Consider the following 56237-nt stretch of genomic DNA (forward strand, 5'->3'; position numbering starts at 1 on the left):
TCTCGCCGACCCACTCACCCATCGCCACCTGACGAGTCTGGCCCTGCCGCTGACGCGGCAGGGCCAGAACCCAAGATCTTCATGAGCCTTCTAGGACAGCCCGCCCGCCACGACCGCGAGCGCCGAGCGCAGGGTCGCCCTGAACTCGGCCTCCGCCGTGGCCGCGTCCATCGTCCGGTCGGCGACGCGCCAGACGTGGTACTCGGCGGCCGCGCGCAGGGCCGCGTTGAGCGCGGCCGCCTGGATGGTGGTCCGCAGGTCGTCGGCGGGGACCCCGGCACGTTCGGCGAGGGCGCGGGCGAAGGCCGGTTCGGCCTCGTCGTAGGACTGGAGCCACTCCGCGCGCAGGCCCGGTTCGCTGCGGGTCAGCCGGATCAGGGCGCCCATGGTGGCATGGTCCGGGCTGTGCACCAGGCTGCCGTCCATCACGGCACCCTCCAGTGCGTCCTCCAGGGGCCGGCCGGGGCGCCAGGCGCGCAGACCGTCGGCGACGGCTTCGATGCCGGCCGCGAACAACGGCCTTACGCAGGCTTCCTTGCTCGGGAAGTAGCGCCACACCGTGCGTGCCGAGATCCCGACCGCCCGGCCGATCTGCTCGCCCGTGGTCGCGGCCACCCCCTGGACGACGAACAGGTCCACCGCGACGCGGGCGATCTCCAGCCTGATCTCGGCCTTGCGCTCCTCGGTCAGGGGCGGGCGTCCCGTGCGTCCCGCTGCTGCGGTCATCTGCTCCTCCGGTGCCGGCGACTGGTGATCGGAATTCTCCCCGAGGAGGCGTGCGGCGGAAAATTCCCGTCGCGACTTCATGTCACTCAGAGACATTAAGTCGTATGGTGTGACCGCACCGGGGCGCAGTGCGCCCTCGAACCACCTGACAGGAGCACCACATGACCAGCGGACTCGACGGGCGCGGCGTCATCGTCACCGGCGCGGGATCGGGGATCGGGCGGGCCACCGCCCTGGCCTTCGCCAGGGAGGGCGCCCGGGTCCTGGTCGCCGACCTGAACGCCGAGGCCGCGGGCACGGCGGTCGAGGAGATCGAGAAGACGGGCGGCACGGCCGTGGCCGTCACCGGTGACCTCAGCGAGCAGTCCGTGGTGGACCGGGTGGTCGCGACCGCCGTGGAGCGGTTCGGCGGGGTGGACGTCCTGGTGAACAACGCCGGGATCATGGACCGGATGTCGGCGCTCGCGGACGTCGGCGACGCGGAGTGGGAGCGGGTGATACGCGTCAACCTCACCGCGCCGTTCCTGCTCACCCGGGCGGTGCTGCCGCACATGCTGGCGGCGGGCCGGGGCGCCATCGTCAACACCGCCTCCGAGGCCGGTCTGCGCGGCAGCGCGGCGGGCGCCGCCTACACGGCCTCGAAGCACGGTGTCGTCGGCCTGACCAAGAGCCTGGCGGTGATGTACCGCAACCAGGGCATCCGGGCCAACGCGATCGCCCCCGGCGGCACCAGGACCGGGATACAGATCGACCTGGAGGACGGCGCCCACGGGCCGGCCGCGCTCGGCCCGTACTTCGGCAACGTGGGCCAGGTCTCCGAGCCCGAGCAGCAGGCGGCGGCGATCGTCTTCCTGGCCTCGGACGCGGCCGGCAACATCAACGGCGCGATCCTGCCGGTGGACAACGGCTGGGCGGCCGTCTGACCCGCGCCGCCGGAGGTGCGGCCGCCCTGCCCTGCCCGCGGTTTCGGCGTCGGCCGACCGGCCCGGTCAGTCGTCCTCGGCGAACTGCGCCGCCAGCCGCTCCCCCTCCGCCTCCGCCGCCTCGCGGTTCTCGATGGGCTCGACCCCGGAGTCCTTGAAGACGATGTAGGTGACGCCGGACGGCACCCCGCCGGCCCGCGGGTCGGGGTTCATGCCCAGTGCCTTCGCGGTGGCGTACGAGGCCTCGCCGATGATGTCGCGCGGTCCGGTGTCGCCGACGACGGCGTACTGCACCCGGTCCTTGTAGATGACCGCGGCGACCGCGCCGCCCCGGACGCCGGACGCCCGGTGGTTCCAGCGGTCGCTGACGCCGGGTACGACGACGTAGGGCAGCTGCTCGGCGTTGAGCTGGCCGCCGTCGGACTGCTGGAAGGCGGTGGCGGCGGAGAACGCCGGGTCGGCGGCGCGGTTGCAGTGGGCGGTGGTCTGGCCGTCGCAGTCGATGTCGAGGTCGGCCTTCCAGAAGACGGCCTGCCGGGTGCCGCACACGGGGACGGTGGCGGCGGTGCCGGCGTCGGAGCGGTAGCGGCCCTTGGAGACCTGGGCGCAGTCCTGCACCCGGGCCAGCAGGTCGGTGGCGGTGATCCGGTGCCGGTCACCGGAGGCCGCGTAGGAGGCGGCGGGGGCGGGCAGTGTGGCCGGGGCGAGCAGGGCGGCGCCGGCCGCGGCCAGCGTCAGCGACTGGACACGCACGATGAGGGACCCTTTTCGTGGGGGACATGGAGTCACCGGAACAATCTGGTGCGGGTCCGGCGGCCGGGCCAGCAAGCAGAGGGCGTACAGGGCCGTTCGGAGCAAGGAAACTGACACTTCGTGAGAGGTCACCGGGGGCCGGGGCGCTGAGCCGGTGTCAGCCCAGTCCGCCCCGGCCGCCCGTGCCGGCGCGGGATCAGCGACGACAGCGTTCCGCGCCACAGGCGCGAACTCCCCTGTTCTCCGGGGAAGTTCGACCGCAAGGCACTCAGCATACGTAACCCTCCCCCGCCGTCTGCAATACGGCCCTCTTGATGTCCGCATGCCGGGCAGGTCATATTGGTCCGGACCATTGCCGTGCTGCCGTCCCCGGGGAGGCGGAACCGTGCGCCGAGTTGCCGTCGTGGTCTGCGTCCTGCTGTGCGTGTCGTCCTGCGGCTGGGGCGGGGCCGCCGACGGTGACAGCGGCCGGCTGCCCGGTGCCCCGACGGGGGTCACGGCGGCGGCCGGGAGCGCCACCAGCGTGCACGTCATGTGGAACGCGCTGCCGGACGGTTCCGGGATCGGTGGCTACGAGGTATATCGCGGCACCACGAAGGTCGAGGAAGTGCCGGGGTCCGAGCACATGGTGGACGTGACCAGGCTCAGGCCGTCCACGGTGTATGTGTTCACCGTGCGAGCCCGGGGCGGGGACGGCAGCCTCGGGCCGCGCAGCCGTGCGGTGCGGGCGACCACACCGGCGATGGTCGCGGCGGACCGCTCGGCCCCGACCCGTCCCACGCGGCCGGACGGCCGGGCCGTGGGCAGCCGCGCGGTACAGCTGTCCTGGGGCGCCTCGAAGGACGACCGGGCCGTGGTGTCGTACGACATCTGGCAGGGCGGCGCCAAGATCCACAGTGTGGGCGGGAACCAGACCGCGACGGTGGTCACCGGGCTGCGGCCGGGCACCCGCTATGTCTTCACCGTCCGGGCCCGGGACGCGGCCGACAACCTCTCGCCCGCCAGCACGGCGGTACGCCTCACCACGCCGGGCAGCGGCGACGGGCGGGACACCGCGCCGGCCTCCTTCACGGCGCGGACCCACGAGGAGAGCGGCGCCTACTACCTCGACCTGGCCTGGGATCCGCCACAGGTGGACGGTGTGGTCACGGAGTACCAGATCCGGCTCGACAGCGGTACGACCACCTCCCTGGTGTGGGGAGGCACCCCGCCGAAGGGCCGTGCGACCTATAGCTTCTATGTGGGCCGGGACCATGGGGCCGTGCACCGGGTGCGGCTCCGGGCGCGGCTGCCGGACGGCACCTGGGGCGGCTGGTCGGTGGAACGGACCGTGACGACGGGGGCCTGACGCGCATCCGGGCCTGGGCCGGACGGAGGAAGAAGTCACCTGGTCGGTCGCCCTCCGGGTGCGGGACCCGCCGGGGCCCCGTTCGCTGAACCTGTGGCAGCACGGGCGTTTCCCGACCCTCGGCGGCGCAAGGGGTTCCGCCAACCGTGCCGCCGGAGGACAGCCCATGCGCACTACACGACTTCTCCTCCGCTCCGGCCTGACCCTGGCGGCTGCCGCCGCGTTCCCTACCTGGCTCGCCGGCCCGTCCGCCGCACTCACGGGCATCTCGGTGAGCACCATCGGCACCACGGTCTCGGTGGTCACCAGCGCCTGCACCCAGAGCAACGGCAGCTGGGGCAACGCCTCGCTGCTCAACAGCGGCCAGACCGCCTTCGCCCAGGGGCGGCAGGTGGCCCTGGCGGGCACCACCGTGAGCCAGTCCGCGGCCTGGTCGGGAGTGTCGCCGGGCACCTACACGGTGGTCGTCGTCTGCTCCAACGGCGGTACGGCGGGCACCCAGTCGGTGATCGTGTCCGGAGCGAACGCGGCACCGACGACCTCCTCCACCACCAGGTCGGCCGCGCCGGCCACGCCCGCCCGGGGCGTGATGGGCGGTCTGGGCGGCGCCGCCCGCGACTACGGGCCGCTCACGCTGGGCATCGGCGCGGCGCTGGTCGGCTCGGGCGTCATCGCCACGGGCTGGTACCTGCGCAAGCGCTCGAAGCCGTACCGGCTCTAGTGACCTGAGTCGTTGATGCGTCGGCAATAGCCAGCGAGGCTGTCGAGGATCTGGTCGGCGGTCTTGTGCCAGACGTACGGGCGTGGATTGTCGTTCCAGTCCTTGATCCAGGTGCGGATGTCGCGTTCGAGGGCGGGGACGGAGCGGTGGACGCTGCGCCGGAGCTTCTTGCAGGTGAGCTCAGCGAACCATCGCTCGACCAGGTTCAGCCAGGACGATCCGGTCGGGGTGAAGTGCAGGTGGAAGCGGGGGTGGGCCAGCAGCCACCTGCGGACCGGCTCGGTCTTGTGGGTGCCGTAGTTGTCCACGATGAGGTGGACATCCAGGCCGTCCGGCACTTCCCGGTCGAGCTTGGCGAGGAACTTCCTGAACTCGGCGGTGCGGTGCCGGCGGTGGAGCGAGCCGATGACCCGGCCGCTTGCCGCGTCCAGCGCGGCGAACAGGGTGGTGGTGCCCGCGCGGAGATAGTCGTGGCTGCGGCGTTCGGGCACTCCGGGCATCATCGGCAGCACCGGCTGGGACCGGTCCAGTGCCTGGATCTGCGACTTCTCATCCACACACAGCACCAGAGCCCGCTCCGGCGGGTCGAGATACAACCCCACCACGTCATGGACCTTGTCCACGAAGAACGGGTCGGTGGACAGCTTGAACGACTCGGTACGGTGCGGCTTGAGACCGAAGGCCCGCCAGATCCGCGACACCGTCGACTGCGACATGCCGGCCCGCCGGGCCATCGACCGCGTCGACCAGTGCGTGGCGTTCTTCGGCCTTGTCTCCAGGGTGAGCCGCACCAGTTCGGCAACCTGCTCGTCGGTCACCGTCCGCACCCGGCCGGGCCGGGGCGCATCACCCAGCCCGTCCAGCCGGTGGGCGACGAACCGGGCCCGCCACTTGGAGACCGTCTCGGTGGTCACCCCGACCTGCCGGGCCACCGAACTGGCCGACCGCGGCAACAACCCGTCCGGCGCGAGCTCGGCACACGCCAGCACAATCCGCGCTCTCAACGCCAGGGCCTGCGGCGTGGATTGGGCCCGCACCCACCCCCCGAGCACCTCACGCTCATGCTCGGACAACACCAGCTCGGCCAACCGCGGCCCCGGACGCCCCATGCATATCAAACGACGCATCAACGACTCAGGTCACTAGGGCCTGTCCGGCGGACAGCCCTCAGGGCAGGTCGGGGAGTTCGCCGAACTCCTCCAGGGCGTGGCTCAGCCACTGTGTCCAGAAGGTCTCCAGGTCGATGCCGGCCCGCAGCACCAGGTGCCGCAGCCGGTCCTCGGGGGCGTCCTTGCCCGGTGGGAAGTCGCGGCGCTGGATCTCCTCGTACTCGGCCAACTGCCGTCGGTGCAGCTCCAGATGGCGGTGCAGGTCGGCTTCGAGGCCGTCGGTGCCGACGACCGCGGCCGCGCGCAGCCGCAGCAGGAGCACGTCCCGCTGCGGCTTGGGGTCCTGGGAGGCGGCGGTCCAGCGGGCCAGTTCGGCGCGGCCCGCGGGCAGGACCTCGTAGCTCTTCTTCTGCCCGCGGGCCGGCTGCTCGGCCGGCAGGGTGCGGATGTAGCCCTCGGCCTCCAGTTTTCCGAGCTCGCGATAGATCTGCTGGTGCGTGGCCGACCAGAAGTAGCCGATCGACCTGTCGAACCTGCGGGTCAGCTCAAGCCCCGACGACGGCCTTTCGAGCAGGGCGGTGAGGATCGCGTGCGGGAGTGACATGGGCTCATCCTAGGGACGGCCGCTCACAGGGCGGCCGCCAGCTCGGTGCCCTGCTTGATGGCCCGCTTGGCGTCCAGCTCGGCGGCGACGTCGGCGCCGCCGATGAGGTGCGCGCTGCAGCCGGCGGCGACCAGTTCCTCGTACAGGCCCCGGCGCGGTTCCTGCCCGGTGCACAGCACCACGGTGTCGACCTCCAGGACCGTGCTCTCCCCGTCGACGGTGACGTGCAGTCCGGCGTCGTCAATCAGGTCGTACCGCACGCCCGGGACCATGGTGACGCCGCGGTGCTTGAGTTCGGTGCGGTGGATCCAGCCGGTGGTCTTGCCGAGTCCGGCGCCGACCTTGCCGGTCTTGCGCTGGAGCAGGTGGACGGTGCGCGGGGGCGCGGGGCGCTCGGGTGCGGTCAGACCACCGGGGCCCTGGTACTCCATGTCGACGCCCCAGTGCCTGAAGTACGTCGCCGGGTCGTCGCTCGCCTTGTCGCCGCCGTCGGTGAGGTACTCGGCGACGTCGAAGCCGATGCCGCCGGCGCCGAGGATCGCGACCCGGTCGCCGACGGGGGCGCCGTCGCGCAGCACGTCGAGGTAGCCGAGGACGCGGGGGTGGTCGACGCCGGGGATGTCGGGGGTGCGCGGGCTGACGCCGGTGGCGACCACGACCTCGTCGTAGCCGGTGACGTCCTCGGGCTCGACGGTCGTGTTCAGGCGTACGTCCACGCCGTGGGCGTCGAGCTGGTGGCGGAAGTAGCGCAGGGTCTCGTCGAACTCCTGCTTGCCGGGGACCTTGCGGGCGACGTTCAGCTGGCCGCCGATCTCGCCGGCCGCGTCGAACAGGGTGACCTCGTGGCCGCGTTCGGCGGCGGACACCGCGCAGGCGAGGCCGGCCGGTCCCGCGCCGACCACCGCGACCCGCTTCTTCAGCCGGGTCGGGGCGAGGACCAGTTCGGTCTCGTGGCAGGCGCGCGGGTTGACCAGGCAGGAGGTGATCTTCCCGCCGAAGGTGTGGTCGAGGCAGGCCTGGTTGCAGCCGATGCAGGTGTTGATGGCCTCGGGCGTGCCGGCCGCGGCCTTGGCGACGAAGTCGGGGTCGGCGAGCATCGGGCGGGCCATGGAGACCATGTCGGCGAAGCCCTCGGCGAGCAGCTCCTCCGCGACCTCCGGGGTGTTGATGCGGTTGGTGGTGACCAGCGGGACGGACACGGCGCCCATCAGCTTCTTGGTGACCCAGGTGTAGGCGCCGCGCGGGACCGAGGTGGCGATGGTCGGGATGCGGGCCTCGTGCCAGCCGATGCCGGTGTTGATGATGGTCGCCCCGGCGGACTCGACGGCCTTGGCGAGGGTGATCACCTCGTCGAGGGAGGAGCCGCCGGGGACCAGGTCCAGCATGGAGAGCCGGTAGACGATGATGAAGTCGTCGCCGACGGCCTCGCGCACCCGGCGGACGATCTCGACGGGGAACCGCATCCGGTTCTCGTACGAGCCGCCCCAGCGGTCGGTGCGGCGGTTGGTCGGGGCGGCGACGAACTCGTTGATCAGGTAGCCCTCGGATCCCATGATCTCGACGCCGTCGTAGCCGGCCTGCCGGGCGAGGCGGGCGGCGCGGACGTAGTCGTCGATGGTGCGCTCGACGTCGGCGTCGGTCAGCTCACGGGGCGGGAAGGGGCTGATCGGGGCCTGGAGGGGGCTCGGGGCGACCAGGTCGCGGTGGTAGGCGTACCGGCCGAAGTGCAGGATCTGCATGGCGATCCGGCCGCCCTCGCGGTGCACCGCCTCGGTGACGGCCCGGTGCTGCCCGGCCTCCTCCTCGGTGGTGAGCTTGGCGCCGCCCTCGTACGGCCGGCCCTCGTCGTTGGGCGCGATGCCGCCGGTGACGATGAGGCCGACTCCCCCGCGGGCCCGGGCCGCGTAGAACTCCGCCATCCGCTCGAAGCCGCGCTCGGCCTCCTCCAGGCCCACGTGCATGGAGCCCATGAGCACGCGGTTGGGCAGTGTGGTGAAGCCCAGGTCGAGGGGTTGCAGCAGGTGCGGGTAACGGCTCATCGGGCCCTCCGTGCGCGGTGTCGTCACCGTAGTTGTAGAGGACCGCGCACGGATTATGCAACTAGTTGCACAATGGCATCGGCACGACGTGTCTCAGATCACCGGTCACCGGCTTTCGAGCAGGACGTGCAGCTCCCTCTCCTGGTCGCCCGAGGCGGAGGACAGGTTGCGTACGGCGAACAGGGAGTCGAGAGTCGTGTGGAGCCGGCTGATCGCCCAGTAGCCGCCCTGCGCGTCGGCCTCGACCGTGGCCGAGAGCCGGGGCGGCAGGGTGCACTCGTGGGCGTCGGTGACCTCGAACGTGCCGAGCCACACCATCGGGCGGGTCTCGTGGAGCTGTTGCGGCACGTCCTCGGCGGCCCGGTCGGACTCGAAGCACTGGCACAGCGCGTCGAACACGATCCGGGCGTCCTCCTTGCTGCATCCGCTGATCTCCAGCGAGACGGGTTCCTCGTGCAGTCGCTCACGGACCATCGTGATCGCTCCTCTCATGGCGATGGCGCGGTAGCACGGGTTCCCCCGCGAACCACGCCATGCCAACAGAAAAGCACCACTTTCGGGGCATGCACCACCCGTGAAGGGGGCTCAGCTCCGGGTGAACTTGTAGGTCTTGCTGTCCGTGAGGATGCAGATGCTGGGCGACATCACGATGACACGCAGGGTGCCGGTGCGGCGGTCGTAGTCGATGCCCTCGACCTCGAAGGTGCCCGAGCAGGAGCTGCGCAGCGGGAGCTGGCGCAGCGCCGTGACATGCCCGGTGACGTTGCCGGAGCCGGGCTGCGCGGACAGGTCGATCTGCAGGAGCGGCTTGGTGTAGCCGAAGAGGCTTCCGTCCGGGTCGTCCGAGGAGCACAGCAGGGTGGTGGCACCGGCGAAGTCGCAGCCCTGCACGTCGCGCACGGCGTGGTCCAGGTTGACGACGGACGCGAGCGGGAGGTTCGCGGACGGCGAGGTGCTCTTGTTGGCGCCCGGCGTCGGGAAGACCAGGAAGCGGGTCATCGTGCCGTACTCGCCGGAGAGCATGTACTGGCTGTCCGGCGTGATGGCGGACCAGGAGTTGTTGAGGGCCTCGCCGGAGGCGAGCGTGTGGACGTACTCCGACCAGGTGCCGTCGGGGGCCTGCACCCGGTACATCTTGGCGGTGCCGGAGTCCGCCTGGTAGGGCTCGACGTAGTAGCCGTCGTAGGACTCGTCGGGGTCGCCGACGTGGTTCCAGCCGCGGCTGGAGACGCTGATGGGGATGGTTCCGATGCCGGTGTACCGGTTCGCACTGTTGGCGGGGACCTCGACCGACGTCAGACCCTGGCTCTCGGTGAGCGCATCGGCATGGTCGGAGCCGGTCTCGGTCCAGGTGTCGGCCGCGGAGGCCGGAGCGGCGGTCGCGAGGACCAGGGTGGTGGCGAGGGCGACCAGGGCGGTCAGGCCTGCGCGACAACGTTGCCGGGTGGACGCGGGCATGGAAGCGTACTCCTCGGTAGCTGGGGGGTGGGACGCGCGTGCGCCGGTCAGTCTGGCGTGGGCCCGACGGGCATGTACAGACCAATGACGGGACGGGAAGGTGAACTCACGCCCCGGCCGCCCCTGTGGTCGCTTCGCCGTACGGATGCCGCCGTGTTGAGAGATGGTGGAAAAGTCGGCGGCGGCGTCGGAGAGTCGGGTGTGAGCGCGATAGAACAAGGGGAGTCGGCACGGGGGACGGCGTGCCGTGCGGAGGTTCGAAGGCGGTGCGTGCGATGAGTCCAGCCGAGGCTTCGGTGCCGGGGGGCCGGGAGCCCGTGCGCGGACCCGTGCGGCCGGGCGGGCTCCTTGACGTCCTGAGCGTGGCCTCGGTGGTGCTGGACGCCAAGGGGCGCATCGTGCTGTGGAGCCCACAGGCGGAGGAGCTGTTCGGCTACACGGCGCGGGAGGCACTGGGTCAGTACGCGGCCCGGCTGATGGTGGACGAGCGCCACATCGAGCTGGTCGGCAAGCTGTTCGCGGACGTGATGAGCACCGGGCGGAGCTGGGCCGGCGGTTTCCCGATCCGGCACAAGGACGGCACCACCCATGTGGTCGAGTTCCGCAACATGCGTCTGATGGACGACAACGGCGACGTGTTCGCGCTGGGTCTGGCCGCCGACCAGTCGACGGTGCGCCGGCTGGAGCAGGACGTGGCGCTGTCCGAGCGGATCGTGAAGCAGTCGCCGATCGGGCTGGCCGTCCTCGACACGGAGCTGCGGTTCGTGTCGGTCAACCCGGCCCTCGAACAGATGAACGGCGTCCCGGCCGAGGAGCACGTGGGGCGGACGATCCGCGAGGTGCTGCCCTTCCTGGACGCCGACGCGCTGGAGTCTGCCTACCTGCGGGTGCTGCGGACCGGTGAGCCGGTCATCGACGAGTCCGCGGTGGGCCGCACGCCGGCCGACCCGGACGAGGAGCACATCTGGTCGGTGTCGGTCTACCGGCTGGAGGACGCGCTGGACAACGTGCTGGGCGTGGCCACGTCGGTGGTGGACATCACCGAGCCGTACCGGGCCGGGGTCGAGGCCGAGAACGCGCGCCGCCGCCTGGCCGTGATCGCCGACGCCTCGGCCCGTATCGGCACCACCCTGGACCTGGACCGCATCGCCCGGGAGCTGGCCGACGTCGCCGTACCGGAGCTCGCCGACGTGGCAGCCGTGGACCTGCTGGACACGGTGGCCGAGGGCCGGACCGGCACGCTCGGCCCGGGAGAGCCGGCCGTGCTCCGGGCACTCGCCGTACGCGCGGAGCAGGAGGCGGACGCGGTCCAGGCCGCCGACGCGCCCGGCACGGTCGCCCGGTACGCGCCGGACCGCCTGATCACCGAGTGCGTACGCACCGGGGAGGCCGTCGTCGTCCCGCAGGTCAAGGACGAGGACCTGGCGCGGATCGCCCCCTCCGGCGAGGCCGCGGTCCTGCTGGGCCGGGCCGGGGTGCACTCGTATCTGGCCGTGCCGCTGATCGCGCGCGGCGAGGTGCTGGGCGCCCTGGACCTCAGGCGCACCCGCAATCCGGCGTCCTTCGACGACGACGATCTGCTACTGGCCCGGGAACTGGCGGCGCGGGCGGCCGTGCAGATCGACAACGCCCGCTGGTACCAGAGCGCCCGCACCACCGCCCTGACCCTCCAGCGCAGCCTCCTGCCGACGCATCCCCGGGTCACCTTCGGCCTGGAGGTCGCCTCCCGCTACCAGCCGGCGGGCGCCACCGTCGAGGTGGGCGGCGACTGGTTCGACGTCATCCCGCTGGAGGGCGGCAGAACGGCCCTCGTGGTGGGCGACGTGATGGGCAGCGGCATCAACGCGGCCGCGACGATGGGCCGGCTGCGCACCGCGACGACCACCCTGGCCTCGCTCGGCCTGGATCCGGCGGTGCTCCTCGAACACCTGGACAAGACCACGTCGGGCCTCGACCACTCCATCGCGACCTGCGTGTACGCCGTGTACGACCCGCATCTGCGCCGGTGCCGGATCGCCAACGCCGGCCATCTGCCGCCGGCCCGTCTCCGGCCCGGCCGGCCGCCGGAACTCCTCGACCTGCCCACCGGAGTCCCGCTGGGCGTGGGCGGGATCCCCTTCGCCACCACGACCGTCGACTTCGAACCGGGCGACGAGCTGGTGTTCTACACCGACGGCCTGGTCGAGACGCGCACGCACTCCCTGGACGAACGGCTGGACGAACTGCTGGCCCTGCTCGACGATCCCGCCCGCCCGCTGGAGGAGGCCTGCGACCTGCTGCTGCGGGAGCTGCACCACCCCGACAACCACGACGACGTGGCGCTGCTCATCGCGCGGGCACGGGAACTGCCTTGACCGCCGGGACGCCAGGGCTCCGGGTGCTCCGCGCGCGGATTCATCGAATTCACAGGGACTGATTACCAGGTTCTTATCGGCGAGCTCCCACAATTCACAGAGAGGCATGCATCGCGCGATGCCGCGTGCCGTTCGCCGATGGGAGCGAGCCGTGACGCACGAACCGGAGCAGGAAGACCGCCGTGACGTCGACGGAACCGAACCGTCGATCCCCCCGATGCCCGACCGTCCCCCGCAGGGCGCCGCCCCGGAGTGGGAAGCCCCGTCGGAGGCCCTCGCCGGGCCGGGACCCGACCGTGAGCCGGGCGCGCCGCTGCGCGACCTGTGGCGCCGCCAGTCGATCCGCGTGCGGGCGGTGACCGTGGCCTTCGTCGCCGGGGCGCTCGCCCTGGGCGGCACGGTGGCGTTCGCCGCCGGCTCGGGCGACAGCGGCTCCGCCACGCCCCCGGCCGCCTCCGGCGCGCCGTCGGCGCGGCCCTCGGCGCCGGACGGGCGCGGGCCCGGGCCCGGCTGGTTCGGAATGGGCGGCGGCATGGGCGTGCACGGCGAGGCGACCGTCAAGGACCCGGACACCGGCAAGTACGTGGTACGGGTCTGGCAGCGGGGCACCGTGCAGAAGGTGGACGGTGACCAGGTCACGGTGAAGAGCGACGACGGCACGTCGTGGACGTGGACCGTGGGCTCGGACGTCAAGGTGCGGGGCGACTCCGACGCGCTGAAGAAGGACGCGACGGCCTTCCTGATCGGCACCCGCGCCGACGACGGCAAGCTGACCGCGTCCGGCGCCCTCTCGGGCGACTTCATGGGCATGGGCCGCGGCGGCATGCACGACCGCGGCGGCCCGTGGCAGGGCCCCGGCGACCGCTCACCCTCACCGAGCCCTTCGGGGAGCGGGGCCACCACCTAGGAGTTCTTCGCAGTCCGGGCCCGATGGGCCGCGACCGTCGTCCGGCTCGCGCACGCATTGGAGCAGAACCGGCGTGTCCGGTTCCGTGACTGGTCCACGAAGTAGTTGTCGCACCCGGCCGCGGCGCACCGCCCCAGCGTCACCGCCGGATCCCCGGCCGCGACCAGGGCGAGCTTGGCGGCGATCAGCTGGCCGACCCAGCGCTTGGCCGGGGTGCCGTTGCGGCTGAAGTGGATGTGCCAGCCGCCGAGGCCGTCATGGTCGGACAGGTGCATGTCCGGCGGATAGTCCCGCAACAGGCGGTGCACGGCTTCGGGGGCGGCGCCGTCGACCGACTGCGCCAGGGCCGTGCGCACGAGGTCCGGCAGCTCGCCGTAGTCGCCGCCCGGCGGCGGGGTGATCTCGTGCTCCGCGAAGAACGCGGCGACCAGTTCGCCGTGCTGGTCGAGGGTCCCGGTATTGGCCAGCTCCACGGCCAACCGCGTCAGGTTCCCAATGTAGTCACCGTATTGCACTTGACCACCTACATCGCCGCTTCCTAACGTAGGCGCCTTGCTACCGGATGACACCTACATAGCCCGCCGCCTGCTGCTGCTCGGGGAGTGGGACGCCGCGCTCGCCGCCCTGGGCCCGGACACCGAGCCCGAGCTGCGCGCGGAGATCGCCGTCGACCGCTGGTTCTTCCGGATCGAGGGTCATGAGGAGGCGGAGAAAGCCGTCGCGGCGCTCGATCCCGCATCGCCGACCGCTCACTTGCTCACGGCTCGGCTGGCCTACAGCCGCCTGCTGTTCCGACGCGACCCCCGCGCCGACGACCGCGCCGTGGCCGAGGCCGGCTACCGCGCGGCTGCCGAGAGCGGCGACGAGAAGCAGCGCGGCTGGGCCGAGTACCACTGGGCCGTCCTGCTGGACAACATCGACGAGGACCCGGCCGGCGCCCTCCCGCGCTACGAGACGGCTCTAGGGATCGCGACGAGGTCCGGCGACGGCTGCTTCGAGTCCTACATCATCCGGCACCTCGCACCGCACAAGGAGCCCGCCGAGCGGATCGCGATGCTGCGCCGCTCACTTCACCTGCGCGCCGCGCTCGGTGCCCGGCCCCAGACCATCGCCGCGCAGGCCCTTCTCGCGGACCACCTCCCCGAAGACGACCCCGAGCGAGCCGAGCTCATGCGGACTTCCCGCCCGGGTGCGGCAGAACTGCGCATCGGCTGGCTCCTGTCCGAGGCCTGACCCGCCGAGCATCCCGGACCGCGAACCAGGCGTGGCGAGAACTGGCGACCCGCTACGACAGAACGCCCGACAGCCCCCGGCGGGGCTTCAGCCGCGTGGCGCCTGGTCGCGTACGCCGATCACGACGTTCGCGTACAGCTCCTCCGAGGCGGCGAGCCGAGTGGTCAGGCCGGCGCGGCGGAAGGTCTCGACGGCGTCCTCGGCCTGGCGCTCGCTCGTCTCGACCAGGACGCAGCCGCCGGGTGCGAGCCAGTCGCGCGCGCCCGTGGCGACCCTGCGCAGCACGTCGAGACCGTCGCCGCCGCCGTCGAGGGCGACCAGCGGCTCGTGCTCGCGGGCCTCGGCGGGCAGCAGCCCCACCTCGTCGCTGGGGACGTAGGGCACGTTGGCCGCGAGGATGCCGGTCCGGCCGCGCAGGGCGGCGGGCAGGGCGTCGAAGAGGTCGCCGACGTGGGCGTGGCCGCCGTAGGGGGCGATGTTGCGGCGGGCGCAGCCGACCGCGGCCGGGTCGATGTCGGCGGCGTGCAGTTCGACGTCCCCGAGGGCGGCGGCGAGGGCGGCGCCGACCGCACCGGATCCACAGCACAGGTCCACGACGACGGACGCTCCAGGGGCCTGGGCCAGGGCCTGGTCCACCAGGAACTCGGTGCGGCGGCGGGGCACGAACACGCCGGGTTCCACGAGGATCCGCAGCCCGTGGAACTCCGCCCAGCCGAGGACGTGTTCGAGGGGCTGTCCGGCGGCTCGCCGGTCCACCATGGCGGCCAGTTCGTCCGGGGTACGGGCGGTGTCGAGGATCAGCTCCGCCTCGTCCTCGGCGAAGACGCAACCGGCGGCGCGCAGCGCGGAGACGACGGCGGTGGTGACGGTATCGGAGTCGGAGAGTGAGGTCATCACCGGGAGCCTATCCGGACGGCGGGGAGCCGGTCAGACGGTTTACCGGGCGGGCCAGCGGACGGACGAGCGGACCGCCCGCCCGACGGACGGGCGGGCGGGCGGGGCAGTCGTACGGTGGGGCGGTCAGACGCCGACCGCTTCCGCGGTCTCCTCCTCGGATTCCTCGGCCTCCTCGGCCTCCTCGGCCTCCGCAGCCAGTTCGGCCAGTCCGGCAGGGGAGTCGGGTACGGTCACGGCGGCGGCCGGGGCCGCCTTGGTCCGCTCGTAGGCCGCCGCGATCGCGGTGACCGCGAGGCCGGCCAGCAGCCAGACCGCGAGGGTCCACACGTTGCGGCTCAGGCCGTCGCTGCCGAAGTACAGCAGGCTGCGGACGCCCTCGACGAAGCCGGCGCCGTTCCAGAAGGCGTGCAGGGTGCCGAAGAAGCCGTTCTGCAGCTCGGGGCGGAACAACCCGCCGGAGCTGGTGAAGTTGAGCATCACGAACAGCACCATCATGGTCAGCGTGGTCCACCGCTTGAGGAAGGTGTGCAGGCCTACGCCGATGAGGAGGATGCCGGCGGAGTAGAGCCAGGCCATGCCCCAGACCCCGGCCAGGTCGTGGTGGGCCAGGTGGAACACCGGTCCGGCGAGGAACGCGCCGATGCCGCTGACGACAGCGGAGACACCGAGGGCCAGCAGGGCGCGTATCCGCATGGGGAGCGCCGCACCGGCCGTGCCGAGGGCGGCGACCGAGGCGTAGGAGCCGATACTGACAGCGATGAGGAGGAAGAAGAGGCCCTGTCCGGTGGGGTCGTCGGCGACCGGCTCGGCCACGTCGGTGACCTTGAGGGGGACGCCCTGCTTGTCGGCGACCGGGGTGAAGACCTTCTCGACGGCCGTGGCGCCCATGTCGGAGGCGGCGCTGGCGACGATCAGCTCCGGAGCCTTGGCGCTCGGCACATAGGCGCCGGTCACGGTACGGGACTCAAGAAGGTCGACGGCCGCGGCGCGGGTGGGGACGGTACGGACGTCGAGCTTGTCGCCGGCCGTGTCCTTGATGGTCTGCGCCAACACCTTCGCTTCCGGTCCGGCTCCGACCACGGCCACCGGCATGTGGTTGGGCTCCGGGTGGACGAACGCACCCATATAGGCGAGCCCCATGCCCAGGCACATCAGCAGCGGGGTGATCAGGTGCGTGAGCACATGGCGCAGAGCCGGCGACCTCATCGCGTACGACCTCCAGATCCTTGCGGCCAAACTGGTTGGCTTATACAACTCACGGTCAAGTTGTACTATACAACTAGACCGTCGGAGGAGGTATTCCCGTGACAACGGCGGAGACGGCAGTCGAGACCATCCAGCGCGAGATGACGATCTTCGCGCGCCGGGCGCGGGCGTCGGCCGGGCGCATGCACCCCGAGCTCTCGCTGGTGTCGTACACGCTGCTCGGGCATCTGGAGGAGCGCGGCGGCTGCCGGGCCACCGATCTGGCCGCGCACTACGCGCTGGACAAGTCGACGGTCAGCCGGCAGGTGGCCGCGCTGGAGCGGTCGGGGCTGATCGAGCGGCGCCTGGACCCGGAGGACCACCGGGTCCAGGTGCTGCATCTGACGGAGGCCGGGCAGGAGATCCTGGCCCAGGTCACGCAGAGCCGCCGGGCCGCCTTCCGGGAACGGCTGGCGGACTGGCCGGAGGCGGACCTGGTCAGGTTCGCCGGATACCTGGAGCGCTACAACGCCGGGACCTCGGCGGGCTCGGCCGGCGACTGACCGAGCGGCTCCGGCACCCGGGCCGCGATGAAGGCGGTACGTCGGCGCAGCCGGAAGCCGAGCGACTCGTACAGGCGGATCGCGGTGGTGTTCTCGGCGCCGGTGTGCAGGAAGGGTGTCTCGCCGCGTTCCCGGATGCCGTACGCGACCGCGCGGATGAGCCGGGTGGCGAGGCCCTCGCCGCGGTACGCCGGGTCGGTGCAGACCGCGCTGATCTCGGTCCAGCCCGGCGGGTGCAGCCGCTCCCCCGCCATCGCGATCAGCTTGCCGTCGCGGCGGATGCCCAGGTAGGTGCCGAGTTCGATGGTCCGGGGCAGGAACGGACCGGGGCGGGTGCGCTCGACCAGGTCGAGGATCTCCGGTACGTCGGACGGTCCCAGCCGGACCGCGGCCGGCTCCGGGACCGCTTCCATGCCCTCGTCCACCAGTTGCACGCCCGCGATGTTCATGGTGAGCTCCCACCCCTCCGGGAGCTCACCGCGGTACCCGGGCAGCGGGACCTCGGCGCCGGGGCCGGCCAGAGCGGCGAGGTCCGCCCAGTCGTCCGCGTCGGGAGCGTCGGGCAGCGCCAGCCACGGGGAGACGTCGACGGGGTAGCGCAGGATCCGACCGCGCCGCTCGGCGAAGAGGGCGTGCGGGCCGGTGAGGGAGGCGCGGGCGGGGTTGTCCAGGATGTGCGGGGCGCCCTCGCGGGAGTTCCCGCGGGAGTTCGGGACGCTCATATGGCGACCTCGATCACGATCTTGCCGGTCTCCTCGACCACACCGGCGGCCTTGCCGCCGACGACGACCGGGAAGCGCGCCTCCCCCTCACCGGGGCGGCGGATGCCGATGCGCGGCCTCCGGTCGACGGGGTCGGCCCCCGCAGTGCGGACCGCGGCGAGCAGTTCACCGGGGCCGGGAACGGGCGGGTCCGCCTCGGCGCAGGCCTTGGTCTCGGGTCCGCCGTGCCTGGTGCAGACGTACGCCTTGGGCATCGTGTTTCCTCGCTCTCTGGTGCTGTCGCCGGTGTCCCGGCAGCGGCACTCAGCGCCAAGGACGAGTACACGGCGGCTATTCCCGTACCCGAGGATCGTTCATACGGCCGCAATGATCTGGTCCCTGACCTGCGCCCTTCACCGTCCCGCCGGCACCTCCGGGTGTTCGTTCCCGGCCCCCACCGCACGGCACTCCCCTTCTCCGGCACCCACGACTACGATGCGCGGGCTCGCTCGTCGAGGGCAGGGGGGATCATGCAGCCGGCGCTGACGCTGAGGTACGTCCCGGAGGCCGACGACCTCCTCGAGCTGCTGATCCACGCTCCCGCGCGGCGGCGGGTGCGGAGGCGGGCGCTGGGCCAGGCGGTCGCCGTTCTCCTGATCCTGTGGGGCTCCCTGGTGGCGTTGGCCGCCCTGGAACCGCCCTGGCAGTGGTGGATTCCCGTCCTGGTGCTCGCTACGGTCCTCGTCCAGCACGTCGGCAGAGCCTTCGCCGCCTCTTCCCGGAGGCGTCTTCGCCGCAGGTCACGTGCGCTCTGGCGGCGTTCACCGAGGATGCAGCTGGCGCAGGAGGCCGAGATCGTACCGGAAGCCCTGACGATCCGCGCGGAGGGGCAGACGGCCACCTACTCCTGGTCGCAGTTCGGTTCGTGCACGGAGTCCGACCGACAGTTCGTTCTGCTGGACCGCACGGGCAGACCCTGGATCGCCCTGCCCAAGCGAGGCCTCTCCGACACCGCGCTCGTCCCGGTCTGCCGCGACCTGCTCACGCAGTACCTCGCAGGCCCCTCGCCCTCCCCGCCCCCTGCCCCCTCCGCCACCGCACCCACCGACGACCGGCCCCCCGCAAACGGCTGAGCGGCGGCTCGCTCCCCCGGCGACCGCCCGGGGCGCGCGGCGGAACGTGTGCTTCAGGCCACACCACGTCCCTACCTCCGGTCGGTGGGCCGGGTACTCCGTACGGGGTACCACTCCCGTGTGGACGCTCGCATGCGAGCGGGGGCACGCTGGGAGCTGCGGACCGGCTGTCCGGCCCTCCGGCTCTTGTGGCGGCGAGGAGGTCGACATGCGTACCCGGGTGCGTGGCTGGCGCTGGCGGCAGAACCCGCTGCGGCGCAAGTCCGACGTGGTGGAGGCGTGGATCGCGCTGGCCGTCGCGGTCCTGCTGGGCGTGGGCGCGCCCCTGGTGGGGGCGGTGACGGGGCTGTGGGCCTACGAGCAGGCGCGGTCGGTGGCGGCGGTGGAGCGGGCCGAGCGGCACATGGTCCGGGCCGTGGTCATCGGCGGCACTCCGGATCAGCTGCCCTCGGTGCAGGGCGGCGACCGGGCACACGCCTACGAGACGAATGTGCGCTGGACGGTCCCCGGCAAGGGGACGAAGACCGCCCTGGCCCGGGTGCCTGCGGGGACCCGGACCGGTGACGTGGTGGACGTGTGGTTCGACCGGCAGGGGCACGGGGTCGCCCCGCCGCCCGACGACATCGCCGTCTGGCAGCACACGGTCACCGTGGGGTTGTGCGGGGCGGCCGGCGCGGCGGCCGTGGTGCTGGTCGGCCATGGCGTCGTACGCCGGGTGGCGCTGCGCCACCGGCTCGCCGAGTGGGAGCAGGAGTGGGCGCGCACCGGACCGGACTGGACCCGTGGGCGCGCCTGAGACCCGCTGGTCGATCGAGAGCCGTTAGTCGGTCGTCTGCAGGCGGCGGGCCACGCGCGCGTGCGTGCGCAGCGCGTCCGCGAGCCCGGGCAGGACGGGCTCGCTCGCGTCGACCAGCACCCGCCCGCCGACCACCGTCATCCACGCCCGCGCGGGTCCGCAGCGCAGCCAGGCCTCGACGGGGTCGGTGAGGGCACCGGCCAGGGCGACCTCGTGGAGGTCCCAGACGACCAGGTCGGCGCAGGCTCCGGGGCGCAGATGGCCGAGCTCGTCGGCACGGCCCAGGCAGCGGGCCGAGCCGCGGGTGGCGATGTCCAGGGCGTCCCGGGCGGTCATGGCGGCGGGTCCGCCCCGGTAGCGGCCGAGCAGCAGGGCGTTGCGCGTCTCCATCCAGAGGGAGGCGTGGTCGGTGGAGGCCGAGCCGTCGCAGCCGATGCCCACGGGCAGCCCGAGGTCGCGCATCTCGCGGACGCGCGCGGTGCCGCCGCCGATGAGCATGTTGGAGCTCGGGCAGTGCGCCACTCCGACGCCCGCGGCGGCGAGGCGCCGCAGTTCGGCGTCGTTCGGGTAGATGCAGTGCGCGACCCAGGTGCGGTCGCTCACCCAGCCGCAGTCCTCGAAGTACTCGACGGGACGGCAGCCGTAGGTCTCCAGGCAGTAGATGTCCTCGTCGTGGTCCTCGGCGAGGTGGGTGTGCAGCCGGACGTCGTACCGCTCGGCGAGTTCGGCGGTCGCCGTCATCACCTCCTTGGTCACCGAGAAGGGCGAGCAGGGGGCGAGCGCGACCCGGATCAGGGCGCCGGGCCCAGGGTCCAGTGGAACGCACTCCAGGGCGGTTTAACTCGATCGTGTGATGGTCGGCTTCCGGGCTTGTGGTGGCCTGGGCCGTTCAGGCTACGGCGATCGCGCGATCTGGGACACCGGGTACGGCGCCAGCGTGCGGGGCCCCTGCTCCACCAGAGTGATGGTTCAGGGCCTCCCCGTCGCCTCTGGCCGTACTCATTTGGCCAGGTCGCGAAGGAACCGGCCTCCTGGGATCGGACCACGGACAGGATCCGTGTCGCCGCCCCGGGGTCGAGTACGCCGGGGACCTGGGGGTACCTCCCACGCCCTTAAGGCAGTGGGGGAGCGCCCAAGACCGTTCGGGGCGTGCGGCCGAGTGGGCTTACACCTGCCAGGTCCACAGGAACGGTAGAGGGTGGTCAGCCACTCGAAGAGGAAGCCGTTCACAGCGGGGGCCCGTTCGGACTCGGAGACGACCGTACGGGCCTCGGGCTCGCTGCCCGCCGCCCCGACCGATGTGACCCGACCACCCGCTATGGCCATCCAGCCGCCCGGGATCTCCCGCCCGCCGTCCACGACGAGCAGGCTGGCGTCTCTGACCAGCAGATCAACAGCTGACGGCATGGGCCCGTGGTAGGGGTCGGTCGGCGCAGAGGCCTGGTGATTCGTCGGACCATCCACGTACGGTGTGATCATCCGCACCTTCCCTTCACCAAGGCGGTTGTAGATGGCCCTGTTCGACCTTCCCCTGGACGAGCTCCGCGAACACCGCAGCGAGTCGACGGCACCCGAGGACTTCGACTCGTTCTGGTCCAAGACGCTCCAGGAGGCCCGCGAGCACGATCTCGACGCCCGCTTCGAGCCGGTCGACACCGGGCTGTCCACGGTCGACGTCTACGACGTGACGTTCGCCGGGTTCGGCGGCCACCCGGTCAAGGGCTGGCTGCGACTGCCGGCCGGCGCCACCGGACCGCTGCCGCTGGTCGTGGAGTTCGTCGGGTACGGCGGCGGGCGCGGGCTGCCGCACGAGAACCTGCTCTGGGCGTCGACGGGACGGGCGCACTTCACGATGGACACCCGGGGCCAGGGCAGCGCCTGGGGCGGCGGCGGCGCCACCGCCGACCCGGTGGGCGGCGCGCCGGCCTTTCCCGGGTTCATGACGCGGGGCATCGACGCGCCGGAGAACTACTACTACCGGCGGGTGTTCACGGACGCGGTGCGGGCCGTGGAGGCCGCCCGTTCGCACCCGCTGGCCGACGCGACGCGGACCGTGGCGCTCGGGGCCAGCCAGGGCGGCGGGATCACCATCGCGGTCGGCGGCCTGGTCCCCGACCTGGTCGCGGTCGCCCCCGACGTGCCGTTCCTGTGCGACTTCCCGCGCGCCACAAAACTGACGGACCGTCACCCGTACCGGGAGATCGCCCTGTTCCTCAAGACCCACCGCGGCCGCTCGGCGGACGTGCAGCGCACTCTCTCCTATTTCGACGGGGTGCACTTCGCGGCGCGCGGCCGGGCCCCGGCGCTGTTCTCGGCGGCCCTGGAGGACCAGACCTGCCCGCCCTCAACGGTCTACGCGGCCTTCAACTCCTGGGCGCACGAGGACAAGGCGATCGAGGTGTACGACTACAACGACCACGAGGGCGGCGGCCCTTACCACGAGGCGGCGAAGGTGCGCTGGCTGCGCTCGTACGTCTGAGGAGGCGGCGGAGATGGACACGCGCGAGGCCGCCGAGCGGTTCGTCCGGGTCTGGGAGCGGGGCTGGGCCGCGCACGACGTGGACGCACTGCTCGCCCTGTATGCCGAGGACTGTGTGCACCGCTCGATGCCGTTCCGGGCCCCGCACCGGGGGCGGGACGAACTCGCCTCCTATCTGCGCTGGTCGTTCGAGGCGGAGCGGGTGCCGGACGTCAGGTTCTCGGCCCCGCTGGTGGGCCCGGACGGGGTCGCGGCGGCGGAGTTCCGGGTGCGGTCCGAGGAGGAGGGTGCGGCGGCCACACTGGCCGGATGCGTGTTCGTGCGCTTCGACGCACAGGGGCTCGCGGTGGAGACCCGCGACTACTGGCACACCGCCGAGGGGCACCAGGAGCCGTCCGGGCGGCTCTTCCTTCTCTGACCTTCCCTCCAGTCCGACCAGTCGGTACGTTCGGGGTGCCCGGGCCGCAGCGTCGCGGTCCGGGTTTTCCGGCGTACGACGGAGGGCGCATGTCCGAGCACGAACCACAGCCACAGCCGCATGTCCACGGCCACTGCGATCCGCGTTTCGGGGCTGTACGGGAGGCGTTCGAGGAGAACTTCCGGGACCGGGAGGAGCTGGGTGCCGCCGTCGCGGTGACGGTCGGCGGCGAGACCGTGGTGGATCTCCGGGGCGGCTGGGCGGATCCGGCTCGCACCCGGCCGTGGGAGCGCGACACCGTGGTCAACGTCTGGTCCACCACCAAGGGCCCGGTGGCCCTGTGCGCGCACATCCTGGCCGACCGGGGGCTGCTCGACCTCGACGCGCCGGTGGCCGGCTACTGGCCCGAGTTCGCGGCGGCCGGCAAGGAGGGCGTCCTGGTCCGCCATCTGCTCTCACACCGGGCCGGGCTGTCCGGCCTGCGCTCGCCGCACTCGCTCCAGGAGTTGTACGACTGGGAGCTGACGACCGCGCGGCTGGCGGCGACGGAGCCCTGGTGGGAGCCGGGGACCAGGTCCGGGTACCACGCGCTGACCTACGGCTTCCTGGTCGGCGAGGTGGTGCGGCGGGTGTCAGGGCTGCTGCCGGGGGCGTTCCTGGAGCAGGAGGTCACCGGGCCGCTGGGGATCGACTTCACCGTCGGGCTGCCGGAGAAGGAGTCGGGCCGGGCGGCCGAACTGGTGCATCCCCGGGTCGTGTCGGACAGCGAACAGGCTGCGATCTTCAGCCAGTTGGCGCCGGCCGCCGTCGCCGCGCTGGCCAACCCGGGTGTGGGCGCGAGCGCGGCGAACACCCCCGAGTGGCGGGCGGCCGAGATCCCGGCGGCCAACGGGCACGGCACGGCCCGGGCGGTCGCGGCGCTGTACGGGGTGTTCGCCGGCCGGGGCGAGTACGGCGGCCGGCGCGTGCTGTCGCCGGAGGCGGCCGAGCGGGTGCGGGAGGGTCAGGGCAGCTGCCGTGACCTGGTACTGGGGGCGGGTTTCGAGCACGAGACCGAGATCGGCCTCGGGCTCTGGCTGAGCGGGTCGAACGGCTCGTACGGGCCGAACCCGCGCGCCTTCGGACACGACGGGTTCGGCGGCTCCTGCGGGTTGGCCGACCCGGAAGCAGGGGTCTCCCTCGGATACGTCATGAACCGCATGGGACCGCGGATCGCGGACGACCCCCGGAAGACAGCCCTGGTCAAGGCCGTTTACGCGTGTCTGTGAGGCCCGCACGGTTTCGGCCGAACCGGTCGGACGCTCTTCCCTGATGGTTTAGACCAATGCTAGATGTGGTCGCGGACCGAACCCGCACGGCTACGTCTTGTCATCGGGCCCGCCGGCAGGCGTCAGCACGCCTGTCCGCGTGCCCGGTGACCAAGCCCTGTCACCCACAGGAGGCGCGGCATGGCCCGCACCACCCCCCACGACCACTCCGAGAGCGAAGGGCAGCCCCTGTACTGGCGGATCGCGACACAACTCCTCGGCGAACTGCGCGACGGCACCCTGCCGCCGGGTGAACGGCTGCCCGCGGAACGGCAGTTGGCACAGCACTTCGGGGTCAGCCGGGAGACCGTCCGGCAGGCGCTGGAGGTACTGCGGCACAGCGGACTGGTGGCCACCGACCGGCGCGGCAGCCACGCGACCCTGCACGGCCGTCCGGTGGAGAACCCGGTCTCGCTGGCCTTCCCGGTGGGCGCCGGGACCACGGAACACGGCGCGGTAGACCGGGCCACGGTCACCTGGGAGGAGCCGCCGCCCGAGCACGCGGCGGCCCTGGGGCTGGCCCCGCACCGGCCGACCCTGGTGCACCGCTACGAGTCCGCCTCCCCCGACGGACACGCCCTGCGCACCGCCGTGACCTCCTTCTCGACGGTGGCCCTGACCGAGGTCGAGGAACTCGGACGCTACCGGGACCGGGCGGACGGCTGTACCGCCGCGCAGCTGCGCCGGGCGTACGACTGGATGCGCAAGGCCGGCCTCACCCTCCACCACCGGGACTCCATCACCCAGGTCGCGGACGCGTCCTCGGTCCGGGTGACGCGTCGGGTGCACGACCAGTACGCCCGCCCGCTGGAGATCACCGACCTGGTGGTGGACGCCCAGCAGGACGCGCTGGTCTACGAGTTCACGGTCCCTGCCGCGGGCTGACCGGGCCGGGCCACCACCAGCCGGGCGCGCGGGCTGCCGTCGTCGCGCTCGCCGAACTCGGGCAGCGGGTACAGGTCCGTGCCGAACCCCGCCCGCGCCAACTCGCCCAGTACATCGCCGAGTCGGAAGGCCCGGTAGTACATGACGAACGGCGGCCGCCACAGGGCGTTGCGCACCCGCATCACGGCGTCGAAGCCCAGCAGCATCCAGAACCCGGGGCTGGTGGGCCGCGGCGGCGCGAGTACCGGGAAGGCGAAGGTGCCGCCCGGCCGCAGCACCGCGCGCACCTGACCGAAGAGGCCGGGCAGTTCCCGGGGCAGGAAGTGGCCGAACGCCCCGAAGCTGACGACCAGGTCAAAGGCGGGCCCGAACGGCAGGGCCCGGGCGTCGCCGCGCACATACGCGACGTCCGGGCCCTCGGGCGGGGTCTGCCGGCGGGCGACCGCCAGCATGCCGGCGCTGAAGTCGACCCCGGTGGCGCTGTGCCGGCACACCTGGGCCAGCACCTCGGTGCCGGCTCCCGTCCCGCAGCACAGGTCGAGGCCGTCCTCGAAGGGGCCGAGCGGAACGAGCGCCTTCGCGACCGCCTGCAACACCGAGTCGGGTGTCCGGAAGGGGGTGTGGTCGAACTTCGGGGCCAGCAGGTCGTAACCGCGCTCCACCGAGGACAGGGCCTGGACGGCGAGTTCACGGAGGCTCGGGCCTTCGGGGCTGAACATCCGGCCAGCTTACGGGAGCTCCCGCCGCCGGACGCGGAGGAGGCGCGGACCGTGGAAGGGACCGCGCCTCCGGCCTGGTGTCACGCCACGGCGCCTGATGTCACGCCAGGGCGCCGGGCGTCACGCCACGGTCAGCGTGAGGGCGCCCGTGTAGGTGGAGCCCGCGGTGATCGCCGTCTCGGTGCCGTCGACCGTCAGCTTCACGGTCCTGCCGCGCGGTGCCCGCACGGCCGCGTCGGCCGCGAGGGTGAGACTGGTCAGGTACGACGTCCCGGTGACCGTCCAGGTGGCGCCGCTGTTCAGCTTGACCACCACGCCGTTGTTGACGGCGGCCTGCACGGTGTTGGTGACGATGCCCAGCTCGTAGAAGGTGGACGAGTCGATCGAGGACACCCGGTGCTTGGCCTTGGTCGCCGAGATGACGCCCTCGACGGACGAGTCCTCGAAGGTGAGGACCATGTTCCTGCCGTTGCGCACGCCGTTGTAGAAGTCGCCCTTCAGCCTGATGGAGCTGAAGGTGGCGGCACCGTCGGTGGAGTGGACGGCGGTGACGTCGAAGGAGGAGTTCTTGGTCGGGTCGGTGGTGGGCTCGGTGTAGACGCCGACGTTCATCATCTTGCCGTTGACGCGGACCGGGCCGGGGTCGTCCAGCTCGATCATCTGGAGGATGATGCCGTCGCGCGGGTTGAGCCGGGCGCCCTTGGAGCCGTCGACCGAAATGGTGGTCTGCTGGCCCTTGTTGAGGAAGGTGGCCCGCTCCGAGTTGATGACGGTGCCGCCGTCCAGGGTGAGTTGACCGGCGCCGAAGAACATGTAGCCGAAGTGACCGGAGTTGACCACCGTGCTGCGCTCCGGAATGCTCCGCAACTCGGCGTTGGACAGGCCGAGATCCAGCTCGGTGTTGAGGGCGGCGACGGCGTCGCGGGTGCTGTCGCCGTAGTGCACGACGGCGGCCGGCCCGGCGATGATCGTCGCGTAGGAGCCGACGTCGAAGCGGGAGCCGAGGACGCGGACGGTGGCGTCGCCGATGGCGTAGGTGCCATAGCCGTAGTCGCCGGTGTTGCCGACGTGGCTGTTGATCGCGGTCAGCTTCAGGCCGCTGCCGCCCTCGACCGACAGCGCGCCCCAGGTCTCGGAGAACACGGTCGAGTTGAGGTAGGTGGCGATGCTGCCCTTGCCGATCAGGTTGGTGGCGCGGACGTTGCCGTCCAGGCCCAGCATCCAGGGCACCGACTCCATGTACGGGGTCTCGACGGTGGCCTCGTAGTCGGCGGGCAGGACGCCGTTGCGGGCGCGCAGGAAGGAGTCCTTGACGAGGACGTTGGCTCCGTTGTTGGCGATGACGGTGGTGCGGACCACGCCCTTGTTGCTGATCCGGGCGCCGTCCACGACCAGCTTGGTCGCGGAGCCGTCGCCGACCACGGCCGCGCCGTACCCGGCGAAGTCCGAACGGCCGTTGCCGTCCAGGGTGATGGTCGGGCTCTGCAGGGTGTAGTCGGCGCTCTCGACGTAGACGCCGTTGAAGCACTCGCCGGTGGACGCGATCGACACGTTGCGGGCGGCCGTGTCGGTGACCTTGCCGCCGCGTACGGCGGACAGCACGGACTTCGCGGAGTCGACCCCGTCCGAACCGACGTACAGGGCCTGCCGGAACGGGAAGGTCAGCGTCTGGTAGGTGACGTCGTTGGACTCGGCGACCGTGAGGACGACGTCGCCGCGGTAGGTGCCGGCCTGGATCAGGGTCGCGGTGCCGCCGGTCTCGGTGAGCAGCTGGCCGGTCTCCACACCGTCGACGGTGAGGCTGATGTCGTACCCGTCCGGGGCGACGATCTTGCCGCCGTCGCCGATGGTCAGCTGGCTGACCTTGGTGGTCGCGGCGAGTTCGTAGGTCTCCCCCGCGGCGACGGAGATCGTCCTGCCCGACGCCTTCGGCGCGGCGGTGGCGGTGCCGGAGGCGACCGGAACGAGCACGGCCGCTGTCGTGGCGGAACCGGCGATCAGGAACGAGCGTCGGGATGTCAGCGTCATTGCAGGCCTTTCCACGGGTGGAGTGCGCGAGTGCGCCGTCGCGCAGAGTTACGAGTCGCCGGTCGGAACCAGGGCGACGAAGGCACCTGAGGTGCGCAGGTTGGAGTGAATCAGCCTCGGTAAAACCGGGACAGGCCTTGCACACACGCATCCCGGAACCCGATGCCTTCGATCGTGCGGCCCACTTCATGGCGATCACACAGAGTGGCCACAGCCCCCGGTCGTGAGCACGCACGACGGCGAGGCGGACGGCCCGCATGCCGTCCACCTCGCCGGGTTCTCAAAGCTGATCTACGCCGGTGCGATCATCCCCGCCGACAGGTCGATGTCCGCCCCGCACAGCCCCGGCATCGCCAGCATGGCGACCAGTGCCCGCGCGACCTCGTCCTCCTCCACCAGCCGGCCGAGCGCGGCCCGGGAGGCGAAGTCCCGTTCGGCCTCCTCGACGGTGCAGCCGGTGAGTTCGGCGGTGAGCCGGAAGTTGCGGTCCATGCGGGGTCCCCGGACCGGGCCCGGGGAGAGGGAGTTGACCGCGACGCCCTGCGGGCCCACCTCGCCCGCCAGCGTCCGGGTGAGGCCGATCAGCGCCATCTTGGAGGCGGTGTACGGCGTGCGGTTGAGCAGCGGGCGCTTGCCGCTGACCGAGGCGACGTTGACGATGTCGCCCCGCCCGGCGGCGAGCATGGGCGGCAGGAACGCCCGGCACATGAGGTAGACGCCGCGTACGTTGGCGGCGAACACGTCGTCCCACTCGTCGGGTTCGATGTCGACGAGCGGCCGCACCGGTCCCGCGACGCCGGCGTTGTTGACGAGCAACGACACGTCCTCGTCGGCGAGTCCGGCGGCCAGGGCGCGTACCGACACGGGGTCGGAGACGTCGCACACCGCCGTGCGGGCCGCCTCGCCCACCTTGGCCGCCGCCTCCGCCAGGGCCTGCTCGTTCCGGCCGACGAGGACCACCCGGGCACCGGCGTCGGCGAGCGCCAGCGCGAAGGCCCGGCCGAGCGGCCCTCCCCCGCCGGTGACCAGGGCCGTACGGCCGTCCAGACTCACGCTTCGTTCCACGGCAGCGCGTCGCCCGCGGCCCTCGCGGCCCGTACGTCGCCCGAGCGGGCATGGCCCTCGAACAGCTCGACCCGGGACGCGCGCCCGCACAGCCGCCCGAGCAGGGCCTGCGAGGCGGTGTCGGTGACCTCCTGGTAGGTGACGGTCTTGAGGTACTTCCCCACCCAGAGGCCGCCGGTGTAGCGGGCGGCACCACGTGTGGGCAGCACATGGTTCGTGCCGATGACCTTGTCGCCGAACGACACACAGGTGCCCTCGCCGAGGAACAGGGCGCCGTACTGGGTCATCCTCTCCAGCGCGAGGCGCGGCTCCGACGTGAGCACCTCGACGTGTTCGAAGGCGAACGCGTCGGCGAGTTCGTACAGTTCGTCGATCGATTCGACGACGTGCACCTGGCCGTGGTTGCGCCAGGCGAGCTCCGCGTAGTCGCGGGTGGGCATGCCGGGCAGGAGGCGCTCGACCTCGGCGACGGTCCGCTCGGCGACCTCGCGGGAGGTGGTGATCAGGACCGCCGGGGAGTCCGGGCCGTGCTCGGCCTGGGAGAGCAGGTCGACCGCGCAGACGAACGGGTCCGCCTGGTCGTCGGCGAGGACCAGGATCTCGGTGGGTCCGGCGAACAGGTCGATCCCGATCTCGCCGAACAGCTGGCGCTTGGCCTCGGCCACATAGGCGTTGCCGGGTCCTGCGATGAGGTTGACGGGCTCCATGGTGTCGGTGCCCACGGCCATCGCGGCCACCGCCTGGACGCCGCCGAGCAGCCAGATCTCGTCGGCGCCCGCGAGGTGCATGGCGGCGACGGTTGCGGCGGGGATCTCGCCGTGGATCGGCGGAGTGCAGGCGACCACCCGCTCCACGCCCGCCACCTTGGCGGTGACGATGGTCATGTGGGCGGAGGCGGTGAGCGGGTAGCGGCCGCCGGGGATGTAGGCGCCGGCCGCCTGCACGGGGATGTGCTTCTGGCCGAGCTTCACGCCCGGCAGTGTCTCCACCTCGAACTCGCCCATCGAGTCGAGCTGGTGGCGGGCGAAGTTGCGGACCTGCTCCTGGACGAACCTGATGTCGTCGATGACCTGCTGCGGCACCGAGGCGACGATCTTCTCGACCTCCTCCGCGCTCAGCCGGAAGGAGTCGGGGCTCCACTTGTCGAACTTCTCGGAGTACTCGCGGACGGCCGCGTCACCGCGCTCGCGGATGTCCGCGATGACACCGGTGACGGTCTCCCGCACCTGGTCGAGGGAGGCGGCCACCTCGGCCCCGGGCACGGCATGCTTCAGGATCTCTGCCACAACTGCGGCCTTTCTCAGGAGATTTCGCTCGGGAGGGGGATCACACCGGGGGCGCTTCGAAGAGCACGTCGGGGTCGTTGAACTGCTCCTTGGCGACCGACTCGCTCATCGGGTCGGCGGTGCCCCACTGGTCCTGGGTGATCGGGTCGTCCACGTCGTGCCGGCCGGGGTGCCACAGGTCCTCTTCGAGGACGGCGAGCTCGGTGGTGTACTCGACAGTGTTGCCGTGCGGGTCGTGGAAGTAGGAGAAGGTGTTGTCGCCCGCCAGGTGCCGTCCCGGACCCCAGGTGAGCCGGGTCCCGGCGCGCAGCGCACGCCCGGTGCCGCGCATGTACTCCTCCACACCCCGCATCTCGAACGAGGCATGGTGCAGCGACACATGGGGCCCGCGCGCGATGGCGAAGGAGTGGTGCAGCGGGCTGCACCGCAGGAAGTACATGAGGTCGCCCATGTGCGTGGAGTACAGGGTGTCGGTGAGCCGGAAGCCGAGGTTCTGGATGTAGAAGTCCCGCAGCCCCTCCGGGTCCTGGGAGTTGACCACGCAGTGCGAGAGCCGCACCGGGATGGCCTCGCGCTCCTCGATCCTGCGATGGGTGCGGGTGGCCACGTCGGCCGAGACCTCGACGACCCGCCCGTCGGGGTCGAAGAAGCGCAGCCCGTAGCCGCCGCCGGGGGTGTCCAGCGCCCGCGGCTCGTGGATGATCCGCACCCCGGCCCGCCCCAGCCGCACCGCGAGTTCGTCGACGGCCGCCGGTGACACGGCACCGAAGGCGACGAGGTCCATCCGCTTCCGCTCGTCCTCGCGGATGCGCACGATGTACTGCTCGGGGCTGCCCTCGGCGGCGAAGAACGCGATGCCGCTGTCGTTCGCGACCTCGGTCAGACCCCAGGTGGTGCCGTAGAAGGCGCGCTGGGTGGCGAAGTCCGGTACGGCCAGGTCGACATGGCGCAGATGGGTGATGGGCTGGAAGCTCATGCGTCGCTCCTGACGGTGTTGCGCTGATGGCCGAGGCCGGTGATCTCCGCGTCGATCACGTCTCCGGGCCTGAGGAAGACCCCCCAGTGCGCGCCGTTGCCGGCCGGGGAGCCGGTGAGCAGCAGGTCGCCGGGGCGCAGGGTGGTGGTCGTGGAGGCGTAGGCGATCAGCCGGGGAATGTCGAAGATCATGTCCTTGGTGGACTCGTCCTGCCGGACCACCCCGTTGTGCCGCAGCGTGATCCGCAGGTCGCCCGGGTCGCCGACGAAGTCCGCGGGGACCAGGAACGGCCCGGTCGGCAGGAAGGTGTCGGCGTTCTTGGCGGTGAACCAGTCGGTGCCGATGGCCTTCAGGTCGGGCCGGTACAGCCGGTCACGGGTGGTGAGGTCGTTGCTGATCGTGTACCCGGCGACGTACGGCATCGCCTCCGCGGCCGGAATGTTCTTCCCGGACCTGCCGATGACCAGGGCGAGTTCGAGCTCCCAGTCATGCTGTTCGCCGAGTGCGGGCAGCACGACGTCGTCGTACGGCCCGCACAGCGCGCGCGGCGAGCCGAGGAAGATGTAGGGGACTCCGCTGCGGATCCGCTCGTCCATCATGGTCTCGGCGTCGGCGCGGGCCTCCTCGGGGGTGGCGCCGTGCACGCTCTCCTTCTCGGCGGCGACCAGGTCGACCACGTGCTTGCGGTAGTTGGCGCCGCTCTGCAGGATCTGGCCGGGTTCGATCGGCGTCAGGACCCGCAGGTCGGCCAGGTTGCGCCAGGTGCCGTCGGTGGCCGCGGCCAGCTCGTGCAGGCGGGGCAGCCAGGTGTCCCAGTCCTCGACCAGCGCGCGCACCGACGCGACCGTGCCGGAGAGGTCACGGACCCGCGTGCCGGCGACCAGGCCGGGGAAGGGGGCCGCTCCGTCGCTGAAGGTGCCGAGCGCGAAGGGTCCGGCGTGGGAGGGGGAAGGTTCGGGCACGGGCGGCTCTCCTCGTACGGGTGGGGGCTCGCCTTCGACGCTAGGCATCCCGCCCGGTCGGCGGAAATGGCCGTTCACGATGGCTGCCATCACCCGCGCACTCCGCCGCGGCCTGCGCCGATGTGCGGCTCCGCCGCGGGGACCGCCATCGCCGTCGGGGATGGATGACGTCCCCCTTGCCGATGCCTCGATCCGTTGACCCTGCACCTACCGCCGATCAGGCTCGATGCCACCCCGAACCCGAGGAGCACACCGTGGTGGTCGAGCACGCCGAGCTGACCGTAGAGGAAGGCCGGGAAGCGGAATTCGAGGAGGTCTTCGGCAAGGCCCGCGAGGTGCTCGCCGAGGCGGACGGGTTCCGCTGGGCCGAGCTGCTGCGCTGCGCGGAGCGGCCGCGGACCTTCCTGCTGCTCGTCGGCTGGGCGTCGGTCGAGGCGCACACGGTCGGTTTCCGGGAGTCGGAGCGGTTCGCGCGCTGGCGGGCCCTGGTCGGCCCGTTCTTCGCCGCTCCGCCGGCCGTCGAGCACTACCGCGAGCTGGGCCCCCGCTTCACCGGCTGAAAGCTGCTGACCCCCCGCCATCTGCCTTTCTACTTTCGCAAGGATCGCCCATGCCCGTGAACAAGGTGCTCGTCGTCGGCGGCGGCATCACCGGAAGCGTGCTGTGTCTCGCCCTCGCCCAGCGCGGGGTCGGGGTGGAGCTCGTCGAGGTCTCGCCCCAGTGGTTCGGAGTGGGCCACGGCATCACCATCCAGGGCAACGCCCTCAAGGCGCTGCGCTCGGTCGGCGTGCTGGAGCGGGTGCTGGCCCGGGCGGTGCCGTTCGACCTCATGCGGCTGCGCCGGGCGGACGGCGGTCTGATCACCGAGCTGGAGACCCCGCACACCGGCGGCGCGGACCTGCCGTCCACGGCGGGCGCGCTCCGCTCGGACCTGCAGAACGCGCTGTGCGACGCGGTGTACGCGCACGGCGTCACCGTCCGCCTGGGCCTGAGCGTGCGCGGCCTCGACCAGTCCGCCGACCATGTGGACGTGACCTTCACCGACGGCTCCACCGACCGCTACGACCTGGTGGTCGGCGCGGACGGCATCAACTCGGCGATGCGCGCGCTCATCGGCATCACCGCCAGGCCCCGCCCGGTCGGCATGTCGATCTTCCGGGTGGTGGCCCGGCGCCCGGCCGAGATGGACTGCGCCGAGGTGTACTACGGCGGTCCCCGCTACAAGGCCGGCTACAGCCCGATCTCCGACGACCAGTGCTACGCCTACCTCCTCGACGAGAACCTGGACGCCTCCCTGATCGGCCCGCGCGCCTCGCTGGACCTGCTCCGTGAGCGCGGCGCCGGATACGGCGGCACCTGGGGGAAGATACTCGCCTCGCTGCCGGACGACACGGCCGTGGACTACCGCTGGATCGAGGCGGTGCTGGTCGACGAGGACTGGCACCGGGGCCGGGCCATGGTGGTCGGAGACGCGGCGCACGCCTGTCCGCCGCTGATCGCGCAGGGTGCCGCGATGTGCATGGAGGACGCGGTGCTGCTGGCCGAGCTGGTCACCGCCGACGAGCCGGTGGACCGGGCCCTGGCACGGTTCATGGCCCGGCGGCTGCCCCGCGTCCGCATGGTGCTGGACAACTCCCTCCAGCTCGCCGAGTGGGAGATCCACCCGGACACCCCGGGCGCCGACCCGGCCCGGATCATGTCGGAGACCCTCGCTTCCCTGACGGTGGCCGCATGAGCACGCCCGTCGTCGACTTCCACGGGCATCTCGCAGTCCCCGAGGCCGACGCCCTGGTGGCCGGTACCGCGGGCTTCGCGGCCGAGCTGGCCGCCGAGCAGCGGGCCCACTCCGCCGAGTCGCTGGCCGCCAACCGGGCCCAGCTCCAGCGTCTGGCGGGGAGGTTGACGGACGTGGACGTGCGGCTCGCCGACCTCGACACGATGGGCGTCGACATCCAGGTGGTCGGCCCGATGCCCATGCACCACTACTGGGCCGGCCCGGGCCTTGCGGTACAACTGGCCCGTACCGTCAACGAGGCGGTGGCCGCGCACTGTGCCGCCGCGCCCGGCCGGCTGTACGGCCTCGGCACCGTACCGCTCCAGCACCCGGACCTGGCGGTCGCCATGCTGGACAAGGCGGTCACCGAGCTGGGCCTGTACGGCATCAGCGTCTCCACCACCGTCGGGGGCCGCGAGCTGGCCGACCCCGCGCACGACGACGTCTGGCTGAAGGCCGAGGAGCTGGGCGCGGTCGTCTTCGTCCACCCCTGGGGCTGCTCGCTCGGCGAGCGGCTCGCCTCGAACTACCTGGGCAACACGGTCGGCCAGCCCACCGAGACCACGGTCGCGCTCTCCCGTCTGATCTTCACCGGGGTCCTGGACCGGTTCCCGGACCTGAAGCTGGTGGCCGCGCACGGCGGCGGCTACCTGCCGACGTACATCGGCCGCTCCGACCACGCCTGGCAGGTCCGGCCGGACGCGCGCGGCTGCGCCGAACCGCCCAGCTCCTATCTGCGGCGGATGTGGTTCGACGCCCTCGTCTACACGCCTCGCGCGCTGCGCCATCTGGTCGAGGAGGTGGGAGCGGACCGGGTGGTGCTCGGCACCGACCACCCCTTCGACATGGGGGTGACCGACCCGGTGGCCCGTCTGGACGCGGCGGGCCTCGACCCGGCCGCACGGGACGCGATCGCCGGGGGCAACGCCCTCGATCTGCTGCTGAAAGGACACACCCGATGACTCTGGGGCCCCTTGAGGAAGAGCTGGCCAAGGCCCGAGCCGCCTACCGCAACCGGGGCCGTTGGGGCGAGGCCGACGTGCTGGGCACGCTCAACTTCATCGACGACGCGATCCGCGCGCACGCCGCGGGTCTGGTCCGGCGCGGCCGCTCCTTCTCGCTGGCCCAGGGGTTCGACGGGCTCGGCGACCGAACTTCCACGCGATGGGACGGGTTGGGCCGCGGTCACGACAACAAGTATGCGTGGCACGGCGGTTCGCGCGCCGTCACCGACGGTGACTCCGTGACCGGCATCGAGCACCTGCGCGACGCCTTCACCGGCCGCGGGGTGCTGCTCGACGTCGGCCGGGCGGTCGGCGACGCGCGGGGTGAGCTCCCCGACGGCTACCCGATATCGGAGGAGCACCTGCGGGACGCCGTCGAGGCACAGGGCGCCACCTCCAGTGTGCGCCGGGGTGACATCGTTCTCGTCCGCACCGGACAGCTCGGCCGGGTACGCCGGCTCGGCGCCTGGGAGGGGTACGCGAGCGGGGACGCGCCCGGCCTGTCCTTCGCCACCCTGGGCTGGCTGCACCGCACCGAGATCGCGGCCGTCGCCACCGACACCTGGGGCCTGGAGGTGCGGCCGTCCGGGTTCGCCGAGCCGGCGGCCGAGCCGCTGCACCGGATCGCCGTCCCCCACCTGGGCCTGCCGCTGGGCGAGCTGTGGGACCTGGAAGCCCTCGCGGAGGACTGCGCGGCCGACGGTGTCTACGAGTTCCTGCTGGTCGCGGCACCCTTGCCGGGGACCGGCGCGGTCGGTACCCCCGTCAACCCCATCGCAGTCAAGTGAGCCGCCAGTGAACACCAACCGCTTCTCCGGCACCCTCCACCTCCCTGGTGACGAGGACTTCGAGGAGGCCGTGTTCGGCAGGGTCTTCAACGCCCGCCGCCCCGCCGACCGCACCCCCGCCGCCGTACTGAGGGCCGTCACCGAACAGGACGTCGTCGAGGGCGTACGGCTCGCCCTGGAGCGCGGCTGGCAGGTCGCCGTCCGCTCCGGCGGGCACAGCTGGGCCGCCTGGTCGGTGCGCCGGGACGCGCTGCTGATCGACCTCGGGGGCTTCCGCGAGATGGAGTACGACGGGACCACCGGGATCGTCACGGCCACCCCCAGCGTCAAGGGCGGTGACGAACTCAACCCGTTTCTCGGCGAGTTCGGGCGTTTCTTCAACGGCGGGCACTGTCCGTCCGTCGGCATCGGGGGCTTTCTGCTCCAGGGCGGGCAGGGCTGGAACGCGCGCGGCTGGGGCTGGGCGGCCGAGAACATCGTGGCGATCGACGTCGTCACGGCCGACGGCGAGCTGGTGCGTGCCGACGAGACGCGGCACAGCGACCTGTTCTGGGCGGCGCGCGGGGCGGGCCCCGGCTTCTTCGGCGTCGTCACCCGCTTCCACCTGCGCACCCGTCCCCTCCCCCGGCATCTCGCGCACACCGTGCACGCCTACCCGCTCGACCTCTTCGACGAGGTCATGACCTGGCTGCACGGCATCCACCACACGGTCTCCGACCTGGTGGAGATCGTCGCCCTCACCCAGACCCCGCCCGACCTCGACGGACCGGTGCTGCTGGTCACCGGCGTCTCGATGACCGACACCGCGGAAGAGGCTGCCGAGGCGCTCGCGCCGCTGCACGCCAATCCCTACGCGGACCAGGCCCTGTTCCGCGTCGAGGCGCAACCCACCACAATCGCCGAGCAGTTGACCGGGCAGCGCACCGCCAACCCCGAAGGCCACCGCTACTTCGTCGACAACGCCTGGCTGACCGGCAGCGCCGAGGAGGTCGTCCCGGCGATCCGCAAGGCGTTCACCGAGCACCCGACCCGGCAGACCTTCACCATCTGGTTCTCCATGGCGCCGCTGCGGCAACTCCCCGACATGGCTTTCTCGTTGCAGTCGGAGATCTACTGCGCGAGCTATGTCGTGTACGACGCCCCCGGGCGGGACGCGGAACTGCGCGGCTGGCTGGACGAGGCGATGGCGGCGATGCAGCCGGTGACCGCGGGCCAGTACCTCGGCGACTCCGACTTCACGGTACGGCAGCTGCGGTTCATGGGTGACGAGCAGTGGCGGCGGCTGAACGAGATCCGGGCCGCCCGTGACCCCAAGGGCGTGTTCGCCGGCCATCTGAGCGCCGGGACCGTCACCAACACCAACCACTGGGAGCAGTGAGCAGCCATGCGTTTCGCGACATACGAGCACGACGGCGAGGAGCGCGCCGGTGTGGTGCGGGACGGGGTGATCCATCCGCTGCCCGACGGGGTGAGCGTTCTCACACTCGTCGAAGCGGGCGTACTGTCCGCGGCCGGTGTCGAAGCCCTCAGGAAACCGGGCGAGCTGACGGTCGACGAGGTTCGGCTGCTGCCGCCGCTGAAGCCGCCGTCCATCCGGGACTTCGTCGGGTTCGAGGCCCACATCGAGGGCGTGTCGAAGTCGCTGGACGGTCTGGAGCACGTCCCGGAGGAGTGGTACCGGGCGCCCAACTTCTACTTCACCAACCCGCACGCGGCCTACGGCGCCCATGACGACGTGCCGGTCCCGGCGGGCTGCTCGGTGCTGGACTTCGAGCTGGAGGTCGGCGCGGTCATCGGCCGCAGCGGCCGGGACCTCACCCCGGGGCAGGCGAGGGACCACATCGTCGGCTACCTGGTCTTCAACGACTGGTCGGCGCGGGATCTCCAGAAGCCGGAGAAGAACCTCGGCCTGGGCTTCTCCAAGGGCAAGGACTTCGCCAACACGCTCGGCCCCTTCCTGGTCACCGCCGACGAGGTCGAGGACCGGCGGGACGCGGACGGCTTCCTGGACCTGGAGATGACGGTCACCCTGAACGGCGAGCTGATCGGCCGGGACACCCTCGCCAACGTCTCCTGGACGTTCGAGGAGATGATCGCCTACGCCAGCCGGGACGCCTGGGTACGCCCCGGGGACATCCTCGGCTCCGGCACCTGCGGCTGGGGCGCACTGGCGGAGTTCTGGGGCCGGCTCGGGGAGCGCACCCCGCCCCCGCTGCAGCCCGGCGACGAGGTGACGCTGACCGTGGAGCGGCTGGGCACGCTCTCCAACCGGATCGTGCCGGGGCGGGTGGACGCATACCTTCCGCGAGCCCGGAAGAGGGGCCGTACGCCGCGCCCCTAGCACCCCGAGCTGTGGGGGGCCTGTGGTGCGCGCGCGCCCCCCACCTGCGGGTATCCGGTGCCCGAATGCCTGGCATCGCATCTTCCTGTCAGTCGCCCCGACCCCCTTCCTCGACGGCCGTCCGCTGGTTAACCTCGCGTTTCACCGAAGCTTCAAGGACGTGGCCGGCCGGAAGGGGACACTCGTGGGTCTCGGAGCGATCGATCTCAATCTTCTGGTGGCGCTGGAAGCGCTCCTGGAGGAGAAGAACGTCACCCACGCCGGTGTACGGCTGTGCACCAGCCAGTCCGCGATGAGCGGCTCGCTGGCCCGGCTGCGCCGGCACTTCAACGACGAGCTGCTCATCAGGGTGGGCCGGGAGTACGAGCTGACGCCGCTGGCGGAGCGGCTGCTGCCGGTCGTGCAGGGGTCGCTGCAGAAGGCCGAGGAGGCGCTGTCGCTGACCCGGCACTTCGACCCGGCCCGCAGCCGCCAGCGGTTCTCCGTGGTCATGTCGGACTACGTGATGACGGTGCTCGTGGAGCCGCTGCTGCGGGTGATCGCGGCCGAGGCGCCGGGCGTGCGGATCGACTTCCATCCGATCGTGGACGGACAGCTGGAGACGGAGACGCACCTGCGCTGCCACGACCTGATGATCGTGCCGCTCGGCTACCAGTTGCCCGGGGTCAGCGAGGCCGTGATGCACGACCGGTTCGTGTGCATCGTCGACCCGGACAACCCGCGCCTCGTGGACGGCCGGCTCACCCTGCGCGACCTCGCGGAGATGCCGCACGCGGCCTGCGCCATCGGCAAGAGCCACACCCCCGCCGAGCGCCAGCTGGAGACCCTCGGGATCACCCCGAAGGTACAGGTCAGCACACCGGGCTTCAGTGTGCTGCCGTTCCTGGTGAGCGGTACGGACCTGGTGGCCATGGTCCCGGAGCGGCTGGCCCGCCGCTTCGAGGGCTTCGCGCGCTGTGCGGTCGTACCGGCGCCGTTCCCGGACGTGCCGCTGGTGGAGGCCATGTACTGGCATCACAACCGGCACGCGGACCCGGCGCACCGCTGGCTGCGGGACACCGTGCGCAAGGTCGGGACGGCGCTGGGCGAGGAGGCCCCGCCGGAGATCGCCGAGGCGGATGGCAACCATTCCGAGAGCGTGTTTCCGGAGCTGTCCGCGGCTTCCTAGCGTGGACGGGAGGACCTCTCCCGTACCCCTCTTGGAGGAAGCCGTGAGCCGCACGCGCCTGGCGGGCCGTACCGTCGTCGTCACCGGAGCCGCACAGGGCCAGGGGGCCGCCGAGGCGGCCGCGGCCGCCCGGGAGGGCGCGACGGCGATCGCGACCGACGTGCTGGACGAGGCCGGTGAGAAGCTCGCCGCGTCCCTGCGCGCCGACGGCCTCGACGTCCGGTACGTCCACCTGGACGTGACCTCGCCGGAGGACTGGGCGGCCCTGGCGGCCGGCCTGGACACCGTGCACGGCCTCGTGAACAACGCGGGCATCCCGATGCGGGCCCGGCTCGGCCACGTCGAACTCGCCGACTGGAACCGGGCCTTCGCCGTGAACACTACCGGCGCCCTGCTCGGCATCCAGGCTCTCGCGCCGCTGATGCCGGCCGGCTCCTCGATCGTGAACGTCGGCTCGGTCGCCGGGCTCACCGCGCATCACGCGGTGGCATACACGACCAGCAAGTGGGCGCTGCGGGGCCTGTCCAAGGTGGCGTCCCTGGAGCTGGCCCCGCGCGGCATCCGGACGAACATCATCCACCCGGGGTACATCGAGACCCCGCTGATGGCCACCGCCAACCCGGTGTTCGTCGCCGCCCACCTCGCCATGACGCCCCAGGGCCGCCCGGGCACGGTCGACGAGGTGGCGCCGCTGGTCGTCTATCTCCTCTCCGACGAGGCCTCCTACGTCAACGGCGCGGAGATCACCGTCGACGGCGGCTACGCGGCGCACGGCCCGGTGAAGGCGATCACCAACGCCCTCGACCAGGACTGAGCGTCAGCCCTTGAGCTGCTCCAGCGTGGACCTGGTGTCGGTCTTCAGCCAGCCGGTCACGGAGTCGAGGGTCGGCGGGTCGGTGTCGCTGTCGTACGAGGAGAAGTACGCGCTGTAGTACATGGTGTACGTCATCCAGCCGTCCCGTACCGCGAGCGTGGCGTACCGCGAGCCGCTGGTGGTGGAGCCGTTGCTGGTGTCCTGGGTGACCAGGTAGGCCTCGTCGCCGATGCCCTGTACGGGCGTCACGTCGTAGTCGGTGTGGCTGTCGCCGTAGTTCTTCCAGGTGGCCGTGAACTCCGGTGCCGGGTCGGTCTTCTTGTGCAGGTCGACCTGCATGGTCAGGTAGGCGTCGCCGTAGCTGGAGCTGGTCTTCTTGAGGCTGAGACTGCAGTAACTCTCGTCCAGCGCCGGGTCCTTCATCGCGTTCTTCGTGGGGGACGAGTCGTCCACGGGGTACTCGTCCTTGAACGACGAGTAGTCCGCGCTGGAGCAGAGGTTCGCGGGCGCCCGGTAGCCGCGCAGGTCGGCGCTCGTGCCGAAGCCGCCCGTCAGGAAGATGCCGCCCGCCCAGGCCGCGGACGCGACCACCGCGCCCACGACGGCCCACAGCACGGCTCTCCCGGCCCCGTTCCCGCCGGTCGCCGGCGGTGCGGCCGGCGGCGGGTATCCGTAACCGGGCTGCACGGCGTAGGGGTTGGCCTGCTGCGGCGGAGCGGGCTGACCGGCGAGCGTGGGCTGGGCGTAGGGGTTCTGCGGGGGCGGCGACTGCGGGTTCGGATACGGGTACGCGGTCGGCTGGGGCTGCTGGGGCTGCGGCGGTGCCGCCGGGGGCTGGTCCGGCTGCAGCGGGGGCGGCGAGGACTGCTGCGGAGCCGACGACGACGGCGGCTGCTGCGGAGAGGAGGGCGGCTGCTGCGGTGGCGTGGACATGTCGTGAAGATACGGCATAACCGGACGTCAAGTCCCTGTCAGGACCGCGATCGTTATGGTCCGGGAACCTCCGTTACCGGCCAAGCCCCGTTTGTTACAGGCCAGTTGGACTGAACGCCAGAAGGCCGGGGCGGGAGCCCCGGCCTTCTCGTCACGCCGGCGGTCAGGCGGATGCCGGCTGCACCTGTGCCTGGGCCGTCGCCCGTGCGGTGCTCTTGCGGACCAGCAGCAGGGTGACCAGCGCGCCGAGCAGCGATGCGCAGCCGCAGATCACCACACCCAGGGCCATGCCGTGCGCGAGGGCGTCCTGCGCGGCGGCCCTGGCGCTGTCGCTGCCCGCGTTGACCACGGCCAGCGGACCGGCCGCGGCCTCCATGCCCGCGTCGGCGCCGCTCAGCTTGCCGACCAGCGCGGAGGAGGCCGCGCTCATCGCGATGGTGCTGATCACGGCCGGGCCGAGACCCTGACCGAACTCGCGGACCAGGCTGGTGGCGCCGCTCGCCATGCCGGTCATCTCGATCGGCACCGCGTTCACGGCGGCCGACGTCAGCGAGGAGACCACGCAGATGAAGCCGATGCCGAGCAGCAGCACCGGGCCGATGAAGGCCGCGAGAGAGGTGGTGGTGATGGGCAGTGCGGCGATCCAGAACTGGCCGGCGGCCATCGGCAGCAGACCGCCCATCAGCAGCCGGCGCGGCTCGACGCGGGTGAGCATCTTGCTGAGCACCGGTGCGAGGAGCAGCGGGATCAGCTGGAGGATCACGAACGGCATACCGGCGCGCAGGGCACTGAGGTGCATCACCGCGCCGAGCCGGATGGAGACGCAGTAGGCGGTGCCGATGAAGCCGAACATGCCGGTCAGCGCGACCACCGCGGCAGCCGCGAAGGACGGGATCTTCAGCAGCTCCAGGTTGAACATCGGGGACGCGGCGCGCCGCTCCGCCATCACGAAGCCGACGAGGGCCACGGCGGCGAGGGCCAGCGCGAAGACGATCGAGGGGCTGCTCCAGCCCCGGTCACCGCCCTCGATGATGCCCCACAGCAGGGCGGTGAGGCCGACGGCGATGCTGATCTGGCCCGGCCAGTCCAGGGCGCGGCCCTCGGGCGCCTTGGAGTCGGTGACCAGCGCCCAGCAGGCGATGCCGACCACGACACCGAGGACGACCGGCGGTACGAACGCCCAGCGGAAGTCGGCGACCGTGGCCAGGATCCCGGAGGAGAGCGGGCCCACGGCGGAGGCGAGGGAGATGCTCAGCGCCCAGGTCGAGACCGCCTTGGCGCGGTCCTTCTCCTCGGGCGTCGCGGCCGCGATCACGGCGAGGGAGCTCGGGAAGAGGGCGGCCGCACCGATGCCGGCGAGGGCCTGGCCGATCCAGAGCATGGTGATGTTCTGGGAGGTGGCGTTGAGGAGTTCCCCGATCGCCAGCACGAATCCGCCGAGGACCAGCAGCCGCTTACGGCCGAACAGGTCGCCCACCACACCGAAATTCAGTTCCAGAATCGCGGTGGGCAGAATGAACGCGGAGGTGACCCAGGCGACCTGCGATCCCGAGGCTCCGAATGCGCTCTGGATCTCCCCGTTGATGGGCGAGGGGACTGTGATGCACAGCTGCGCGGCGGCAACTGCCAGACAACAGGCTATGAGCGTGCCCACGTCCAGTTTTTTCACAGCATTTGTCATTCCGCACTCCATCTCACGGGTCAACGGTGGTGCCGCGCTCTTCGCCTTCGGCGAGTTCGCCGTGCTCGCCGAGTCCGCCGCGTTCTATGAGTTCGATGAGATTTCCCTCGGGATCCTTGACCCAGGCCATCCGCACCCCGGGTTCGGGGGACGGACCGGGGGCGAGGACCTCGCTCGCTCCGTGGGCCACCAATGCGGTGTACACGGGGGCGAGTTCGGGGGTGGTGACCGCGAAGTGCCCGTACCCCTCGGTGAGGGCGGCGGCCATCGGGTCCGGTGCCCTGAGGCCGGGCACGGACCCGGGCCTGGCGAGCAGTTCGAGCCGCCAGCCGTGCGGGTGTTCCAGGACGACACCGGTGAGTCCGGGGCCGTCGAGATGGAACTCGAAGACGGTCTTCAGTCCGAAGACCGTTCGGTACCAGGCGAGTTGGGCGGGCAGGTCGCGTACATTGACGCCGACGTGGTCGAGTCGTGCGTGCATCCGCGCTCAGCCCGCCATCGCGCTGTCGCCGCCGTCGACCATGAGGTCGGCGCCGTTGACGAACGCCGCCTCGTCGGAGCAGAGGAAGGCCGCCGCGTGGGCGATGTCCTCGGGCTGCCCGACCCGGCCGACCGGGATCCGCGCCTCCAGCTGGGCCTTCGGGCCGTTCGGGTCGTCGAGGAAGGGTGCGGTGGCCGAGGTGCGGGTCATGCCCGGGGCGATGGTGTTGACCCGGATGTGGTGCGGGGCGCCGGCCGCGCACAGGTGCTTGCTCATCGCCAGCACCCCGCCCTTGGCGGCGCCGTGCGGCACCATCGGCATGAACGGCGCACCACGCACGGCGGCCACGGAGGCGACGTTCAGGACGGCTCCGCCGCCGCGTGCGATCAGGTGCGGCCAGGCCGCCTGGGTGCAGAAGTAGGGGATGTCCAGCTCGTTCCTGATGGTGAAGTACCAGTCTTCGGCGGGCATCGTCTCGAAGGGGCCGTTCCGCAGGGCGGAGGCGTTGTTGTAGAGGATGTCGATCGCGCCGAATTCCGCGATGCCGGCCTCGATCCACTCCCGCGCCCCGGCCTCGGTGGAAAGGTCGACCGGCGCCAGGGACCGCATGACACCACCGGCCTTCTCGACGAGTTCCACGGTTTCCGCAGCGCTCTTCTCGTCGATGTCGCAGCCGAATACGGTGGCGCCCTCCGCCGCGAACACCTGTGCCGCGGCCCGGCCGATTCCAGCCCCCGTTCCACTGATGAAAGCGATTTTTCCGGCCAGTCGACCCATGTTTGCCAAGTCCCTTGTCCATGCCGCCGAAGTGCGGTGGTGGCAGCGTAGGTAGGGCCTATGGCCAGAACAAGAAATGCGTCAGCGAAACGCCATCGGGGGTTCGTATGGCTGGTATGCGCCGCAGCCGCCGCGCCGAGGGCGCGGCCGCACCGGGAGGGCGCGGACACGGCCGGTCGTGATCGACCCCGAGCCCCCGGCAAGGGGCGCTCCCCGGGCAGGCACGTCCGGCACCGGGTGCGGGAATACAGGTGACCGGTGCCATGTTGACGACAGCGGAACCCTGGGTATAGTGCGATCAGCACGTGTGAGCGCCCCTCTTCTGGGCGCCCAGTGCCGGTTCCACCCCTCCAGCCGAGTCGCCCGTCGTTCCCCGACCGGCCGTCGGCTTCTCAGCACCACCTCGTGACCAGGGCCTTTCCGCCGTTCCCGAGGTGCCGTTCCCCGCCGCACGGAGGCCTGCGCACACGCCCTCCCGCTCGCGGCCCACTCCCCCCTTCACTCATGTCTTCCGTCCGCGAAAGGACCACCTCTCATGACCACCACACTCGAACCCCCCGTACAGCAGCAGGACCGGCCCGCGGGCCGGTCCGTCACCGGTGTCCTCGACATCGACTCCGGCGGGAAGGGCCAGCTGCGGGCCCCCGACTGCCTGCCCTCCCCCGCCGACCCGCAGGTCTCCCCGGCGCTGATCCGCCGGCACGGCCTGCGCAAGGGCGACCTCGTCGAGGGCGTCCGGGCCGACCGGCGCACGCTGACCGAGATCACGCGCGTCAACGGCCGTACGCCCGAAGAGCTGCGCGGTCGCCGAAACTTCCGCGATCTGACGCCGCTGCACCCGCACGAGCGGATCCGCCTCGAACACCCGGGCGCCGGGCTCGCCGGCCGGGTCGCCGACCTGTTCGCGCCGGTCGGCAAGGGGCAGCGCGGGCTGATCGTGGCCCCGCCGAAGACCGGCAAGACGGTGCTGCTCCAGCAGTTCGCGGCCGCCGTCGCCGGCAACCACCCGGAGTGCCACCTGATGGTGCTGCTGCTCGACGAGCGCCCCGAGGAGGTCACCGACATGCGACGCTCGGTACGCGGCGAGGTGTACGCGTCCACCTTCGACCGGCCCGCCAAGGAGCACATCGCCCTCGCCGAACTCGTCGTCGAGCGCGCCAAGCGGCTCGTCGAAGAGGGCAAGGATGTCGTCATCCTTCTTGACTCCCTGACCCGGCTGTGCCGGGCCCACAACAACGCGGCCGCCTCCAACGGCCGTACCCTCAGTGGCGGTGTCGACGCCGGCGCGCTGCTCGGCCCCAAGCGGTTCTTCGGCGCCGCCCGCAAGGCCGAGGAGGGCGGCTCGCTCACCATCCTGGCCACCGTCCTGGTGGACACCGGCTCCCGGGCCGACGGCTACTTCTTCGAGGAGCTGAAGAGCACCGGAAACATGGAGCTGCGCCTGGACCGCGAACTGGCCTCCCGGCGGGTCTTCCCGGCCCTGGACATCACCCCCTCCGGCACCCGCCGCGAGGAACTCCTGCTCACCCCGGCCGAGTTGACCACCATCCGCGGACTGCGCCGAGCCCTGCAGAGCCGCGAGGGCGCCCCCAGCGGGCTGGAGACGCTCCTGGAGCGGATGCGGGAGACCCCGGACAACGCAGCCTTCCTGCGGCGCGTGCAGCCGACCCTGCCGGCGGGCTGAGACCGGGCACCCCTCCCGACAGTCCGAGACCGGGCCCGGGCGTGCGGCATCCGGGTTGCTCACGGCATCCGACCGGCCCATGCAGCGCGCGGGACACCGCCCCCGTTCCTACGTTGATCATATGACGATCGGATTCCCTGACCGATTCCCTCGGCGAGCGGCGGCGGCCTGCGCCGTCTGTCTGGCGGGCCTGCTGGCGCTGACGCCCGGCACGGCCGTCGCCGGCACCCGGGCGCTGGACCCGGCCCCGCCCCCGAGGGCGGTGGTTCCCGGGCCGTCGCTGCTCTACCGGTCCGGCACACAAGCGCGGCCGCACCCCGGCACCCCGGAACTGCCGGACGTCTCCGCGCTCTCCTGGCTGGTCGCCGACGCGGGCACCGGCCAGGTGCTCGCGGCGAACCACGCACACCGCAAACTGCCGCCGGCCAGCACCCTCAAGACCCTGTTCGCGCTCACCGTGCTGCCCGTCCTGCCCGCGGACCTCCCGCACCGGGTGACGCCCGAGGAGCTGGCGGACGTCGCCGAGGGCAGCAGCCTGGTCGGCGTCGAAGAGGGGCACACCTACCGGGTGTCCGACCTGTGGCGCGGGGTCTTCCTCAGCTCGGGCAACGACGCCGTGCACGTCCTGGCCGCGCTCGACGGGGGCTGGGACCGCACCGTCACCCGGATGCAGGCCAACGCCCGCTCCCTGGGCGCCCTCGACACCCGCGTCAAGTCCCCCGACGGCTACGACGCACCGGGGCAGGTCTCCTCCGCGTTCGACCTGGCGGTGTTCGGCCGGGAGGGGCTGCGCAACCCCGACTTCGCCCTGTACTGCTCCACCGCCGAGGCCCGCTTCCCCGACGGCGCCGGCTGGTCGTTCGGCATCGAGAACACCAACCGGCTGCTGACCGGCGAGGACGGTGTGGCGCGCTACCCCGGCCTGATCGGGATCAAGAACGGCTACACCAGCAACGCCGGCAACACCCTCGTGGCCGCCGCCCGGCGCGGCGGCCGCACCCTCCTCGTGACGGTGATGAACCCCCAGGACGGCGGCGTGTACGACGAGGCCCGTCAGCTGCTCGACTGGGGCTTCGCGGCGGCCGGAAAGGTCGACCCGGTGGGCTCGCTGGACAGTCTGCGGGCCAAGCCGCGGCCCCGGCCGGATCCGAGCACCGTACCGATGGCGGCAGCCACCGCGCCCGAGGACGACTCCGGCTGGTCGGACACCGCCATCGCCGCGGGCTTCGCGGTACTCGGCGCGGGCGCCGTGAGCCTGGCGCTGCGGCTCAGGAGCGACCGCTCCGGACGGGACTGACCGACCGGCAGGCCCAGCAGCAGGCCCAGCGTGATCCAGGTGTAGATGTTGCTGCCGAGGAACCCGTCGATGCCGGACGCGTCGTCGAACCACAGCCACACCACGCTGGTGCACATCACCGCGTAGAGGGCGCCCGCGACCCGCGGGCGCCCGGCGCGGGCCAGCAGCGCGAACGACGGCAGCACCCACACCAGGTGGTGCACCCAGGTGATCGGGCTGACCAGGCAGGCCGCGAGACCGGTGAGCGCGAAGGCGGCCGTCCAGTCGCCGGCCGCCAGGGCCCGGCGGGTCCGCCACGCCCACACGGCAAGGGTGAGCAGCACCACGATCGCCCACAGCGGCTTGTCCGGATGGCCGAGCCGGGCCAGCACGCCCTGCAGCGACTGGTTCGACACGTAGTCGAGCCGGCCGACCCTGCCGGTGTCCCAGAGCGCCTGCGTCCAGTAGAAGCGGGACGCCCTCGGGTCGGCCCAGGCCGCGAGCCCGGTCGCGGCGAGTGTCACGGCCGTGGCGACACCGGCCGCACGCCATTTGCGGCCGATCAGCAGCATGCCGATGAACAGCGCGGGCGTGAGTTTGATCGCGGCGGCGAGCCCGATGCCGACCCCGGCCCAGCGACCCCGCCCGCTGCGCAGCAGACAGCAGTCGCCGAGCACCAGGGCGAGCAGTATCAGGTTCACCTGGCCGAAGCTGAAGGTGTCCCGCAACGGCTCGAACAGCGCCAGCACGCACAGCGCCAGCGCCCAGCGGTACCAGCCCCAGCGCCGCCAGCCCGGCCCGGCCAGGACACGCAGCACGAACGCCAGCGCGGCCAGGTTCAGCAGCAGCGAGGCCGCGATGGCCAGGTGCAGCCCCACCAGCGCCATGGGCAGCATGCCGACGGCGGCGAACGGCGGATACGTGAACCCGTACGTCGTCCCGGGCACCCGGTAGTCGTAGATCCGCCCGCCGTGGTGCACCCAGGTGTGCACGGTGCCGTAGTACACGCGCAGGTCGAACCAGTCGCGCAGCAGCGGCACGGTGGCCGTGAACGCGGTCACGGCGGCGGCCAGGACCAGGACGAGCACCAGTCTTCCCCGGTCGCTCTGCGGTCCTCTCGGGCTCATGCCGTACGTCCCACGGCCGGGGCCTGCGCGGCCTGGTGGGCCTGCCACAGCACGACCACGCCCAGTACCCCGCCGGAGACGGCGAGGACCAGCTGGCCGATGTCGGCGGGGCCGCCGCTGGGCAGCACGGCGAGCGCGAGCACTCCGGTGACGGCCGCCACCCGGTGCCGTACCGAGGTGCTCGGCGCCGCCGCCGCTATCAGGAACAGGCCCCAGATGGCGTACCAGGGGCGGATCGCCGGCCCGAAGGCGGCGACCGCGGCCAGGCTCAGCCCGAGGGCGTAGACCGGGCGGGGCCGTAGCCGGACCCATATCAACAGCACGGTCACCGCGGTGAGTACGAGCCCGAACAGGTGCCAGGCCGGGACGGCCAGCGGCGCCAGATCACTGCCGAAGTGTTCGAGGACCCGCCCCGTGGCCCGGCCGAGCAGGCTGCTGAGCGCCCAGTTGTGCGGGGAGACGGGCGTGTCGAGCGCCCTTATCCACCCGTACCCCGTCCCGGCGACCGCGGTCGCCACCACCGTCGTGGCCCCCGACGCGACCGCCGTCGTCAGGGTGGCCCGCACGGGACTGCGGCCCTTGCGCGCCTGTACGACGATCACCGCGAGCAGACCGAGCGCCGCGGGCGCCTTCACCAGCGCCGCGAGCGTGACCAGTACGGCCCCCAGGACCGGCCAGCGGCCGAGCGCCGCGACCAGGCCGAGGCCCAGCAGACCGAGCATGATCGCGTCGTTGTGGGCGCCCGCGACCAGATGCAGCAGCACCAGCGGGTTGAGGGCGCCGAGCCAGAGCGCGGCGGCCGGGTCGGCGCCGCTGTGCCGGGCGAGCCGGGGCAGCGCGGCCGCCATCAGGCCGACGCCGAGCAGGGCGACCAGCCGCATGCCGAAGAGCCCGGCCGGGAGTTCGCCCCGGGTCAGCCCGGACAGCAGCGAGGCCACACCCATGAACGCGGGGCCGTAAGGGGCGGCGGTGTTCTGCCACACCGGGGCGACCTCGTCGGCCAGCGGGCCGCCGAGCTGGGCGGGTCCCGACGTGTAGACGTCCATGTGCGCGTCGACCATCGCACCCTGCGCGAGGTAGCTGTACACGTCCCGGCTGAACAGCGGGGGCGCGAGCAGCAACGGGGTCGCCCAGACGGCGAGGACCAGCAGCAGCTGCCGCGGGGTGGGCGGCGTGGTGCCGCGCACCAGGCGGCCGAGGAGCAGCCACGCCGCGATCAGCAGGACGACGCCGAAGTAGACCCCGACCAGGCCGAACGCCGCCTGCACGGAGCTGGGTGCGAGGAGATCCTCGACGGGTAGGGCGCCGGCTGTCTCACCTCCCAGGGCGAGGAATGCGGTGCCGGCCAGGCCGAGTACCTGGCAGCGGCGGAGATCGACGGGGAAAGCCATGGCCAACACTGGGTCAGCGTGTCAATTGCGGGTGGCCGGAAAGCGACGGGGTGTTTTCTTGGGAGGGGCTTGGTTGTTACCTGTGGGTGGTCGATCGTGGTCGGGTGCGGGTGGGCTGCACGTCCTCAGGCAGTCGACTCGGCCGGCCCCGGCCGCGCTCCTCCCGGCCGTTGGCGTGCCGGATGTCCTAGGGGACACGGACCGCTTCGGCGGTCTCCGTCTCCGCCTCGGCCGCCGCCAGCCGCTGGTTGCGCCGTACGGAGGACCAGAACGACCAGCCGATCAGGACGACGCCGACGAGGCCGGTGATGACCTCGTTGATCTGGTACCGGATGGTGACCATCAGGATCACGGCCAGCGCGCCGATGGCGTAGTGGGCGCCGTGCTCCAGGTAGACGTAGTCGTCCAGGGTGCCCTGGCGGACCAGGTAGACGGTGAGCGAACGGACGTACATCGCGCCGATGCCGAGGCCGAGGGCCATGAGGACGATGTCGTTGGTGATGGCGAAGGCGCCGATCACGCCGTCGAAGGAGAACGACGCGTCCAGGACCTCCAGGTAGAGGAACATGAAGAACGCGGCCCGGCCTGCCAGCAGCACCGCCGAGCCACCGCCCCGCTGTTGCCTCTCCTCGTCCTCCTCCAGCTGGTTCTCGAAGTAGCCCGACAGGCCGCCCACGACCAGATACGTGATCAGGCCGGCGATGCCGGAGACCAGCACCGTCTGCGCCTTGTCGGCGTGCGCGCCGCCGTGCTGGTGGGCATGGGTGGCGAAGCTGAAGGAGCTGATCAGCAGGACGATCAGGGCGATGCAGACCGACAGCATGTCGACCTTGCCGAGCCTGGCGAGGGGACGCTCGATCCAGCCCAGCCACTGGACGTCCCGGGCCTCGAAGACGAAGTCGAGGAAGATCATCAGCAGGAACATGCCGCCGAAGGCGGCGATCGCCGGGTGGGCGTCGGTGACCAGTTGCTCGTAGCGGTCCTTGTCGGTGAGCGCCAGGTTCACCGCGTCGTACGGATTGAGCTTGGCGGTGATCGCGACGATCACGACCGGAAAGGCGAGCCGCATGCCGAACACGGCGATCAGGACGCCCACCGTGAGGAAGACGCTCTGCCAGAAGGCGTTCATCTTCTTCAGGATCCCGGCGTTGACGACAGCGTTGTCGAACGACAGGGACACCTCCAGGACGGCCAGGATCGCCACGATGCCGAGGGCGGTCCAGCCGTCGTACAGCACCCCGGCCGCCAGGCCGACCGCGGTGACCAGGAACGCCCAGCGAAAGGTCTTCAACAGCACGGCTGCACTCTCCCGTCGTCCCACGGCCGCCAACGACCGGCCCTCACAACTGCGTTGTCTATCACGGACAGTTGTCCTCGGGGTGTCCCGGTGCGGGGGTCGGCGGTCGCCTACACGTCGATGTGCGAGCCCATGATGACCGTCCGGTCGCGGGGCAGGCCGAAGTACTCGGCGGCATCCGCGGTGATGTACGACGTGGCGATGAACAGCCGCTTGCGCCAGGACGCCATCGTCGGCGCCGTTCCGCGCCGGAGCTCGATCTTCGACAGGAAGTAGGACGCGTCGTCGAGCTGCAACCGCCCCTCCGTCGTCGCCGGGTCGAGCGTCGCCAGTACGGCGGGCACGTCCGGTGTCTCCATGTACCCGAACCGCGCGGTGACGTGGATGATCCCGTCGTCGCCGTATCCGAGAGCGTCGACGGCGCTGCGCCGGTCGTCCGGAACCCGGGGTACGGGCTGGGTCTCGAGGGAGAGGATCACCACGTGGTCGTGGAGCACGTGGTTGTGCTCGACGTTGGCCCGCATCGCCAGCGGCGCGGTCTCCTTGCCCCGGTCGAGGAAGACCGCCGTGCCGGGGATCCGGATCGTCGGGACCTCACCGGTGCGCAGGTGGTCGACGAACTCGGCCAGCGAGCCTTCCTGACGTGCCCGTTCGGCGGTGACGAGCTCGCGGCCGCGCTGCCAGGTGGTCATGACGGTGAACACGGTGAGGCCGATCAGCAGCGGCAGCCAGGCACCGTGGACCAGCTTGGTCAGGTTGGCGGCGACGAACAGCAGGTCCACCGTCAGCAGCAGCGCGGCACCGGCACCGATCAGCCACCGTGGTGTGCCCCACTTGGCGCGGGCGACGTAGAAGAACAGCAGGGTGGTGATGGTGATGGTGCCGGTGACCGCCATGCCGAAGGCGAAGGCCAGGGCCGCGGAGCTGCGGAACGCGAACACCAGGGTGAGGACCGAGACCATCAGCAGCCAGTTGATCCACGGGACGTAGATCTGGCCCGCGGCGGACTCGGAGGTGTGCGCGATCCGCAGCCTCGGCAGATAGCCCAGCTGGGCCGCCTGGGAGGTGACCGAGTAGGCGCCGGTGATCACCGCCTGGGAGGCGATCACCGTGGCGGCCGTGGCCAGCAGGATCATCGGCCAGCGTGCCCAGCCCGGCACGAGCAGGAAGAACGGGCTGCTGATGTTGCCCGGGTCGGCGAGGATGAGCGCGCCCTGGCCGAGGTAGCTGAGGACGCACGCCGGGAAGACTAGGATCATCCAGGCGCGGGTGATCGGGCTGCGCCCGAAGTGGCCCATGTCGGCGTAGAGCGCCTCGGCGCCGGTGACCGCGAGCACGACCGCGGCCAGGGCGAAGAAGGCGGTCCCGAAGTGGCCGTACAGGAAGCCCACGGCATAGGTGGGCGACAGTGCCTTGAGGATCTCCGGGTGGTCGGCGATGCCGGCGACGCCGCAGGCGCCGATGGCCAGGAACCAGACGATCATGACGGGCCCGAACACCCGGCCCACCGCCGCGGTTCCCCTGCGCTGCACCAGGAACAGCACCACGATGATCACCGCGGTGATCGGCACGACCGCATCGCCGAACGACGGCTCGACGACCTTGAGTCCTTCGACCGCGGACAGCACCGAGATCGCCGGGGTGATCATGCTGTCGCCGAAGAACAGGGAGGCGCCGAAGATACCCAGGGCCGCCAGGACGACGGCGGCTCGCGCGCCTCGCGGGCCGCTCCATCGGCGCAGCAGGGTGATCAGCGCCATGATGCCGCCCTCGCCGTCGTTGTCGGCGCGCATCGCGAGCAGCACGTAGGTGACCGTGACGATGATCATCACCGACCAGAACACCAGGGACACCACCCCGTACACGTTCTCCGTACTGACCGGGACGGGGTGCGGGTCACCCGGGTTGAACACGGTCTGCAGGGTGTAGATCGGGCTGGTCCCGATGTCGCCGAACACCACACCGAGCGCCCCGACCACCAGCGAGAGGCGGACTGTGCCCTGCACGCTCGGGGCATGAGGCGTCGGCGGCCCCGCCGACGGTCCTTCGTCCGAGCCGGCCAGGTGCCGACGACTGGTCATGACGATCCTCCTCGGCACAGGCCGGCTGCCTGGCATGTCGTGCTGGACGATACCGCTCCGTTTCACGGCCCTTGACGGCACACCCCGTACGCCGGTTCGGGATTCGGCACGATGCCGGAGAGTTCCAGGGCTTCAGGGGTGAGCAGGCCTTGGGGGACGTCGACAGCAGAGGTGCAGCGGTGCCCGCGGCCAGGCCCACGCCCAGGGTGAACCGGCCTTCGTGCGCAGGTTCCCGAGACCCCCCGGACGCGGGCGGGGACAGGGCGTTCGGTTCGGCGGGCCGTGCCACGCGCCGCACCGACGCTTCGTCAGAGGCCCTTCGTTCACCGTGGACGGCACAAGGCAGCGGCAAGGAGATTCCCCCCTCCTTGCCGTGCTCAACGTATAGCGCGCCGGGGGGCTTGCGGCAAGGCCCCCGGCAGGCCGCAGAATCGCCGACCGAGGCCAGTACCTGCAAAAACGGGAGTCGCGTAGTGCGTGTGTTGTTGTCGACGTATGGGTCGCGCGGAGATGTCGAACCACTGGTGGCGCTCGCGGTGCGGTTGCGGGAACTCGGCGCACAGGTACGGGTCTGCGCGCCGCCTGACGAGGTCTTCGCCCGGCTGCTGGCCAGGGCCGACGTGGAACCGGTGGCGGTCGGCAGGCCGATGGGCACCATGGCGGCACCGTCGACGGAATCGGCCGCCTCCCGGCGGGTGGCCGAACTGGCCGCGCAGTTCGCCACGGTCGCCGCGGCCGCAGAGGGATGCGATGTTCTCCTCGCGACCGGGCTCGCGCACTTCTCCTCGCGGTCTGCGGCCGAGAAACTCGGTGTCCCCTACGTGTACGCGACGTTCTGTCCGTTCCTGCTGCGGTCGCCGCACCAGGCGCCTCCCGCGCTGCTGCCGGGCCAGTCGTTCCCGCCGGAAGTGACCGACAACCGGGCGCTGTGGGACCTCAACGCCCGGACCTTCAACACGCTGCACGGCGAGGCCCTCAACGCCCACCGGACCTCGGTCGGCCTGCCGCCGGTGGACGACGTCCACGGCTTCATCTTCACCGACCGGCCGTGGCTGGCGTCGGACCCGGTCCTGGGCCCGTGGCGGGAGACCCCGGAACTCGACCTCGTGCACACCGGGGCGTGGCTCCTGCCGGACGAACGCCCGCTGCCGGACGACCTGCTGGCCTTCCTGGACGCGGGCGCACCTCCGGTGTTCGTCGGCTACGGCAGCATGCGGGGCGTCTCGACGGACATCGCCCGGGTGTCCATCGAGGCGATCCGCGCGCACGGCCGTCGCGCACTCGTCGGACGCGGCTGGGCCGAACTGGCCCTGATCGACGACCGGGACGACTGCTTCGTCGTCGGCGAGGTCAATCAGCAGGCGCTGTTCACCAGGGTGGCCGCCGCCGTGCACCACGGCGGCGCGGGCACCACGACGACGGCAGCCCGGGCCGGAGCGCCACAGGTGGTGGTGGCCCAGGCGGCGGACCAGCCCTACTGGGCGGGCCGGGTCGCCGCCCTGGGCATCGGCGTGGCACACGACGGCCCGACTCCGACCACCGAGTCCCTGTCAGCCGCACTCGGGACGGCCCTCGCCCCCGAGACCGCCGCACGCGCGAGGGCCGTGGCCGACGGCATCCGTACCGACGGAGCAGCGGTGGCCGCGAAACTGCTGCTCGACACCGTCAGCCGGGAAACACGGCCGATGCCCGCCTGAACGCACAGCTGATCACCGAGCCGGATGTGTCAGAACACCGACAGACCCGTGAGCGTCGTGAAGCGGTCGAGTGCCGCCACTCCCGCCACCGAGTTGCCCCGCTCGTCCAGACCCGGGCTCCATACGCACAGTGCGCACCGGCCCGGCACCACGGCGATGATGCCGCCCCCGACCCCGCTCTTCCCCGGCAGGCCGACCCGGTAGGCGAAGTCGCCCGCCGCGTCGTAGGTGCCACAGGTCAGCATCACGGCGTTGACCTGCTTCGCCTGGCTTCTGGTGAGCAGGCGGGTGCCGTCGGCACGGATGCCGTGGCGGGCCAGGAAGGTGGTCGCCAGGGCCAGGTCGGCGCAGGAAGCGGCCACGGAGCACTGGCGGAAGTACTGGTCGAGGAGGACCGGGATCTCGTTGTCGATGTTGCCGTAGGACGCCATGAAGTGGGCCAGCGCGGCGTTGCGGTCGCCGTGCTGGGACTCGGAGGCGGCGACCTCCTTGTCGAAGTCGAGCGTGGCGTTGCCGCTTTCGGCGCGCAGGAAGGCCAGCAGTTCGCCGGCCGCGTCTCCGGTACGGGTCTGGAGGCGGTCGGTGACGACGAGGGCGCCCGCGTTGACGAACGGGTTGCGCGGGATGCCCTGCTCGTACTCCAGCTGGACCAGGGAGTTGAAGGGGTTGCCGGAGGGTTCGCGGCCGACGTGCTCCCAGAGTTCGTCGCCCTCGCGGGCCAGGTCGAGGGCGAGGGTGAAGACCTTGGTGATGGACTGCGCGGAGAAGGGCTGCCGCCAGTCGCCGACGCCGTAGACCGTGCCGTCGAGCTCGGCGACGGCCATGCCGAAGCTGCGGGGGTCGCAGGCGGCGAGGGCCGGGATGTAGTCGGCGGGGCGGCCGCGACCCGGCGTACGGCCTATCTCCTCGGCGATGCGCTCCAGGACCGGCAGGAAGGCTTGGGACGACGTCATTGTCATGATCACTATTGTGCCTCCGGGCCGGTCCTGGTGCGTACTCGCAGGTCAGGCGAGGGGTGATCCGCTGCCGGCGACGACTTCGGGGCGCAGCAGATCGGCGAGCCGCTCGGCGGGCAACAGGCCCTTCTCCAGGACGAGCTCGGCGACCCCGCGGCCGGTGACGAGGGCTTCCTTGGCGATGTCGGTGGCCGCCGTGTACCCGATGTACGGGTTGAGGGCGGTGACCAGGCCGATGGAGTTCTCGACCGTCGCGCGCAGCACCTCGGTGTTGGCGGTGATGCCGTCCACGCAGCGCTCGGCGAGCGTGCGGCAGGCGTTCCGCAGGTGCGTGATGCTCTCCGACAGGGAGTGCAGGATGATCGGCTCGAAGGCGTTGAGCTGGAGCTGTCCGGCCTCGGCGGCCATCGTGATGGCGACGTCGTTGCCGATGACCTCGAAGGCGACCTGGTTGACGACCTCGGGGATGACCGGGTTGACCTTGCCGGGCATGATCGACGAACCGGCCTGCACGGGCGGCAGGTTGATCTCGCCGAGCCCGGCACGCGGCCCGGACGACAGCAGTCGCAGGTCGTTGCAGCTCTTGGAGAGCTTGACCGCGATCCGCTTGAGCACGCCGGACATCTGGACGAACGCCCCGCAGTCCTGGGTCGCCTCGACCAGGTTGGCGGCGGTGACCAGGGGCAGGCCGGTGATCCCGGCGAGGTGCCGGCGGGCCGACTCGGCGTAGCCGGCGGGCGCGTTGAGGCCGGTGCCGATGGCGGTCGCCCCGAGGTTGATCTCGTGGATCAGCTCGACGGCCTCGGCGAGCCGGCTGCGGTCCTCGTCGAGCATCACGGCGAAGGTGGAGAACTCCTGCCCGAGCGTCATGGGAACCGCGTCCTGCAACTGCGTACGGCCCATCTTCAGCACGTCACGGAACTCGACGGCCTTGCGCCCGAAGGAGTCCTGCAGCACGGCCATCGCCTTGAGCAGCCCGCGCACGGCGAAGACGGTCGCGATCTTGACGGCGGTCGGGTAGACGTCGTTGGTCGACTGACCGAGGTTGACGTCCTCGTTGGGGTGCAGGTACCGGTACTCCCCCTTCCGGTGCCCCATCAGCTCCAGGGCCCGGTTGGCGACGACCTCGTTGGCGTTCATGTTGGTCGAGGTCCCGGCACCGCCCTGGATGACGTCGACGACGAACTGGTCGTGCAGCTTGCCGGCCCGTATCTCCCGGCAGGCGGCGACGATTGCGGCGGCCTTCTCGGGCGCCAGCAGTCCCAGTTCCTCGTTGGCGAGGGCGGCGGCCTCCTTGACGGCGGCGAGGGCGTCGATCAGGTGCGGGTAGGCGGAGATCGGCGTACCGGTGATCGGGAAGTTCTCGGTGGCCCGCAGGGTGTGCACACCCCA

Annotated in this window: 52 protein-coding genes and 1 pseudogene (1 of these 53 running past the window's edge); 24 read left to right on the forward strand and 29 right to left on the reverse strand. The window is 71.6% G+C overall.

Translation table 11 applies throughout. The features are described from left to right. Positions 1-90: 90 nt before the first annotated feature. Positions 91-726, reverse strand: a complete 636-nt coding sequence (locus tag ACFWPS_RS24580) for a TetR/AcrR family transcriptional regulator (protein ID WP_383708306.1) — start codon at positions 724-726, stop codon at positions 91-93. Positions 727-887: 161 nt separating this feature from the next. On the opposite strand from ACFWPS_RS24580, the gene ACFWPS_RS24585 reads away from it, so the two are divergent. Next, positions 888-1649: an SDR family NAD(P)-dependent oxidoreductase gene (locus tag ACFWPS_RS24585; RefSeq protein ID WP_383708307.1), complete on the forward strand. Its 762-nt coding sequence runs from the start codon at positions 888-890 to the stop codon at positions 1647-1649. Between the two features lie 66 nt (positions 1650-1715). Here the strand turns inward: ACFWPS_RS24585 and ACFWPS_RS24590 are convergent, their stop codons facing one another. Then, positions 1716-2402 (reverse strand): glycoside hydrolase family 75 protein, encoded by a 687-nt coding sequence (locus ACFWPS_RS24590; RefSeq protein WP_383708308.1) that lies wholly within the window; start codon positions 2400-2402, stop codon positions 1716-1718. 385 nt (positions 2403-2787) lie between these two features. Here ACFWPS_RS24590 and ACFWPS_RS24595 point away from each other — a divergent pair, with 385 nt between their 5' ends. Then, positions 2788-3750 (forward strand): fibronectin type III domain-containing protein, encoded by a 963-nt coding sequence (locus ACFWPS_RS24595; protein WP_383708309.1) that lies wholly within the window; start codon positions 2788-2790, stop codon positions 3748-3750. A gap of 166 nt (positions 3751-3916) precedes the next feature. Then, positions 3917-4471, forward strand: coding sequence for a hypothetical protein (locus ACFWPS_RS24600; RefSeq protein ID WP_383708310.1), 555 nt, complete (start codon positions 3917-3919; stop codon positions 4469-4471). Here the strand turns inward: ACFWPS_RS24600 and ACFWPS_RS24605 are convergent. The 5 genes from ACFWPS_RS24605 to ACFWPS_RS24625 form a co-directional block, all read right to left on the reverse strand. Next, a complete protein-coding gene (locus ACFWPS_RS24605) occupies positions 4468-5580 on the reverse strand; it encodes an IS630 family transposase (RefSeq protein WP_383708311.1) in 1113 nt (370 codons plus the stop codon). The genes ACFWPS_RS24600 and ACFWPS_RS24605 overlap by 4 nt on opposite strands. A gap of 58 nt (positions 5581-5638) precedes the next feature. Further along, positions 5639-6184, reverse strand: a complete 546-nt coding sequence (locus ACFWPS_RS24610; protein ID WP_383708312.1) for a PadR family transcriptional regulator — start codon at positions 6182-6184, stop codon at positions 5639-5641. A 23-nt stretch (positions 6185-6207) separates the two neighbouring features. Further along, positions 6208-8223 (reverse strand): FAD-dependent oxidoreductase, encoded by a 2016-nt coding sequence (locus ACFWPS_RS24615; protein WP_383708313.1) that lies wholly within the window; start codon positions 8221-8223, stop codon positions 6208-6210. 105 nt (positions 8224-8328) lie between these two features. Next, positions 8329-8697 carry a hypothetical protein gene (locus ACFWPS_RS24620; protein ID WP_383708314.1) on the reverse strand — a complete coding sequence of 123 codons (369 nt, stop codon included), beginning with the start codon at positions 8695-8697 and terminating at the stop codon, positions 8329-8331. 111 nt (positions 8698-8808) lie between these two features. Further along, positions 8809-9681: a hypothetical protein gene (locus ACFWPS_RS24625; RefSeq protein WP_383708315.1), complete on the reverse strand. Its 873-nt coding sequence runs from the start codon at positions 9679-9681 to the stop codon at positions 8809-8811. A gap of 275 nt (positions 9682-9956) precedes the next feature. Here ACFWPS_RS24625 and ACFWPS_RS24630 point away from each other — a divergent pair, with 275 nt between their 5' ends. Next, entirely contained in the window at positions 9957-12035 is a 2079-nt protein-coding gene (locus ACFWPS_RS24630) for a SpoIIE family protein phosphatase (protein ID WP_383708316.1), read from the forward strand. Positions 12036-12186: 151 nt separating this feature from the next. Further along, complete coding sequence (locus ACFWPS_RS24635; RefSeq protein ID WP_383708317.1) at positions 12187-12942, forward strand: hypothetical protein; 756 nt, start codon at positions 12187-12189, stop codon at positions 12940-12942. Here the strand turns inward: ACFWPS_RS24635 and ACFWPS_RS24640 are convergent. Beyond that, positions 12939-13415 carry a CGNR zinc finger domain-containing protein gene (locus ACFWPS_RS24640; protein WP_383708396.1) on the reverse strand — a complete coding sequence of 159 codons (477 nt, stop codon included), beginning with the start codon at positions 13413-13415 and terminating at the stop codon, positions 12939-12941. The genes ACFWPS_RS24635 and ACFWPS_RS24640 overlap by 4 nt on opposite strands. Positions 13416-13494: 79 nt before the next feature. On the opposite strand from ACFWPS_RS24640, the gene ACFWPS_RS24645 reads away from it, so the two are divergent. Then, positions 13495-14175: a hypothetical protein gene (locus ACFWPS_RS24645; protein ID WP_383708318.1), complete on the forward strand. Its 681-nt coding sequence runs from the start codon at positions 13495-13497 to the stop codon at positions 14173-14175. 87 nt (positions 14176-14262) lie between these two features. Here ACFWPS_RS24645 and ACFWPS_RS24650 read toward each other — a convergent pair whose 3' ends face one another. Beyond that, entirely contained in the window at positions 14263-15069 is an 807-nt protein-coding gene (locus tag ACFWPS_RS24650; protein ID WP_383708319.1) for a putative protein N(5)-glutamine methyltransferase, read from the reverse strand. A gap of 126 nt (positions 15070-15195) precedes the next feature. Next, positions 15196-16278 carry a hypothetical protein gene (locus ACFWPS_RS24655; protein WP_383708320.1) on the reverse strand — a complete coding sequence of 361 codons (1083 nt, stop codon included), beginning with the start codon at positions 16276-16278 and terminating at the stop codon, positions 15196-15198. Between the two features lie 140 nt (positions 16279-16418). Here ACFWPS_RS24655 and ACFWPS_RS24660 point away from each other — a divergent pair, with 140 nt between their 5' ends. Further along, positions 16419-16820, forward strand: a complete 402-nt coding sequence (locus ACFWPS_RS24660) for a MarR family winged helix-turn-helix transcriptional regulator (RefSeq protein ID WP_383708397.1) — start codon at positions 16419-16421, stop codon at positions 16818-16820. Here ACFWPS_RS24660 and ACFWPS_RS24665 read toward each other — a convergent pair. Next, positions 16781-17542 carry a GNAT family N-acetyltransferase gene (locus ACFWPS_RS24665; protein ID WP_383708321.1) on the reverse strand — a complete coding sequence of 254 codons (762 nt, stop codon included), beginning with the start codon at positions 17540-17542 and terminating at the stop codon, positions 16781-16783. The genes ACFWPS_RS24660 and ACFWPS_RS24665 overlap by 40 nt on opposite strands. Beyond that, on the reverse strand, positions 17539-17796 hold the full coding sequence (locus tag ACFWPS_RS24670) for a hypothetical protein (RefSeq protein ID WP_383708322.1): 258 nt from the start codon (positions 17794-17796) through the stop codon (positions 17539-17541). Before ACFWPS_RS24670 ends, ACFWPS_RS24665 begins: the two co-directional genes overlap by 4 nt. 255 nt (positions 17797-18051) lie before the next feature. Here ACFWPS_RS24670 and ACFWPS_RS24675 point away from each other — a divergent pair, with 255 nt between their 5' ends. Continuing rightward, entirely contained in the window at positions 18052-18654 is a 603-nt protein-coding gene (locus ACFWPS_RS24675) for a YcxB family protein (RefSeq protein ID WP_383708323.1), read from the forward strand. Positions 18655-18862: 208 nt separating this feature from the next. After that, complete coding sequence (locus tag ACFWPS_RS24680) at positions 18863-19450, forward strand: hypothetical protein (protein ID WP_383708324.1); 588 nt, start codon at positions 18863-18865, stop codon at positions 19448-19450. A gap of 24 nt (positions 19451-19474) precedes the next feature. Here ACFWPS_RS24680 and ACFWPS_RS24685 read toward each other — a convergent pair whose 3' ends face one another. Next, a complete protein-coding gene (locus ACFWPS_RS24685; RefSeq protein WP_383708325.1) occupies positions 19475-20191 on the reverse strand; it encodes an amidohydrolase family protein in 717 nt (238 codons plus the stop codon). A gap of 769 nt (positions 20192-20960) precedes the next feature. Here ACFWPS_RS24685 and ACFWPS_RS24690 point away from each other — a divergent pair. The 4 genes from ACFWPS_RS24690 to ACFWPS_RS24705 all read left to right on the forward strand — a co-directional run bounded on the left by ACFWPS_RS24690 (position 20961) and on the right by ACFWPS_RS24705 (position 24539). After that, positions 20961-21929: an acetylxylan esterase gene (locus tag ACFWPS_RS24690; RefSeq protein ID WP_383708326.1), complete on the forward strand. Its 969-nt coding sequence runs from the start codon at positions 20961-20963 to the stop codon at positions 21927-21929. 13 nt (positions 21930-21942) lie between these two features. Next, positions 21943-22347, forward strand: a complete 405-nt coding sequence (locus tag ACFWPS_RS24695; RefSeq protein ID WP_383708327.1) for a nuclear transport factor 2 family protein — start codon at positions 21943-21945, stop codon at positions 22345-22347. Positions 22348-22436: 89 nt separating this feature from the next. Further along, positions 22437-23615, forward strand: coding sequence for a serine hydrolase domain-containing protein (locus ACFWPS_RS24700; RefSeq protein WP_383708328.1), 1179 nt, complete (start codon positions 22437-22439; stop codon positions 23613-23615). A 180-nt stretch (positions 23616-23795) separates the two neighbouring features. Next, positions 23796-24539, forward strand: coding sequence for a GntR family transcriptional regulator (locus tag ACFWPS_RS24705; RefSeq protein ID WP_383708329.1), 744 nt, complete (start codon positions 23796-23798; stop codon positions 24537-24539). On the opposite strand, the gene ACFWPS_RS24710 is transcribed toward ACFWPS_RS24705, so the two are convergent. From ACFWPS_RS24710 to ACFWPS_RS24735, 6 genes are all read right to left on the reverse strand, one after another. Next, entirely contained in the window at positions 24509-25258 is a 750-nt protein-coding gene (locus tag ACFWPS_RS24710; RefSeq protein WP_383708330.1) for a class I SAM-dependent methyltransferase, read from the reverse strand. The two genes, ACFWPS_RS24705 and ACFWPS_RS24710, sit on opposite strands and share 31 nt — an antisense overlap. A gap of 120 nt (positions 25259-25378) precedes the next feature. Next, a complete protein-coding gene (locus ACFWPS_RS24715; RefSeq protein WP_383708331.1) occupies positions 25379-27286 on the reverse strand; it encodes a hypothetical protein in 1908 nt (635 codons plus the stop codon). Between the two features lie 291 nt (positions 27287-27577). After that, positions 27578-28339: an SDR family NAD(P)-dependent oxidoreductase gene (locus ACFWPS_RS24720; protein WP_383708332.1), complete on the reverse strand. Its 762-nt coding sequence runs from the start codon at positions 28337-28339 to the stop codon at positions 27578-27580. Beyond that, positions 28336-29637 carry a histidinol dehydrogenase gene (gene hisD / locus ACFWPS_RS24725; protein WP_383708333.1) on the reverse strand — a complete coding sequence of 434 codons (1302 nt, stop codon included), beginning with the start codon at positions 29635-29637 and terminating at the stop codon, positions 28336-28338. Before hisD ends, ACFWPS_RS24720 begins: the two co-directional genes overlap by 4 nt. 40 nt (positions 29638-29677) lie before the next feature. Then, positions 29678-30613: a VOC family protein gene (locus tag ACFWPS_RS24730; RefSeq protein ID WP_383708334.1), complete on the reverse strand. Its 936-nt coding sequence runs from the start codon at positions 30611-30613 to the stop codon at positions 29678-29680. Next, complete coding sequence (locus tag ACFWPS_RS24735) at positions 30610-31575, reverse strand: fumarylacetoacetate hydrolase family protein (RefSeq protein ID WP_383708335.1); 966 nt, start codon at positions 31573-31575, stop codon at positions 30610-30612. The genes ACFWPS_RS24730 and ACFWPS_RS24735 overlap by 4 nt, the downstream gene beginning before the upstream one ends. Positions 31576-31829: 254 nt before the next feature. Between ACFWPS_RS24735 and ACFWPS_RS24740 the strand changes: the two genes are divergently transcribed. From ACFWPS_RS24740 to ACFWPS_RS24775, 8 genes are all read left to right on the forward strand, one after another. Continuing rightward, positions 31830-32135, forward strand: coding sequence for an antibiotic biosynthesis monooxygenase (locus ACFWPS_RS24740; RefSeq protein WP_217553618.1), 306 nt, complete (start codon positions 31830-31832; stop codon positions 32133-32135). 50 nt (positions 32136-32185) lie between these two features. Then, entirely contained in the window at positions 32186-33310 is a 1125-nt protein-coding gene (locus tag ACFWPS_RS24745; protein WP_383708336.1) for an FAD-dependent monooxygenase, read from the forward strand. Continuing rightward, a complete protein-coding gene (locus tag ACFWPS_RS24750) occupies positions 33307-34311 on the forward strand; it encodes an amidohydrolase family protein (RefSeq protein WP_383708337.1) in 1005 nt (334 codons plus the stop codon). Before ACFWPS_RS24745 ends, ACFWPS_RS24750 begins: the two co-directional genes overlap by 4 nt. Next, positions 34308-35141 (forward strand): cyclase family protein, encoded by an 834-nt coding sequence (locus tag ACFWPS_RS24755; RefSeq protein WP_383708338.1) that lies wholly within the window; start codon positions 34308-34310, stop codon positions 35139-35141. Before ACFWPS_RS24750 ends, ACFWPS_RS24755 begins: the two co-directional genes overlap by 4 nt. Positions 35142-35148: 7 nt before the next feature. Next, positions 35149-36519 (forward strand): FAD-binding oxidoreductase, encoded by a 1371-nt coding sequence (locus ACFWPS_RS24760; RefSeq protein ID WP_383708339.1) that lies wholly within the window; start codon positions 35149-35151, stop codon positions 36517-36519. 6 nt (positions 36520-36525) lie between these two features. Continuing rightward, positions 36526-37482 (forward strand): fumarylacetoacetate hydrolase family protein, encoded by a 957-nt coding sequence (locus tag ACFWPS_RS24765; protein WP_383708340.1) that lies wholly within the window; start codon positions 36526-36528, stop codon positions 37480-37482. A gap of 184 nt (positions 37483-37666) precedes the next feature. After that, the gene (locus tag ACFWPS_RS24770) at positions 37667-38650 is read left to right on the forward strand and encodes a LysR family transcriptional regulator (RefSeq protein ID WP_383708341.1); all 984 of its coding nucleotides are present in this window, start codon (positions 37667-37669) and stop codon (positions 38648-38650) included. A gap of 43 nt (positions 38651-38693) precedes the next feature. Next, the gene (locus tag ACFWPS_RS24775; RefSeq protein ID WP_383708342.1) at positions 38694-39464 is read left to right on the forward strand and encodes an SDR family NAD(P)-dependent oxidoreductase; all 771 of its coding nucleotides are present in this window, start codon (positions 38694-38696) and stop codon (positions 39462-39464) included. A 3-nt stretch (positions 39465-39467) separates the two neighbouring features. Here ACFWPS_RS24775 and ACFWPS_RS24780 read toward each other — a convergent pair whose 3' ends face one another. The 4 genes from ACFWPS_RS24780 to ACFWPS_RS24795 all read right to left on the reverse strand — a co-directional run bounded on the left by ACFWPS_RS24780 (position 39468) and on the right by ACFWPS_RS24795 (position 43336). Beyond that, on the reverse strand, positions 39468-40397 hold the full coding sequence (locus ACFWPS_RS24780; protein WP_383708343.1) for a hypothetical protein: 930 nt from the start codon (positions 40395-40397) through the stop codon (positions 39468-39470). Positions 40398-40560: 163 nt separating this feature from the next. Next, positions 40561-42078, reverse strand: a complete 1518-nt coding sequence (locus ACFWPS_RS24785; protein WP_383708344.1) for an MFS transporter — start codon at positions 42076-42078, stop codon at positions 40561-40563. Between the two features lie 13 nt (positions 42079-42091). Then, entirely contained in the window at positions 42092-42559 is a 468-nt protein-coding gene (locus tag ACFWPS_RS24790) for a VOC family protein (protein WP_383708345.1), read from the reverse strand. A gap of 6 nt (positions 42560-42565) precedes the next feature. Further along, positions 42566-43336 (reverse strand): SDR family NAD(P)-dependent oxidoreductase, encoded by a 771-nt coding sequence (locus tag ACFWPS_RS24795; RefSeq protein ID WP_383708346.1) that lies wholly within the window; start codon positions 43334-43336, stop codon positions 42566-42568. 535 nt (positions 43337-43871) lie between these two features. Between ACFWPS_RS24795 and rho the strand changes: the two genes are divergently transcribed. Continuing rightward, complete coding sequence (gene rho / locus ACFWPS_RS24800; protein ID WP_383708347.1) at positions 43872-45020, forward strand: transcription termination factor Rho; 1149 nt, start codon at positions 43872-43874, stop codon at positions 45018-45020. 121 nt (positions 45021-45141) lie between these two features. Then, positions 45142-45984 (forward strand): annotated as a pseudogene (locus ACFWPS_RS24805) (D-alanyl-D-alanine carboxypeptidase family protein); the annotation flags it as partial. Between the two features lie 89 nt (positions 45985-46073). On the opposite strand, the gene ACFWPS_RS24810 reads toward ACFWPS_RS24805, so the two are convergent. From ACFWPS_RS24810 to ACFWPS_RS24825, 4 genes are all read right to left on the reverse strand, one after another. Then, complete coding sequence (locus tag ACFWPS_RS24810) at positions 46074-47423, reverse strand: glycosyltransferase family 87 protein (protein WP_383708348.1); 1350 nt, start codon at positions 47421-47423, stop codon at positions 46074-46076. Next, positions 47420-48814, reverse strand: a complete 1395-nt coding sequence (gene mptB, locus ACFWPS_RS24815) for a polyprenol phosphomannose-dependent alpha 1,6 mannosyltransferase MptB (RefSeq protein WP_383708349.1) — start codon at positions 48812-48814, stop codon at positions 47420-47422. Before mptB ends, ACFWPS_RS24810 begins: the two co-directional genes overlap by 4 nt. 187 nt (positions 48815-49001) lie before the next feature. Then, on the reverse strand, positions 49002-50111 hold the full coding sequence (locus tag ACFWPS_RS24820) for a DUF475 domain-containing protein (RefSeq protein WP_383708350.1): 1110 nt from the start codon (positions 50109-50111) through the stop codon (positions 49002-49004). Positions 50112-50221: 110 nt separating this feature from the next. Next, positions 50222-52192, reverse strand: coding sequence for a potassium transporter Kup (locus tag ACFWPS_RS24825; protein WP_383708351.1), 1971 nt, complete (start codon positions 52190-52192; stop codon positions 50222-50224). Positions 52193-52665: 473 nt separating this feature from the next. Between ACFWPS_RS24825 and ACFWPS_RS24830 the strand changes: the two genes are divergently transcribed. Continuing rightward, the gene (locus ACFWPS_RS24830; protein ID WP_383708352.1) at positions 52666-53889 is read left to right on the forward strand and encodes a glycosyltransferase; all 1224 of its coding nucleotides are present in this window, start codon (positions 52666-52668) and stop codon (positions 53887-53889) included. Positions 53890-53918: 29 nt separating this feature from the next. Here ACFWPS_RS24830 and ACFWPS_RS24835 read toward each other — a convergent pair whose 3' ends face one another. Next, positions 53919-54848, reverse strand: a complete 930-nt coding sequence (locus tag ACFWPS_RS24835) for a glutaminase (RefSeq protein ID WP_383708353.1) — start codon at positions 54846-54848, stop codon at positions 53919-53921. A gap of 45 nt (positions 54849-54893) precedes the next feature. Continuing rightward, on the reverse strand, positions 54894-56237 hold the 3' portion of the coding sequence (aspA, locus tag ACFWPS_RS24840) for an aspartate ammonia-lyase (protein WP_383708354.1). It continues 72 nt past the right edge of the window; the window shows 1344 of its 1416 coding nt (coding positions 73-1416); its start codon lies off the right edge, out of view; it ends in the stop codon at positions 54894-54896.

The organism is Streptomyces sp. NPDC058457 (genome assembly GCF_042720695.1).
GTDB lineage: Bacteria > Actinomycetota > Actinomycetes > Streptomycetales > Streptomycetaceae > Streptomyces.

Bases quoted from the DNA above. Each gene is read 5' to 3' on its own strand.
- ACFWPS_RS24580 (WP_383708306.1), bottom strand. From the start codon at position 726: ATGACCGCAGCAGCGGGACGCACGGGACGCCCGCCCCTGACCGAGGAG.
- ACFWPS_RS24585 (WP_383708307.1), top strand. From the start codon at position 888: ATGACCAGCGGACTCGACGGGCGCGGCGTCATCGTCACCGGCGCGGGA.
- ACFWPS_RS24600 (WP_383708310.1), top strand. From the start codon at position 3,917: ATGCGCACTACACGACTTCTCCTCCGCTCCGGCCTGACCCTGGCGGCT.
- ACFWPS_RS24605 (WP_383708311.1), bottom strand. From the start codon at position 5,580: ATGGGGCGTCCGGGGCCGCGGTTGGCCGAGCTGGTGTTGTCCGAGCAT.
- ACFWPS_RS24610 (WP_383708312.1), bottom strand. From the start codon at position 6,184: ATGTCACTCCCGCACGCGATCCTCACCGCCCTGCTCGAAAGGCCGTCG.
- ACFWPS_RS24615 (WP_383708313.1), bottom strand. From the start codon at position 8,223: ATGAGCCGTTACCCGCACCTGCTGCAACCCCTCGACCTGGGCTTCACC.
- ACFWPS_RS24620 (WP_383708314.1), bottom strand. From the start codon at position 8,697: ATGGTCCGTGAGCGACTGCACGAGGAACCCGTCTCGCTGGAGATCAGC.
- ACFWPS_RS24625 (WP_383708315.1), bottom strand. From the start codon at position 9,681: ATGCCCGCGTCCACCCGGCAACGTTGTCGCGCAGGCCTGACCGCCCTG.
- ACFWPS_RS24630 (WP_383708316.1), top strand. From the start codon at position 9,957: ATGAGTCCAGCCGAGGCTTCGGTGCCGGGGGGCCGGGAGCCCGTGCGC.
- ACFWPS_RS24650 (WP_383708319.1), bottom strand. From the start codon at position 15,069: ATGACCTCACTCTCCGACTCCGATACCGTCACCACCGCCGTCGTCTCC.
- ACFWPS_RS24655 (WP_383708320.1), bottom strand. From the start codon at position 16,278: ATGAGGTCGCCGGCTCTGCGCCATGTGCTCACGCACCTGATCACCCCG.
- ACFWPS_RS24660 (WP_383708397.1), top strand. From the start codon at position 16,419: ATGACGATCTTCGCGCGCCGGGCGCGGGCGTCGGCCGGGCGCATGCAC.
- ACFWPS_RS24665 (WP_383708321.1), bottom strand. From the start codon at position 17,542: ATGAGCGTCCCGAACTCCCGCGGGAACTCCCGCGAGGGCGCCCCGCAC.
- ACFWPS_RS24670 (WP_383708322.1), bottom strand. From the start codon at position 17,796: ATGCCCAAGGCGTACGTCTGCACCAGGCACGGCGGACCCGAGACCAAG.
- ACFWPS_RS24675 (WP_383708323.1), top strand. From the start codon at position 18,052: ATGCAGCCGGCGCTGACGCTGAGGTACGTCCCGGAGGCCGACGACCTC.
- ACFWPS_RS24680 (WP_383708324.1), top strand. From the start codon at position 18,863: ATGCGTACCCGGGTGCGTGGCTGGCGCTGGCGGCAGAACCCGCTGCGG.
- ACFWPS_RS24685 (WP_383708325.1), bottom strand. From the start codon at position 20,191: ATGACGGCGACCGCCGAACTCGCCGAGCGGTACGACGTCCGGCTGCAC.
- ACFWPS_RS24690 (WP_383708326.1), top strand. From the start codon at position 20,961: ATGGCCCTGTTCGACCTTCCCCTGGACGAGCTCCGCGAACACCGCAGC.
- ACFWPS_RS24695 (WP_383708327.1), top strand. From the start codon at position 21,943: ATGGACACGCGCGAGGCCGCCGAGCGGTTCGTCCGGGTCTGGGAGCGG.
- ACFWPS_RS24700 (WP_383708328.1), top strand. From the start codon at position 22,437: ATGTCCGAGCACGAACCACAGCCACAGCCGCATGTCCACGGCCACTGC.
- ACFWPS_RS24705 (WP_383708329.1), top strand. From the start codon at position 23,796: ATGGCCCGCACCACCCCCCACGACCACTCCGAGAGCGAAGGGCAGCCC.
- ACFWPS_RS24710 (WP_383708330.1), bottom strand. From the start codon at position 25,258: ATGTTCAGCCCCGAAGGCCCGAGCCTCCGTGAACTCGCCGTCCAGGCC.
- ACFWPS_RS24715 (WP_383708331.1), bottom strand. From the start codon at position 27,286: ATGACGCTGACATCCCGACGCTCGTTCCTGATCGCCGGTTCCGCCACG.
- ACFWPS_RS24730 (WP_383708334.1), bottom strand. From the start codon at position 30,613: ATGAGCTTCCAGCCCATCACCCATCTGCGCCATGTCGACCTGGCCGTA.
- ACFWPS_RS24745 (WP_383708336.1), top strand. From the start codon at position 32,186: ATGCCCGTGAACAAGGTGCTCGTCGTCGGCGGCGGCATCACCGGAAGC.
- ACFWPS_RS24750 (WP_383708337.1), top strand. From the start codon at position 33,307: ATGAGCACGCCCGTCGTCGACTTCCACGGGCATCTCGCAGTCCCCGAG.
- ACFWPS_RS24755 (WP_383708338.1), top strand. From the start codon at position 34,308: ATGACTCTGGGGCCCCTTGAGGAAGAGCTGGCCAAGGCCCGAGCCGCC.
- ACFWPS_RS24765 (WP_383708340.1), top strand. From the start codon at position 36,526: ATGCGTTTCGCGACATACGAGCACGACGGCGAGGAGCGCGCCGGTGTG.
- ACFWPS_RS24780 (WP_383708343.1), bottom strand. From the start codon at position 40,397: ATGTCCACGCCACCGCAGCAGCCGCCCTCCTCTCCGCAGCAGCCGCCG.
- ACFWPS_RS24785 (WP_383708344.1), bottom strand. From the start codon at position 42,078: ATGACAAATGCTGTGAAAAAACTGGACGTGGGCACGCTCATAGCCTGT.
- ACFWPS_RS24790 (WP_383708345.1), bottom strand. From the start codon at position 42,559: ATGCACGCACGACTCGACCACGTCGGCGTCAATGTACGCGACCTGCCC.
- ACFWPS_RS24795 (WP_383708346.1), bottom strand. From the start codon at position 43,336: ATGGGTCGACTGGCCGGAAAAATCGCTTTCATCAGTGGAACGGGGGCT.
- rho (WP_383708347.1), top strand. From the start codon at position 43,872: ATGACCACCACACTCGAACCCCCCGTACAGCAGCAGGACCGGCCCGCG.
- ACFWPS_RS24810 (WP_383708348.1), bottom strand. From the start codon at position 47,423: ATGAGCCCGAGAGGACCGCAGAGCGACCGGGGAAGACTGGTGCTCGTC.
- mptB (WP_383708349.1), bottom strand. From the start codon at position 48,814: ATGGCTTTCCCCGTCGATCTCCGCCGCTGCCAGGTACTCGGCCTGGCC.
- ACFWPS_RS24825 (WP_383708351.1), bottom strand. From the start codon at position 52,192: ATGACCAGTCGTCGGCACCTGGCCGGCTCGGACGAAGGACCGTCGGCG.
- ACFWPS_RS24835 (WP_383708353.1), bottom strand. From the start codon at position 54,848: ATGACAATGACGTCGTCCCAAGCCTTCCTGCCGGTCCTGGAGCGCATC.